This is a genomic window from Micromonospora sp. WMMA1947, assembly GCF_027497355.1.
GTDB lineage: Bacteria > Actinomycetota > Actinomycetes > Mycobacteriales > Micromonosporaceae > Micromonospora.
Window position 1 is genome coordinate 342,720 of record NZ_CP114909.1, and the last position, 56,397, is coordinate 399,116.

56 protein-coding genes (2 of these 56 running past the window's edge) are annotated in these 56,397 nt (G+C 72.8%); 22 read left to right on the forward strand and 34 right to left on the reverse strand.

Annotated elements, in window-relative coordinates:
* A protein-coding gene (locus tag O7604_RS01625) for a sugar kinase (protein ID WP_269701220.1) crosses the window boundary here: on the forward strand, positions 1-437 show its end. The gene continues 460 nt to the left of window position 1, outside the view; the window shows 437 of its 897 coding nt (coding positions 461-897); the start codon falls outside the window, past its left edge; the stop codon is at positions 435-437.
* Positions 438-476: 39 nt separating this feature from the next.
* On the opposite strand, the gene O7604_RS01630 is transcribed toward O7604_RS01625, so the two are convergent.
* Positions 477-833, reverse strand: a complete 357-nt coding sequence (locus O7604_RS01630) for a DUF3099 domain-containing protein (RefSeq protein ID WP_013284780.1) — start codon at positions 831-833, stop codon at positions 477-479.
* 105 nt (positions 834-938) lie between these two features.
* Between O7604_RS01630 and O7604_RS01635 the strand changes: the two genes are divergently transcribed.
* Together O7604_RS01635 and O7604_RS01640 are read left to right on the forward strand one after the other, a co-directional pair.
* Positions 939-1,250, forward strand: a complete 312-nt coding sequence (locus O7604_RS01635) for a hypothetical protein (RefSeq protein ID WP_269701221.1) — start codon at positions 939-941, stop codon at positions 1,248-1,250.
* The gene (locus O7604_RS01640) at positions 1,240-1,551 is read left to right on the forward strand and encodes a hypothetical protein (RefSeq protein ID WP_013284778.1); all 312 of its coding nucleotides are present in this window, start codon (positions 1,240-1,242) and stop codon (positions 1,549-1,551) included. Before O7604_RS01635 ends, O7604_RS01640 begins: the two co-directional genes overlap by 11 nt.
* Positions 1,552-1,555: 4 nt before the next feature.
* On the opposite strand, the gene O7604_RS01645 is transcribed toward O7604_RS01640, so the two are convergent.
* The 3 genes from O7604_RS01645 to O7604_RS01655 all read right to left on the reverse strand — a co-directional run bounded on the left by O7604_RS01645 (position 1,556) and on the right by O7604_RS01655 (position 4,784).
* The gene (locus O7604_RS01645) at positions 1,556-2,788 is read right to left on the reverse strand and encodes a low temperature requirement protein A (protein ID WP_281578661.1); all 1,233 of its coding nucleotides are present in this window, start codon (positions 2,786-2,788) and stop codon (positions 1,556-1,558) included.
* Positions 2,789-2,860: 72 nt separating this feature from the next.
* Complete coding sequence (locus O7604_RS01650; RefSeq protein WP_013284776.1) at positions 2,861-3,445, reverse strand: HhH-GPD-type base excision DNA repair protein; 585 nt, start codon at positions 3,443-3,445, stop codon at positions 2,861-2,863.
* Between the two features lie 118 nt (positions 3,446-3,563).
* Entirely contained in the window at positions 3,564-4,784 is a 1,221-nt protein-coding gene (locus tag O7604_RS01655; RefSeq protein ID WP_281578662.1) for a S8 family peptidase, read from the reverse strand.
* A gap of 180 nt (positions 4,785-4,964) precedes the next feature.
* Here O7604_RS01655 and O7604_RS01660 point away from each other — a divergent pair, with 180 nt between their 5' ends.
* Both O7604_RS01660 and dtd read left to right on the forward strand, forming a co-directional pair.
* Positions 4,965-6,449: a methyltransferase gene (locus O7604_RS01660; RefSeq protein WP_281578663.1), complete on the forward strand. Its 1,485-nt coding sequence runs from the start codon at positions 4,965-4,967 to the stop codon at positions 6,447-6,449.
* Entirely contained in the window at positions 6,449-6,871 is a 423-nt protein-coding gene (gene dtd / locus O7604_RS01665; RefSeq protein ID WP_281578664.1) for a D-aminoacyl-tRNA deacylase, read from the forward strand. Before O7604_RS01660 ends, dtd begins: the two co-directional genes overlap by 1 nt.
* A 6-nt stretch (positions 6,872-6,877) precedes the next feature.
* Here the strand turns inward: dtd and O7604_RS01670 are convergent, their stop codons facing one another.
* On the reverse strand, positions 6,878-7,666 hold the full coding sequence (locus O7604_RS01670; RefSeq protein ID WP_281580024.1) for a sporulation protein: 789 nt from the start codon (positions 7,664-7,666) through the stop codon (positions 6,878-6,880).
* A gap of 220 nt (positions 7,667-7,886) precedes the next feature.
* Here O7604_RS01670 and sigB point away from each other — a divergent pair, with 220 nt between their 5' ends.
* From sigB to O7604_RS01690, 4 genes are all read left to right on the forward strand, one after another.
* Entirely contained in the window at positions 7,887-8,873 is a 987-nt protein-coding gene (gene sigB, locus O7604_RS01675) for an RNA polymerase sigma factor SigB (protein ID WP_184683375.1), read from the forward strand.
* Between the two features lie 103 nt (positions 8,874-8,976).
* Entirely contained in the window at positions 8,977-9,318 is a 342-nt protein-coding gene (locus tag O7604_RS01680) for a metalloregulator ArsR/SmtB family transcription factor (protein WP_269701225.1), read from the forward strand.
* On the forward strand, positions 9,315-9,806 hold the full coding sequence (locus tag O7604_RS01685) for an SRPBCC family protein (protein ID WP_281578665.1): 492 nt from the start codon (positions 9,315-9,317) through the stop codon (positions 9,804-9,806). Before O7604_RS01680 ends, O7604_RS01685 begins: the two co-directional genes overlap by 4 nt.
* Entirely contained in the window at positions 9,803-10,210 is a 408-nt protein-coding gene (locus O7604_RS01690; RefSeq protein ID WP_281578666.1) for a VOC family protein, read from the forward strand. Before O7604_RS01685 ends, O7604_RS01690 begins: the two co-directional genes overlap by 4 nt.
* Positions 10,211-10,313: 103 nt before the next feature.
* Here O7604_RS01690 and O7604_RS01695 read toward each other — a convergent pair whose 3' ends face one another.
* The 3 genes from O7604_RS01695 to O7604_RS01705 are packed head-to-tail and all read right to left on the reverse strand — an operon-like array spanning position 10,314 to position 14,982.
* Positions 10,314-12,869 (reverse strand): bifunctional GNAT family N-acetyltransferase/acetate--CoA ligase family protein, encoded by a 2,556-nt coding sequence (locus tag O7604_RS01695; protein ID WP_269701229.1) that lies wholly within the window; start codon positions 12,867-12,869, stop codon positions 10,314-10,316.
* A gap of 26 nt (positions 12,870-12,895) precedes the next feature.
* The gene (locus tag O7604_RS01700; protein WP_281578667.1) at positions 12,896-14,077 is read right to left on the reverse strand and encodes an acetoin utilization protein AcuC; all 1,182 of its coding nucleotides are present in this window, start codon (positions 14,075-14,077) and stop codon (positions 12,896-12,898) included.
* 47 nt (positions 14,078-14,124) lie between these two features.
* Complete coding sequence (locus tag O7604_RS01705) at positions 14,125-14,982, reverse strand: sulfurtransferase (protein WP_281578668.1); 858 nt, start codon at positions 14,980-14,982, stop codon at positions 14,125-14,127.
* A gap of 97 nt (positions 14,983-15,079) precedes the next feature.
* On the opposite strand from O7604_RS01705, the gene O7604_RS01710 reads away from it, so the two are divergent.
* The gene (locus tag O7604_RS01710; protein WP_269701234.1) at positions 15,080-15,766 is read left to right on the forward strand and encodes a metal-dependent transcriptional regulator; all 687 of its coding nucleotides are present in this window, start codon (positions 15,080-15,082) and stop codon (positions 15,764-15,766) included.
* A 49-nt stretch (positions 15,767-15,815) separates the two neighbouring features.
* Here O7604_RS01710 and O7604_RS01715 read toward each other — a convergent pair whose 3' ends face one another.
* The 6 genes from O7604_RS01715 to nrdR form a co-directional block, all read right to left on the reverse strand.
* Complete coding sequence (locus O7604_RS01715) at positions 15,816-16,364, reverse strand: hypothetical protein (RefSeq protein ID WP_281578669.1); 549 nt, start codon at positions 16,362-16,364, stop codon at positions 15,816-15,818.
* A gap of 86 nt (positions 16,365-16,450) precedes the next feature.
* Positions 16,451-16,684, reverse strand: a complete 234-nt coding sequence (locus O7604_RS01720; RefSeq protein ID WP_281578670.1) for a DUF5522 domain-containing protein — start codon at positions 16,682-16,684, stop codon at positions 16,451-16,453.
* Positions 16,677-17,375 carry a class I SAM-dependent methyltransferase gene (locus tag O7604_RS01725; RefSeq protein WP_281578671.1) on the reverse strand — a complete coding sequence of 233 codons (699 nt, stop codon included), beginning with the start codon at positions 17,373-17,375 and terminating at the stop codon, positions 16,677-16,679. Before O7604_RS01725 ends, O7604_RS01720 begins: the two co-directional genes overlap by 8 nt.
* A gap of 123 nt (positions 17,376-17,498) precedes the next feature.
* On the reverse strand, positions 17,499-18,434 hold the full coding sequence (locus tag O7604_RS01730) for a DUF2332 domain-containing protein (RefSeq protein WP_281578672.1): 936 nt from the start codon (positions 18,432-18,434) through the stop codon (positions 17,499-17,501).
* Positions 18,435-18,534: 100 nt separating this feature from the next.
* Positions 18,535-21,432, reverse strand: coding sequence for a vitamin B12-dependent ribonucleotide reductase (locus tag O7604_RS01735; protein ID WP_281578673.1), 2,898 nt, complete (start codon positions 21,430-21,432; stop codon positions 18,535-18,537).
* Positions 21,433-21,466: 34 nt separating this feature from the next.
* Positions 21,467-21,967 (reverse strand): transcriptional regulator NrdR, encoded by a 501-nt coding sequence (nrdR, locus tag O7604_RS01740; RefSeq protein WP_013284751.1) that lies wholly within the window; start codon positions 21,965-21,967, stop codon positions 21,467-21,469.
* A gap of 489 nt (positions 21,968-22,456) precedes the next feature.
* Between nrdR and lexA the strand changes: the two genes are divergently transcribed.
* Complete coding sequence (gene lexA / locus O7604_RS01745) at positions 22,457-23,239, forward strand: transcriptional repressor LexA (RefSeq protein ID WP_013284750.1); 783 nt, start codon at positions 22,457-22,459, stop codon at positions 23,237-23,239.
* Between the two features lie 56 nt (positions 23,240-23,295).
* Here the strand turns inward: lexA and O7604_RS01750 are convergent, their stop codons facing one another.
* The gene (locus O7604_RS01750; protein WP_281578674.1) at positions 23,296-25,026 is read right to left on the reverse strand and encodes a hypothetical protein; all 1,731 of its coding nucleotides are present in this window, start codon (positions 25,024-25,026) and stop codon (positions 23,296-23,298) included.
* A gap of 50 nt (positions 25,027-25,076) precedes the next feature.
* The gene (gene hflX, locus O7604_RS01755; protein ID WP_281578675.1) at positions 25,077-26,540 is read right to left on the reverse strand and encodes a GTPase HflX; all 1,464 of its coding nucleotides are present in this window, start codon (positions 26,538-26,540) and stop codon (positions 25,077-25,079) included.
* A gap of 196 nt (positions 26,541-26,736) precedes the next feature.
* On the opposite strand from hflX, the gene O7604_RS01760 reads away from it, so the two are divergent.
* A complete protein-coding gene (locus tag O7604_RS01760; protein ID WP_262013573.1) occupies positions 26,737-28,209 on the forward strand; it encodes an NAD-dependent malic enzyme in 1,473 nt (490 codons plus the stop codon).
* Positions 28,210-28,383: 174 nt separating this feature from the next.
* On the opposite strand, the gene dapF is transcribed toward O7604_RS01760, so the two are convergent.
* The 3 genes from dapF to O7604_RS01775 are packed head-to-tail and all read right to left on the reverse strand — an operon-like array spanning position 28,384 to position 30,867.
* Positions 28,384-29,238: a diaminopimelate epimerase gene (gene dapF / locus O7604_RS01765; protein ID WP_281578676.1), complete on the reverse strand. Its 855-nt coding sequence runs from the start codon at positions 29,236-29,238 to the stop codon at positions 28,384-28,386.
* A 7-nt stretch (positions 29,239-29,245) separates the two neighbouring features.
* Positions 29,246-30,265 (reverse strand): tRNA (adenosine(37)-N6)-dimethylallyltransferase MiaA, encoded by a 1,020-nt coding sequence (gene miaA / locus O7604_RS01770; protein WP_269701252.1) that lies wholly within the window; start codon positions 30,263-30,265, stop codon positions 29,246-29,248.
* A complete protein-coding gene (locus tag O7604_RS01775; protein WP_281578677.1) occupies positions 30,148-30,867 on the reverse strand; it encodes a hypothetical protein in 720 nt (239 codons plus the stop codon). Before O7604_RS01775 ends, miaA begins: the two co-directional genes overlap by 118 nt.
* Before the next feature lie 203 nt (positions 30,868-31,070).
* Between O7604_RS01775 and O7604_RS01780 the strand changes: the two genes are divergently transcribed.
* Both O7604_RS01780 and O7604_RS01785 read left to right on the forward strand, forming a co-directional pair.
* Positions 31,071-32,279, forward strand: coding sequence for a DUF349 domain-containing protein (locus O7604_RS01780; protein ID WP_281578678.1), 1,209 nt, complete (start codon positions 31,071-31,073; stop codon positions 32,277-32,279).
* A 332-nt stretch (positions 32,280-32,611) separates the two neighbouring features.
* On the forward strand, positions 32,612-34,234 hold the full coding sequence (locus tag O7604_RS01785) for a cellulase family glycosylhydrolase (RefSeq protein WP_281578679.1): 1,623 nt from the start codon (positions 32,612-32,614) through the stop codon (positions 34,232-34,234).
* Positions 34,235-34,325: 91 nt separating this feature from the next.
* Here the strand turns inward: O7604_RS01785 and miaB are convergent, their stop codons facing one another.
* Positions 34,326-35,825 (reverse strand): tRNA (N6-isopentenyl adenosine(37)-C2)-methylthiotransferase MiaB, encoded by a 1,500-nt coding sequence (gene miaB / locus O7604_RS01790; RefSeq protein WP_281578680.1) that lies wholly within the window; start codon positions 35,823-35,825, stop codon positions 34,326-34,328.
* 52 nt (positions 35,826-35,877) lie between these two features.
* Between miaB and O7604_RS01795 the strand changes: the two genes are divergently transcribed.
* Positions 35,878-36,105 (forward strand): DUF2277 family protein, encoded by a 228-nt coding sequence (locus O7604_RS01795; protein ID WP_269701258.1) that lies wholly within the window; start codon positions 35,878-35,880, stop codon positions 36,103-36,105.
* Positions 36,106-36,183: 78 nt separating this feature from the next.
* Here O7604_RS01795 and O7604_RS01800 read toward each other — a convergent pair whose 3' ends face one another.
* Positions 36,184-36,663, reverse strand: a complete 480-nt coding sequence (locus O7604_RS01800; protein ID WP_269701260.1) for a hypothetical protein — start codon at positions 36,661-36,663, stop codon at positions 36,184-36,186.
* Between the two features lie 212 nt (positions 36,664-36,875).
* Positions 36,876-37,865: a selenide, water dikinase SelD gene (gene selD, locus O7604_RS01805; RefSeq protein WP_269701262.1), complete on the reverse strand. Its 990-nt coding sequence runs from the start codon at positions 37,863-37,865 to the stop codon at positions 36,876-36,878.
* A gap of 199 nt (positions 37,866-38,064) precedes the next feature.
* On the opposite strand from selD, the gene O7604_RS01810 reads away from it, so the two are divergent.
* The 4 genes from O7604_RS01810 to O7604_RS01825 all read left to right on the forward strand — a co-directional run bounded on the left by O7604_RS01810 (position 38,065) and on the right by O7604_RS01825 (position 41,414).
* Positions 38,065-38,820: an amino acid ABC transporter ATP-binding protein gene (locus O7604_RS01810; RefSeq protein WP_269701264.1), complete on the forward strand. Its 756-nt coding sequence runs from the start codon at positions 38,065-38,067 to the stop codon at positions 38,818-38,820.
* A gap of 50 nt (positions 38,821-38,870) precedes the next feature.
* Positions 38,871-39,806, forward strand: a complete 936-nt coding sequence (locus O7604_RS01815) for a glutamate ABC transporter substrate-binding protein (protein WP_269701266.1) — start codon at positions 38,871-38,873, stop codon at positions 39,804-39,806.
* A 79-nt stretch (positions 39,807-39,885) separates the two neighbouring features.
* The gene (locus O7604_RS01820; protein ID WP_194802967.1) at positions 39,886-40,542 is read left to right on the forward strand and encodes an amino acid ABC transporter permease; all 657 of its coding nucleotides are present in this window, start codon (positions 39,886-39,888) and stop codon (positions 40,540-40,542) included.
* Entirely contained in the window at positions 40,539-41,414 is an 876-nt protein-coding gene (locus O7604_RS01825) for an amino acid ABC transporter permease (protein ID WP_269701268.1), read from the forward strand. The genes O7604_RS01820 and O7604_RS01825 overlap by 4 nt, the downstream gene beginning before the upstream one ends.
* Positions 41,415-41,490: 76 nt before the next feature.
* On the opposite strand, the gene rny is transcribed toward O7604_RS01825, so the two are convergent.
* From rny to O7604_RS01870, 9 genes are all read right to left on the reverse strand, one after another.
* Complete coding sequence (gene rny / locus O7604_RS01830) at positions 41,491-43,257, reverse strand: ribonuclease Y (RefSeq protein WP_269701270.1); 1,767 nt, start codon at positions 43,255-43,257, stop codon at positions 41,491-41,493.
* An 819-nt stretch (positions 43,258-44,076) separates the two neighbouring features.
* A complete protein-coding gene (locus tag O7604_RS01835) occupies positions 44,077-44,781 on the reverse strand; it encodes a 3-keto-5-aminohexanoate cleavage protein (protein WP_281578681.1) in 705 nt (234 codons plus the stop codon).
* 57 nt (positions 44,782-44,838) lie between these two features.
* On the reverse strand, positions 44,839-45,900 hold the full coding sequence (locus O7604_RS01840) for an IS110 family transposase (protein ID WP_120572001.1): 1,062 nt from the start codon (positions 45,898-45,900) through the stop codon (positions 44,839-44,841).
* 251 nt (positions 45,901-46,151) lie between these two features.
* Positions 46,152-46,844, reverse strand: a complete 693-nt coding sequence (locus O7604_RS01845) for a regulatory protein RecX (protein WP_281578682.1) — start codon at positions 46,842-46,844, stop codon at positions 46,152-46,154.
* 11 nt (positions 46,845-46,855) lie between these two features.
* On the reverse strand, positions 46,856-47,905 hold the full coding sequence (recA, locus tag O7604_RS01850; RefSeq protein WP_013284729.1) for a recombinase RecA: 1,050 nt from the start codon (positions 47,903-47,905) through the stop codon (positions 46,856-46,858).
* Between the two features lie 185 nt (positions 47,906-48,090).
* On the reverse strand, positions 48,091-48,291 hold the full coding sequence (locus O7604_RS01855) for a DUF3046 domain-containing protein (RefSeq protein WP_030504158.1): 201 nt from the start codon (positions 48,289-48,291) through the stop codon (positions 48,091-48,093).
* Positions 48,292-48,295: 4 nt separating this feature from the next.
* Positions 48,296-49,594: an MFS transporter gene (locus tag O7604_RS01860; protein ID WP_281578683.1), complete on the reverse strand. Its 1,299-nt coding sequence runs from the start codon at positions 49,592-49,594 to the stop codon at positions 48,296-48,298.
* 68 nt (positions 49,595-49,662) lie between these two features.
* Positions 49,663-50,805, reverse strand: coding sequence for an acyl-CoA dehydrogenase family protein (locus O7604_RS01865; RefSeq protein WP_281578684.1), 1,143 nt, complete (start codon positions 50,803-50,805; stop codon positions 49,663-49,665).
* 20 nt (positions 50,806-50,825) lie between these two features.
* A complete protein-coding gene (locus tag O7604_RS01870; protein WP_281578685.1) occupies positions 50,826-51,290 on the reverse strand; it encodes a hypothetical protein in 465 nt (154 codons plus the stop codon).
* Positions 51,291-51,438: 148 nt separating this feature from the next.
* Between O7604_RS01870 and O7604_RS01875 the strand changes: the two genes are divergently transcribed.
* Positions 51,439-52,089, forward strand: a complete 651-nt coding sequence (locus O7604_RS01875; protein WP_281578686.1) for a 4a-hydroxytetrahydrobiopterin dehydratase — start codon at positions 51,439-51,441, stop codon at positions 52,087-52,089.
* A gap of 1 nt (position 52,090) precedes the next feature.
* Here the strand turns inward: O7604_RS01875 and O7604_RS01880 are convergent, their stop codons facing one another.
* Both O7604_RS01880 and O7604_RS01885 read right to left on the reverse strand, forming a co-directional pair.
* Positions 52,091-52,789, reverse strand: a complete 699-nt coding sequence (locus O7604_RS01880; RefSeq protein ID WP_281578687.1) for a UdgX family uracil-DNA binding protein — start codon at positions 52,787-52,789, stop codon at positions 52,091-52,093.
* An 80-nt stretch (positions 52,790-52,869) separates the two neighbouring features.
* Positions 52,870-54,207: an aminotransferase class I/II-fold pyridoxal phosphate-dependent enzyme gene (locus tag O7604_RS01885; protein ID WP_281578688.1), complete on the reverse strand. Its 1,338-nt coding sequence runs from the start codon at positions 54,205-54,207 to the stop codon at positions 52,870-52,872.
* 38 nt (positions 54,208-54,245) lie between these two features.
* Between O7604_RS01885 and O7604_RS01890 the strand changes: the two genes are divergently transcribed.
* Entirely contained in the window at positions 54,246-55,493 is a 1,248-nt protein-coding gene (locus O7604_RS01890) for a bifunctional pyridoxamine 5'-phosphate oxidase family protein/GNAT family N-acetyltransferase (RefSeq protein WP_281578689.1), read from the forward strand.
* Positions 55,490-56,152: a leucine efflux protein LeuE gene (gene leuE / locus O7604_RS01895; protein WP_269701287.1), complete on the forward strand. Its 663-nt coding sequence runs from the start codon at positions 55,490-55,492 to the stop codon at positions 56,150-56,152. The genes O7604_RS01890 and leuE overlap by 4 nt, the downstream gene beginning before the upstream one ends.
* A gap of 75 nt (positions 56,153-56,227) precedes the next feature.
* On the opposite strand, the gene O7604_RS01900 is transcribed toward leuE, so the two are convergent.
* Positions 56,228-56,397, reverse strand: partial view of a sporulation protein gene (locus O7604_RS01900; protein ID WP_269701288.1) — the 3' portion only. 760 nt of this gene lie beyond the right edge of the window; the window shows 170 of its 930 coding nt (coding positions 761-930); its start codon lies beyond the right edge, outside the window — the gene reads right to left on this strand; it ends in the stop codon at positions 56,228-56,230.

Consider the following 56,397-nt stretch of genomic DNA (forward strand, 5'->3'; position numbering starts at 1 on the left):
CGCTGGCCACGGCCCGCGAGCGCGGGCTGACCGTCAGCGTCGACGCGGCGTCCGCGGCGCCGCTGCGGCGCGTCGGCGGTGCGTTCCTGACCTGGGTACGCGACGTCGACCTGCTGCTGGTCAACACGGACGAGGCGACGGTGCTGGCCGGCGGGCTGGACCCGGCGGCGCAGGCGCGGGCGCTGACAGCGGTGGCGCACCGGGTGGTGGTCAAGCAGGGCGCCGCGGGCGCGGTCTGGGTGGAGCGCGGCGGCGTGGTGGAGTTCGCGCCCGCGCCCGGCGTGGACGTGGTGGACGTGACCGGGGCCGGGGACGCGTTCGCGGCCGGGCTGCTCACCGCGTGGCTGGACGGTGCCGACCCGCGGGCCGCGCTGGCCCGCGCCGGTGACCTGGGCGCGCTGGCCGTGACGACGGTGGGCGCCCGCCCGGCTCCCTGACGGCGGCGACCGGTCCGGGTGGTGCTCCGCCCGGGCCGGTCAGGGCTCGGCGTCGATGATCTTGTGGGGGTTCTCCTCGGCGGTGAGGGCGGTGGGCGCGGGCTCCTCGCGGCGCCGGTTCTGGAACCGGTTCGCCAGCCGGTGCTCCTCCTTGGGCGGCCGGTCGTTCGCCAGCAACACGGCGAGCCAGGGCACGAGCACCATGCCGAGCGCGCAGAGCGGCAGCCAGAGCCAGAGCAGCGGGGCCTTCGCGCCGACCAGGATCGCGCCGGCCACCAGACACGCGACCCGGATGGCCATCATCAGCACGTACCGCTTCTGCCGGCTGTTGAGCTGGTCGTCCTGGCTGCGCGGGGCGTCGGTGATCAGTATCGGCTGGTACGCCTGACGCTTCACCACGGACCTCCTACGAGGGGATAGGGCCATCCTGTCACTCCGGACGGATGATCGGCGAAAATCGTGACAGGCGGGTGCGTGTTACGCGCGTGGTACGCTTCGCCCGTGGCCAACCGGTTCAGCTTCACCGACGAGGCGCTGGCGAACCTGCGGGTCTACGACGTCACACCCGGGGAAGTCTGGGAGGCCCTGCACAGCAGGCACCGGGTCATCCGGCATCTCGGCGACGACGTGATGGTGGTCTACGCCACCGAGCACCGCGGCCGGCGACTCGCCGTGCTGCTGGCCGAGGCCGAGGGCACCGACAACGACTGGGACATCCTCTCCGCCCGCGAACTGAGCGACGTCGAGGCCAAGCGCTACGACGAGGCGGTGCGGACCTCACGCCGACGAGGAGGCGGTCACGATGCACCGTGACGAGGCGACCAAGCGGTTCCACGCCGGAGGCGACGCGTTCGCCGACCTGATCGACGACACGTCACCGGCGCAGCTGCCCACCCCCGACACCGACGTGCCGATGGTCAGCCGGTCGGTCCGGCTCCCGCTGGAGACGTACGAGCGGGTCCGCGCCGCCGCCGACGCGCGCGGCATCGGGGTGACCACGCTGATGCGGCAGTGGATCGAGGCCGGCCTGGCCGACCTGGACGACTCGGCCACCGTGTCGCTGGCCGACGTACGCCGCGCGCTGGCGTCACTGTCCCGCCCGACCGCCGCCTGACGGCTCACGCCTCGGGGCCGAACTCACCGGCCATCTCGCGGCCGATCGGCGAGGCGGAGGACTCCGGCGGCCGGTGCCAGGCGCGGCGGGCGTCGGCCAACGCGACGAGCGCCAGCACGACTGCGACCGCGCCGAGCACGAACATCGCCGGCACGGCCGCCAGCGCGGGCAGGAGCAGCACCAGCACCAGCAGCCCGGCCAGCCGGGGGCGGGACACCCGGCCGAAGATCTCGTACTCGAACCGGGACCGGGCAGCCAGGAACAGCGCCGGGCCGCCCACCACGAAGACCAGCCAGTTCGGCTGGGCCGTGTCGTACGGGTGGGTGATGACCAGTTCGTAGCCGACCGCGGCACTGAGCACGCCGAGCACCATGAACAGGTGGGTCTGCGCCGCCGACTCGGCCAGCCGCCCCGGCGTGCCGGCCATCCGCAGCGCCTCCGCCAGCAGGTGACCGGCTCGGTGGAAATAGATGCGCCAGAGCAACGCGGTGATCGCGAACGAGATCGCGAACGAGACGGCGGCCTCGCCGGAGAACCCCTTTCCGCTGTACGTCACGCCGATCACCAGGATCGACTCGCCGAGCGCGATGAGGAAGATCTGCTGGTAGCGCTCGGCGAGGTGTTCCCCGGTCACGCGCCACTGCCGGATGCGCGACGCCCCGATCCTCGGCAGCGGCCAGCCCAGGAGCGTGCCGAGGTGGTCCACCGCCAGCGCGACCACCCACAGCGCCAGGCGTGGACCGGGCATCAGCGCGCCGGCGATCCACAGCGGGGCGCTAGCCCCCGCCCAGGCGGCCAGCCGCAGCGGGACCAGGCGCCGGGGGTGCCGGCGCAGCGCCATCGCGATCAGCAGCGGCCGGCCGACCATCACCACCACGTACGCGAGCGCGAACGGCAGCGCCCGCTCCTCCAGCGCGCGGGGCAGCGTCACGCCCAGCACCAGGCTGCCGAACATGGTGCCGACCACCACGGCCTGGATGACGACGCGCTCCGGCTCGTACCGGCTGGTGACCCAGGTGGTGATCGTCCAGACCTGCCACAGCACCATGAACAGCAGCAGGGTCTTGCCCACGCCGGCGGCCACCGCGCCGGGCGAGCCGTCGATGCCGTTGATCAGGCGCTGCGAGACCCGGGTCAGCGCGAACACGAAGACCAGGTCGAAGAAGAGCTCCAGGAAGGTGGCCCGGCCGGGACTGGACGCGGTACGCAGCAGCGCCCCGCCCCGCTGCTCGGTCATCGCCAGTCCCCCGTCCCCGTCCTGGCAACAAACGACAGGGGCGGCGCGCCGGTTGCGGCGGCGCTCGGCGGATCAGCCCTTCGCGGCCTTCGCCTCCGCCTTCATCCGCTGCTTGAACTCGCGGACACGGCGCAGCGACTCCGGATCGGTCACGTCCGCCACCGACCGGTGGGCGTCCGCGTCGCCGTAGTCGCCCGCCGCCTCGCGCCAGCCGTCCGGGGTGATCCCGAACCGCTTGCCGAGCAGCGCGACGAAGATCTGCGCCTTCTGGCGGCCGAACCCGGGCAGCTCACCCACCCGGCGCAGCAGTTCCCGGCCGTCGGTCACGTCGGACCAGAGCCGGGCCGGGTCGCCGTCGTAGCGCTCGACGAGCGCCCGGCACACCTCCTGCACGCGGGCCGCCATCGCCTTGGGGAACCGGTGCAGCGCGGGCGGCCGTGCGAAAATCTCCACCAGCGCGTCCGGGTCGTACCCGGCCAGTTCCGCGGCGTCCGGCTCGTGGCCGAGGCGCTGCGCCAGCACGTACGGGGAGGAGAACGCCTTCTCCATCGGTACCTGCTGGTCCAGCACCATCCCGAGGAGCAGGGCCAGCGGGCTGCGCGCCAGCAGTTCGTTCGCCTGCGGGTCGATGGGCAGTGACAGCGTCATGGGGACCATAGTGCCGCCCCACCCGCCCGGTACGGGCGCCGACTCCCCGACGACGTGACGCGGCCCGGCGGACCCCTGGGAGGTCCACCGGGCCGCGGCCCACGGAGTGGTCAGGTCACCCGTGTCGTCAGTTGACGACGAAGAGCAGCCGGTTCGGCGAGCCCGAGCCCGGGCTGGTCACCTTGCCGGTGGTGGCGTTGCTGGTCAGGTAGCTGGCCACCTGGGCCGGGGTGTAGGAGGTGTTCGCGGACAGCACGAGCGCCGCCGCGCCGGCCACGTGCGGGGACGCCATCGACGTGCCGCTGATCGTGTTGGTCGAGGTGTCGCTGGTGCGCCACGCCGAGGTGATCGACGAGCCCGGAGCGAAGATGTCCACGCAGGAGCCGTAGTTGGAGTAGGAGGCACGGGCGTCGGTGCTGGTGGTGGCGCCCACCGTGATCGCCGCGCCGACCCGGGCCGGCGAGGAGTTGCACGCGTTGGCGCTGGAGTTGCCCGCCGCCAGCGCGTACGTGATGCCGGAGTTGATCGAGTTGGCCACCGCGTTGTCCAGCGTGCTGCTGGCGCCGCCGCCGAGACTCATGTTCGCCACGGCCGGCTTCACCGCGTTCGAGGTGACCCAGTTGACGCCGCTGATCACGCCGGCGGTGGTGCCGCTGCCGGAGCAGTTGAGCACCTTGACGGCCACCAGGCGCACGCCCTTGGCCACGCCGTACTTGGTGCCGCCGACGGTGCCGGCGACGTGCGTGCCGTGGCCGTTGCAGTCGGTGTTGTTGCTGTCGACCGTGTTGGTGCCCCAGGTGGCCCGGCCGCCGAAGTCGCTGTGCGTGGTGCGGATGCCCGTGTCGATGATGTAGGCGCGCACGTTGCTGGCGGTGTTCGGGTAGGTGAAGGTGCTGTTCAGCGGCAGGTTGCGCTGGTCGATCCGGTCCAGACCCCAGGTGGCGCCGGTCTGGGTGCCCTGGGTGGTCATGACGCGGTCCTGCTCGACGTACGCGACGGCCGGGTCCGCGGCGAGCCGGCGCGCCTGGGCGGGCGTCATCTTCGCGCTGTAGCCGGTGAGAGCGGCGCTCCACACCGTGCCGACGTTGCCGCCGTAGCGCTTGGCCAGGCCGGCGGCCCGGTCCGGCACGGCGGTACGGGCGGCGAGGGTGTTCGCGGTGCCGACCGCGTCGCCCTTGAGCACGACCACGTAGCTGCCGCTGACGGCGTCGGCGGCACCGGCGTACCGAATCTCCCCGGTGGGTGCGGCGAGAGCGGGCGTGGAGGCGGCGGCGGCGAAGGCCGCGGCGGCGGCCGTGACGGCGAGCGCACGCAGCGCGCGCCGCCGGGGAAGGGACACGTCGGGCATCGTCTGGCTCCCTACCGGGGCGGCCCGGTTTGTGTCCGGATCACCCCATCGACGGATGTTGGCAGGAATGCTAACCAGGGATCGACGTACATGAAAGAGATAGTTGCCGATAGATGCGGTCGACGTTATGGATCGGCGGGTGCGCGTCACCCCGGAGGGCGCCCGGGGCAGGATGGGCACGTGGACAGTCACGACATGCTGCTCTCCCCCGCCGGGGTCGACGCGCTGCGCACCGCGCTGACGCTCGCCCGCTTCACCGCCAACGGCATCGCCGAGCGCCTGGGCCCGCAGGCCACCGGCGCCGTGGCCCGCAACGACCACCGGGCCGCGCTGCGCGCCACCGAGGACCGGGACCGGCTGGCCACGCTGATCCGGGTGTTCATCTGCGACCAGACCGAGCCGGAGGCGGCGGTGGCCGCCGCGCTGGCCCCGCTCGCACTGGACGAGGCGCTGGCCGGGGGCATCGTGGAGCGGTACGGCGACGGCCTGCGCGCCGGGGTCGACCTGGAGCCGTACGGGGACGAGTGGTGGGTGCTCGCCGACGTGCCGGCCGCCGCGCGGCCCGGCCGCCCGCTGCACGCCGAGCACGTGCTCGGCATCGGCGGCGCCACCCAGACGCTGATCTCGGCCGCCGTGCGGCCGACCGTGGACACCGCGCTCGACCTGGGCACCGGCTCCGGCGTCCAGGCACTGCACCTGGGTACGCACGCCCGCCGGGTCACCGCCACTGACGTCTCCGAGCGGGCGCTGCGGTTCGCCGCCACCACCGCCGCGCTCAACGGGCAGGACTGGGAGCTGCTGCGCGGGGACATGGTCGCCCCGGTGGCCGGGCGCCGCTTCGACCTGGTGGTCAGCAACCCCCCGTTCGTGGTCGGCCCGGGCACCACCACGCACGTCTACCGGGACTCCGGGCGGGTCGGCGACGCGATCTGCGCGGAGCTGGCCGCCGCCGCGCCGGACCTGCTCACCGAGGGCGGCACCATGCAGTACCTGGCGAACTGGGTGCACGTCACCGGCGAGGACTGGGCCGAGCGGGTCACCGGCTGGTTCGCCGGCACCGGCCTGGACGCCTGGGTGATCCAGCGCGAGGTGGCCGACCCGATGGCGTACGTGAACCTCTGGCTCACCGACGTGGGCGAGAGCGCCGACCCGCAGCGGATGGCGGCCTGGCTGGACTGGTTCGACGCGCACAAGGTGGAGGCGATCGGCTTCGGCATCGTCTCGCTGCGCCGCTCCGGCCACGACCAGCCGGTCGTGCGGGTGGAGGACCTGCGCCAGCGGGTCGAGCCACCGCTGGGCGACCGGATCGGCGAGTGGTTCGCCCGGCAGGACTGGCTGCGCGCCCGGGACACCGAGGGCCTGCTGGCCGCCCGCTACCGCGCCGCCGACGGGCTCCAGCTGCGGCAGGAGGCCACCATGGGCGAGGACGGCTGGGCCGTCGACCGACAGGTCCTGGCCATGCCACGCGGGCTGCGCTGGTCCGAGGAGATCGACCCGCTGGTGCTCGCCCTGGTCGGCGGCGCCGACGGCCGGCTGCCGCTGCGCGACCAGCTCGCCCTGCTCGCCGCCGCGCACGACGTGGCGCCGGACGAGTTGGCCGAGGCGGCCGGGCCGATCGTGGCGCACCTGGTCGAGCGCGGCATCGTCGAGCCGGTGACCGACTGATGCGGGCGGTGGTGCAGACCGTCGGCCGGGCCCGTGTGACGGTCGACGACGAGGTGACCGGAGAGATCACCGACGGACTGCTGGTGCTGCTCGGCGTCACCCACACCGACACCCCGCAGGTGGCCGCCACGATGGCCCGCAAGCTGCACGAGCTGCGCATCCTCGACGACGAGCGCAGCGCCGCCGACGTCTGGGCGCCGCTGCTGGTGGTCAGCCAGTTCACGCTCTACGGCGACGCGCGCAAGGGCCGGCGGCCGAGCTGGACCGCCGCCGCGCCCGCCGAGGTGGCCGAACCCCTGGTGGACGCCGTGGTCGAGCAGTTGCGCGCCCGGGGCGCGAAGGTGGAGACCGGCCGGTTCCGCGCCCACATGCTCGTGGAGAGCGTCAACGTCGGTCCCCGTACCCTCGTGCTCGACCTCTGAGGAGGATCAGAAGAACAGCCCGCGGCGGGACAGCGACTGGCGCAGCCAGCCGTCGAGCTGGGCGGCCCAGTCGGTCTGCTCCGCCGTGGCGTGGTCCACCGTGAACCGGCCGAAGGCGTCCCGGCCCTCGGTGAACAGGCCACCTCGCTTGTCCAGCTCCAGCACCACGTGCACCTGGCGCGGATCGGTCACGAAGGTGACCTCCAGCTGGTTCATCGCGCCCGCGTACTGCGGCGCCGGGTAGAACTCGATCTCCTGGTAGAAGGGCAGCTGCTGGTGCAGGCCGTAGATGTGTCCACGCTCGACGTCGGCGCGGGCGAAGCGGAAGCCCAGCCGTAGCAGGGCCTCCAGCAGCCGCTCGTGGGCGGGCAGCGGGTGCACCGACACGGCGTCCATGTCGCCCTTGTCCACCGCCCGGGCCACCTCCAGCTCGGTACGCAGACCCATCGTCATGCCGTGCAGGTGCTGGCCGTACAGGTCGGTGAGCGGGGTCTCCCAGGGCACCTGGTAGCGGAACGGCACGTCGTGGCGCTGCCCCGGCTCCAGCCGGAACGGGCCGGTCATCTGGGCCCGGCCGAACTCCTGGTTGACGTCGTACTCGGTGTCGGAGCTCTCCACCTCGACCCGCGTGACCAGGCCGAGTGCGACGTAGCTCACGTCCACCGGGTGGTCGCCGCCGACCACCTGGATCCGGCCCTCCAGGACGCCGCCCGGGCGACAGTTCGGGTTGGCCAGCACCGTCTCCACCGACGGTCCGCCCACACCCATCGCCTGCATGAGCCGCTTGAAGACCACCACGTTCTCCGATCGTCAGTTTCGGGTCCGGCCCCGACGGCCGGTCGCTGGCACGGTAACCGCGCCGGGCAAGCGAAGGCCGGATTCCACACCGGATTCCTGTCGGTTCCCCGATCGCCTCACTCCCGTCTCACGCCCCGACCGCCAAGCTGTTTGTCATCGGCCAGCACCGCCTGGGCGGCACGGACCGGTAGGCACGTCGGACACGGGGAGAACAGAGATGACCCAGCAGATGATCGAGCACCAGGACATGGACGTCACCCTCACGGACCTCGACGCCACCGACGAGCGCGGCGTCTCCACCGACCTGGTCCGGGCGTACCTGAACGGCATCGGCCGCACCAAGCTGCTCACCGCGGCGCAGGAGGTCGAGCTGAGCAAGCGGATCGAGGCCGGCCTCTTCGCCGAGGAGAAGCTGGCCACCTGCACCCCCGTCTCCGCCGAGCTGCGCGCGGACCTGGCGCTGATCGCGGCCGAGGGCCGCGCCGCCAAGGACCACCTGCTGGAGGCCAACCTGCGGCTGGTGGTGAGCATCGCCAAGCGCTACACCGGTCGCGGCATGGCCTTCCTCGACCTCATCCAGGAAGGCAACCTCGGCCTCATCCGCGCCGTCGAGAAGTTCGACTACACCAAGGGCTACAAGTTCTCCACCTACGCCACCTGGTGGATCCGCCAGGCCATCACCCGCGCCATGGCCGACCAGGCCCGCACCATCCGCATCCCGGTGCACATGGTCGAGCAGGTGAACCGGATGGTGCGGGTACGCCGCGAGCTGTCGGTGTCGCTGGGCCGCGAACCCACCGTGAGCGAGGTGGCCAAGGCGCTGGAGATCCCCGAGTTCCAGGTGATCGAGCTGATCTCCTACGACCGGGAGCCGGTCAGCCTGGACCAGGCCGTCGGCGAGGACGGCGAGAGCGCGCTCGGCGACTTCGTCGCCGCCGTCGACCCGCGTACCGAGCCGGGCGACGCCGCCACCAACGGCGAGCTGCGCAACGAGGTCCGGATCGTGCTGGCCACGCTGTCCCAGCGGGAGCAGGCGGTGATCCGGCTGCGCTTCGGCCTGGACGACGGCCGGCAGCGCACGCTGGACGAGGTCGGCCGCGAGTTCGGACTGTCCCGGGAGCGGATCCGGCAGATCGAGAAGGTGACGCTGCTGAAGCTGCGCGACCCGGAGCGGGCGAACCGCCTGGAGGCGTACGCCTGCTGATCCACCCCTGCCCCGACAGGCCCCGGCGGTTCGCCGGGGCCTGTCGTGCTTGACCCGGGCGCTCGCACCGTATAGAACCGAATGGTTACACAACCAGGAGGTTATGAAAGTGCCCCCGGATCTGCTCGACGCCACCTTCGCCGCGCTCGCCGACCCCACCCGGCGGGCCATCCTCGCCCGGCTGGCCGCCGGGGAGGCGACTGTCACCGAGCTGGCCGAGCCGTTCGCGATGAGCCAGCCGGCCGTCTCCAAGCACCTCAAGGTGCTCGAACGCGCCGGCCTGGTCACCCGGGGCCGGGACGCCCAGCGCCGCCCCTGCCGGCTCGACGCGCGGCCGCTGCGGGAGGCCGTCGCGTGGCTGGCGGACTACCGGGACTACTGGGCCGAGAGCTACGCGCGGCTGGACGAGGTGCTCGCCGAGCTGACCGCCGAGGAGCAGCGGTGAACGGCCTGACCGTCAGCCTGCCCGGCGACCGGGAGATCCGGCTCAGCCGCGACTTCGCCGCTCCCCGCCACCTCGTGTTCGCCGCCTTCACCCGCCCCGAGCTGCTGGTCCGCTGGTGGGGCGCCCGGGGCTGGCACCTCGTCGAGTGCGAGGTGGACCTGCGGGTGGGCGGGCGCTGGCGGTTCGTCTCCCGAGGGCCGGACGGCGACCTGATGGGTCAGGGCGGCACGTACCGGGAGGTCGACCCGCCCTCGCGACTGGTCTGCACCGAACTCTTCGACGACCAGTCCTATCCGGGCGAGACGCTCGTCCGCCACGACTTCACCGGCCCGGCGGACCGGACGACAGTCGTCACCCACCTGCGGTACGCCACCGCGCAGGGCCGCGACACCGTCCTGCGCTATCCGATGACCCGCGGCCTGAGCGAGGCGTTCGACCGGCTCGCGGCAGTGCTGCACACCGATTCGACGACAGGAGCGACAACATGAACTGGACGCTGGAAGTGGTGGTCGTACCGGTCTCCGACGTGGACCGGGCCAAGGAGTTCTACACGCAGCGGCTCGGCTTCGTCCTCGACCACGACACCGATCTGGGTGGCGCGGGGCGGATCGTCCAACTCACACCCCCCGGCTCCGGCTGCTCGATCGTTCTCGGCCGGGGCGTCGTACCGGAGATGCCGCCGGGCTCGCTCAAGGGCGTGCAACTGGTCGTACCGGACCTGGAACGGGCGCACGCCGAACTGGTCGAGCGGGGCGTCGAGGTGAGCGAGATCCAGGTTCTGGGCCAGAACCCGCGTCCGGTGCCGCATCCGCTGGACAACGTCGGCTTCGTCTTCTTCCGCGACCCGGACGGCAACGAGTGGTCGGTGCAGCAGATCTCCGCTCGCGGTTGAGCGCTGCGGCGCGCGGCCGTCGCGCGGGCGGGCGGCCGTCGCGGGCGGGTGCTGTTAAGAAGGGGCCCTTTCTCTACCGCAGGCGTTAAGAAGGGGCCCTTCCTTACAACCGCCGGGGGCCGGTGTCGGGGCGGGCGGCCTCGGCGCCGGTGCGCACGGTGGCGTGCAGCACCGAGATGCCGTCCGGCCGGGCCAGCACCGGATTCAGCGTCAGCGACCGCACCCGGGGCTGCTCGTCGGCCAGGCGGCCGACCCGCACCAGCAGGTCGACCAGGGCCGCCCGGTCCACCGGCGCGGCGCCTCGGTGCCCGCGCAGCAGTGGCGCCGCCCGGGGCTCGTCGACCAGTTCGGCGGCGTCCCGGTCGGTCAGCGGGACCGCCCGCCAGGCCCGGTCGCCGAGCAGTTCGGTCGCCACGCCGCCCAGCCCGAACCCGACCACCGGCCCGAACGCCGGATCCTCCACCAGCTCCACCACGCACGCCACGCCGGGCGCGACCATCGGCTGCACCAGGACCTCCGCGCCGAACATCGGGGCCATCTCGGCGTACGCGCGGCGCAGCGCGGCGGCGTCGGCCAGGTCGAGGCGTACCGCGCCGAGGTCGAGGCGGTGCCGCAGCCCGGGGGCGGCGGCCTTGAGCGCCACCGGCCAGCCGAGGCGCTCCCCCACCGCCGCCGCTTCCTCGGCCGAGCGGGCCGGCACCGAGTCCACCACGTCGATCCCGTACGCGCGCAGCAACGCCGCCGCGTCGGCCCCGTCCGGGCGCAGCGCGGCGTGCCCGGCCGCCCGGTCCACGTCGGCCAGTTCCGGCAGCACACCGGCGGGCCGGCGCAGCCAGTCCGCGTACGCGGTGACCCGGCCCAGCGCGCGTACCGCCTCCTCCACACTCGGGTACGCCGGCACCCCGGCCGGCACCAGCCCGGCCAGGAACGTCGCGACCACCGGTTTGCCGGTGACCCGCGCGTCGGGCAGCGCCGCCGCGAAGTCGGCCACCGGGTCGGCGAGCTGGCCCGGCAGCGGCGGCGCGAACACCGCCACCACGGCGTCCACCCGCTCGTCGGCCACCGCCTCACCGAGCGCGGCGGCGTACGCGGCGGCCCCGGCGCTCGGCCCGACGTCGCGCGGGTAGCCGTCGGCGACGGCGAGTCCCTGGGCGGCGCAGGCGGTGGCGGCCAGCCCGGTCAGCGCCGAGGAGTTGCCCACCACCGCGACCCGCCGCCCGGCCGGCAGCGGCTGGTGGGCCAGCAGCACGCCCACGTCGAGCAGCTCGGAGACGGTGTCCACCCGGATCACCCCGGACTGGGCGAACAGCGCGCTCACCGCCGCCGCGTCCAGCGCGGGCGCCTCCCCCACGCCCGGCGGCCGGGCCAGCGAGGCGAGCGCCACCACCGGCTTGCTGCGGCCGATGCGCCGCGCGAGCCGGGCGAACTTGCGCGGGTTGCCGAACGTCTCCAGGTAGAGCGTGATGACGTCGGTGGCCGGGTCGTCCTGCCAGTACTGGAGCAGGTCGTTGCCGGACACGTCGGCCCGGTTGCCGGCCGAGACGAAGCTGGACAGGCCGAGCCCGCGCCGGGACGCCTCGGCCAGCAGCGCCACCCCGAACGCGCCGGACTGGCTGAACACGCCGACCCGGCCCGCCGCGGGCAGCACCGGGGCGAGCGTGGCGTTGAGACGTACCGCCGGGTCGGTGTTGGCGACGCCGAGGCAGTTCGGGCCGACCACGCGCATGCCGGCCAGGTGCGCGGCGCGGACCAGCGCGCGCTGCGCCGCCGCGCCGGCCGGGCCGGACTCGGCGAACCCGGCCGAGATCACCACCAGCCCGTGCGCGCCCGCGCGTGCCGCGTCGCGGACCACGTCGGTCACCGCGTCCGGCGGGACCGCCACCACGGCGAGGTCGATGTCCTGGCCCGCGTCGGCGGCCGACGGGTACGCGGGCAGCCCCGCCACCGTCGCCGCGCTCGGGTGCACCGGCACGATCGCCCCGGCGAAGCCGCCGTCGCGCAGGTGCCCGAGCAGCGCCGCGCCGACGCCCTGGCCGGTGGTGCTGGCGCCGTAGACGGCGATGCCGCGTGGCGCGAGCAGCCGGGCGATCGAGCGGGCCTCGGTGCGGTGCTCCCGGCCGCGCTGCACCTCGAGGGTCGCCTCGGTGGGCGCGATCGGGAAGCTCAGGTGCACCACGCCGTCGGCGTACTGGCGCTGGACCTGGTAGCCGAAGTCGGCGAAGACGCGCAGCATCGTCCCGTTGGCCGGGAGCACCTCGGCGACGAAGTGCACGATGCCGTGGCGCCCGGCCGCGTCGGCCAGATGTTCCAGCAGCACCGAGCCGATGCCCCGGCCCTGGTAGGCGTCCTCGACCACGAACGCCACCTCGGCCTCCGGCGAGGCGGGGCCGAGCCGCTCGTACCGGCCGACGGCGACGATCCGCTCGCCGGCGAGCACCACGAACGCCTCCCGGTCGCGGTGGTCGACGTTGACGAAACGCTTCAGGTCGCGTTCCGGGATACGCGGGTACGGCGAGAAGTAGCGCAGGTATCGGGTGCGCTCCGAGAAGCGGCCGTGCATGGCCACGATCTCGGGTGCGTCCTCCGGTCGGATCGGTCGCAGCTGGACGGTCGTGCCGTCGCTGAGCAGCACGTCCACCGGTTGTTCGACGGTGGTCACCGGTCGGTCCTCCCCCTGCCGCCGGCTCAGTCGCGCGGGTCGTGCGGGTCGAGCCCGAGCAGCGGGAAGACGGCCTTGCGGGTGGCCGCGACGGCCCGGTCCACCGCGTTCGGCTCGCCGCTGGGCTGCCACGGCAGGTACGACGGGTCCACGTCGTCGGTCATCCGCAACGGCACCTCGTGCCCGGGGCGCCGCCGCGCGGCCAGGTCCCGCCAGCCGGGCGGGGTCGGCGTGGCCGGGTCGACCGGCTCGCCGGTGGCCACCGCGAGCAGGTGCGTCCAGGCCCGGGGCACCACCTCGACCAGCGCGTACCCGCCGCCGCCGGTGGCGACCCAGCGGCCGTCGCACAGCTCGTCGGCGAGCGCCCGCAGCGTGCGGTACGTGGCCGCCTGCCCGTCCACGGAGAGGTGCAGGTCCGCGAGGGGGTCCTTGCGGTGCCCGTCGGCGCCGCACTGGGTGACGAGCACCTGCGGCCGGTACGCGCGCAGCACCGACGGCACGACCGCGTGGAACGCCCGCTGCCAGCCGGCGTCGCCGACCCCGGGCGGCAGCGGCACGTTGACGGCGGTGCCCTCCGCGCCCGGTCCGCCGGTCTCGTCCGGGAACCCGGTGCCGGGGAACAACGCGAGCGGCGTCTCGTGCAGGCTGATCGTGAGCACCCGCGGATCGCGGTAGAAGATCTCCTGCACGCCGTCGCCGTGGTGCACGTCGACGTCCACGTACGCGATTCGCTGCGCGCCGAGGTCGAGCAGCCGGGCGATGGCCACCGCCGGGTCGTTGTAGACGCAGAACCCGGCGGCCCGGGCGGGCATCGCGTGGTGCAGGCCGCCTGCGACGCTCACCGCGCGCCGGGCCTCGCCGCGCCACACCGCCTCGGCCGCGGCAGTGGTGGCGCCGGCGATCAGCGCGCTCGCCTCGTGCATCCCGTCGAAGACCGGATTGTCCGAAGTGCCGAGACCGAAGCCGGCGAACAGCGGGTCACGCGGAGCGGACCGGACCGCGTCCAGGTAGGCCGGATCGTGGACGCGGGTGAGCAGCGCGTCGTCGGCCGGCTCGGGCTTGACCAGCCGCACGCCGGGCCGGTCCAGCACACCCAGCTCGCGGGCGAGCGCCATGGTCAACTCGACCCGGACCGGGTCGAGGGGATGGTCGCCCATGTCGTAGGCGAGGAGCGCCTCGTCCCACACCACAACCGTGTCGTCGGCCATGCGGCCATGGTCGCACGTGGGCCCGGGTGCGCCCACCTGACGTGCGCTCACCGGCCGGACGTGCCACCGGTCGCGACCGGACGGTCCGGGTCGGCCACCCACTCGCTCCACGAGCCGACGTACAACGCGGCGTCCGGGCGACCGGCCAGGTGCAACGCGAGCACCGCCTGCGCGGCGGTCACCCCGGAGCCGCAGTACGCGCCGACCGGCGTGTCCGCGTCCACCCCGGCGGCGGCGAACCGTTCCCGCAGTTCCCCGGCGCCGGGGAAGCGGCCCTGCGTGACGTACTCCGGGGCGGGCACGTTGACGGCGCCCGGCACGTGCCCGGCGACCGGGTCGACCGGCTCGTGCTCGCCCCGGTAGCGCGGCGCGGCCCGTACGTCCAGCAGCACGCCGGGCTCGGCGGCGGCGAGCCGGGCGGCCTGCGCGGCGTCGAGCACCGGCAACGCGCCGGGTGCCACAGTCACGTCGCCGGGCGCCGGAGCGGGCACGCTCGTGTCGACCGGCAGCCCGGCGGCCGTCCAGGCGGGGAAGCCGCCGTGCAGCACCCGCACCTGCCGGTGCCCGGCCCAGCGCAGCGTCCACCAGGCGCGGGCGGCGGACATGCCGTCGCCGCCGTCGTACACCACCACCGGATGACCCGCGCGGACGCCCGCGGCCCGCAGCGCGGCCTGCAACGCCGCCGGGTCCGGAAGCGGGTGCCGCCCGGCGGCGCCGGGCGGCCCGCACAGCTCGGTGTCCAGGTCGACGAAGACGGCGCCGGGCAGGTGGGCGGCGGTGTAGTCGTCGCGCCCGGGCGGGCCGGCCAGCCGCCAGCGGACGTCGAGCAGGGTCGGCGGGTCGGCGTGATCGAGTTCGGCGACGAGCCGGTCGGGCTCGACCAGCAGGTCTGCGGTGGCGGACATACGGTCCAGTCAACACCATCCGGCGCATCACCTCCGGCTTCGCCTGCGTCGATGGTCGGTGGTAACGGGTACCATCGGAGCCCAGGAGGCCGCAGACGTGAAGCACGACCTTGTTGACACCACCGAGATGTACCTGCGCACCATCCTCGAACTCGAGGAGGAGGGGGTGCCGCCGCTTCGTGCCCGCATCGCCGAGCGGCTGAAGCAGAGTGGCCCGACCGTCAGCCAGACCGTCGCCCGCATGGAGCGCGACGGCCTGCTCACCGTCGAGGGCGACCGGCACCTGACCCTCACGCCGCAGGGCCGCAACACCGCCGTGTCCGTGATGCGCAAGCACCGGCTGGCCGAGCTGCTGCTGGTCAACGTGATCGGGATGCCCTACGAGGAGGCCCACGAGGAGGCCTGCCGGTGGGAGCACGTGATGAGCGACGCGGTAGAGAAGCGGGTCTTCGACCTGCTCAACCGCCCGACCCGCTCGCCGTACGGCAACCCGATCCCGGGCCTGGAGGAGCTGGGTGACCCGGGCCTGGTGCCTGCCGACGCCGTCGAGGGTGAGCGCAACCTGGCCTTCCCCGGCCTGTCCGGCACCGTCGTGGTGCGGCGGATCTGCGAGAGCGTGCAGACCGACTCGGACGTGCTCCGGCAGTTGCACGCCGCCGGCGTCGACCCGGGTGCGACGGTGACTGTGGCGCAGGAACGCGACGCCGTCTCGATCGACCGCTCCGGTGACCGGGTCCGGCTGCCTCGCGAGGTGGCGTCCCGGGTGTTCGTCGCGGCCCGCTGACTCTCCGGCGGCCCTGACGTCCCGTCAGAGCTGCTATGGCGACCTCCGGTCAGAGCTGCCTGGTGTCGATCACCTTGGCCAGCGTGACCAGCTTGCCGGCCGTCTTGTCCGCCTCCGCCTTCGCGGTGCCGGTCGGGGCGGTCCAGCGCAGCGTGGCGAGCCGCCCCTCGGTGGCCAGCCAGCCGACCTCGGCGGCCGGCCCGGACTTCGCGGTCTTGGGCAGCGTGCGCCGGTAGGCGGCCTTGCCCAGCTTGCTGATCTTCGCCGCGCCGCTGGGCTGCACGTCCAGGGCGAACGTGGCAGCGTCGATCGACGTCTCCGTCACCGACAGCGTCAGCTCCGGGAGCACCGCACCCGCCGCGCGGACCACACAGGTGTGGGTGTCGCCCCGCTCGGTGGCCGCCGCCACGTCGAACGTGCCGCCGGTGTGCTCGGCGATCACCGCGAAGTCGAGCAGCCGGCACGCCCCACCCGAGGACGCCGCCGCCACCGGGACCGGCGGGGGCGGAGCGGGCGGTCCGGCGTCGGTCGGCGCCTCCTCGGCGCAGCCGGCGGCGAGCAGGACGGCCGGAACGGCCAGCCAGATTCGGGCGCGCACGGGAGACCTCCGCGGTCGGCGGCGGGTCCGACCCGCCGGAGTTCCGTCGGACACCGTACGGGGTGCCCCAGCGGGGACGGAAGCCCCTAATCGGCCACGTACGGACAGTGCCGGCAGCCTCGCCCGCAGCACGTGCCACGCCGGGCCAGGAACCCCGCGCTGAGCACGAACAGCCCGGTCTCCGGGTCCAGGTAGCCGGCCTCCCCTGCGGCCAGGGCGGCGGCGTGCGCGGCGAGGATGCGTTCCCGCCCGGGGTGATCCGGCGACAGCCGCGACGGGTGCGGTTCGGTAAGCGCCCGGTCCGCCAGTTCCTCACTCACCGCTGGAGTCTACGGAGGGCACCGCACCGGACGCCGTGCCCGCCCCGGTCACGCGATCAGGTCGCCGGGCGAGCAGGAACGCCTGGGGCTGCCGCTCGCCGTCGGCCGGCGCGCGGACCGTCGTCGCCGTCACGGCGAACCCGGCCGCCGCGAGTTGCGCGGCCAGCCGCTGCGGCGACAGCCAGTAGACGTCGAAGGCGACGGAGTGGCCGTATGCCTGCTCCCGCCGGTCGAGCCGGTCGCCGACCTTCACCGCGAGCAGCAGGTGACCACCGGGGGCGAGCACCCGGTGGAAGCCGGCGAACACCTCCGGCAGCAGTTCCGGCGGCAGGTGGATGACCGAGTACCAGGAGACCAGCCCGGCCAGCGACCCGTCCGGCACGGTCAGCTCGGTCAGCGAGCCGACCTCGAAGCGCAGGTCCGGGTACGTGCGCCGGGCCACCGCCACCATGCCGGGCGAGAGGTCGACCCCGCTGATGTCGAGGCCGAGCCGGTGCAGGTGGTCGGTGACACGGCCGGTGCCGCACCCCACCTCCAGCACGGGCCGGCCCGGCCCGACCGTCTCGGCGAACGCGGCCAGCAGGGCCCGGTCCAGCGGTGGTTCCACCACGTCGGGCAGCAGCCGCGCGTAGTCCTCGGCGACGGTGTCGTAGGCGGCGCGCGTCTCGACCAGCCAGGCAGGTTCGGTCACGCCCGCCGACCCTAGTCGCCGCCGGCCTGGCTCGCCCGACCTGGTTGATCATGAAGTTGACGGCCGTCGCGCCCGGCGTGTCGCGCCGTCAACTTCATGATCGACGAGGACAGAACGGGTGGGTCAGCGGAACCAGGTCAGGGACTGGCCGTGGCCTGTCGTCCAGGCCACGGGGTGGCCGTCGAGGGCCAGGACGTTGTGGAAGCCGTCGGTGGGCGGCTCGGGCAATGCCGCGTGGGGCAGCACCGACGGGTCCTCGTTGGCGATCCAGTGGCCGGGGAGCGTCCGTACCAGCGCGGTGAACGCGTCCCGCCGTGGTGGCGGCACCTGGTAGAGCACCGAACTGTGGAACACCACGAGCGTCGCCCCAGCCGGGGCCTGCGCCGCCAGCGCCGGCAGGTCGTCGACCAGGTCACCGCGTACCAGCAGGGGCGGGTCGGCCGCCGCGATCGCCGCCGCGGCGCGCAGCCGCTCCCGGCGGTGCCGGTGTTCCGGCCAGATCAGCGCGTCCAGCCAGGCCACGTCGGCCGGGGCGGTGACGTCGAGCGGGTTCACGTCCAGCCCGGCCCGCCACACCACCTCCGGGCGCCGCCGCGGCGGCTCGGCGCCGGTCAGGTCGCAGTCGAGCACCGGCTCACCCCCGCCGAGATGCCGGTCGCCGTAGCGGTAGGCGTACCGGTCCGGGTAGAGGCACAGCCCCGCGGACGCGCCGACCTCCAGCAACGCCAGCGGCTGCGGCAACGCGGCGAGCACCGGCAGCAGCACCGCGCAGCGCCCGGCCTCGTTCGTCTGCGTCGCCCGCACCCGCATCTGCACCGCGACATCCGGCCAGTGCGCGATCACGTACGCGCGGAACGCCGCCGGGTCGTCCACCGGCCCGCCGCGCAGCCGCACCACCCCGAACAGCAGGTTCGGCTGACGCTTAGCCGGCGGCAGCGTGTCGAGCAGGGCGAGCAGCTCCGGGTCACCGGCCACCGCCCGCGACAACCGCTCGTACGCCGGGGACACGCCGCGCGTCTCCCGCTCGGCGAAGACCCGATAGATGTCGGTCGTGCTCATCCCCCGAGCATTCCAGCTCGCGTACACGATGGGGTGTGACAGTGAGCACGCGCGAGCGCGGCAGGGAAGTCCCTGCCGCGCTCGCGTCTTCGGTCGTGCGTCAGCTGCAGCCGCTGGTGGAGCCGCAGCCCTCGCAGACGTAGCAGCTACCGGCGGGCCGCATCTTGGTGCCGCAGGTGAAGCAGAGCGGCGCGTCGGCGGCCTTGCCGATCACGGCCTCCAGCAGTTCGGTGCTGGAACCCACCGACGGCGCGGGCTTCACGGCCGCGGCGTCGGCCATCTCCTGCGCCGGCTGCGCGATCGGGCCGGTCTTCGGCTCGGGCGCCTCGACCGGGGCGGAGGCGGCCATCGCAGTGAGGTCCGCACCGCTCGCCTCCGCCTCCGCCTCGGCCGCGAGCTGGGCGGCCCGCTCCTTGGCGGTGAAGATGCCCAGCTCGGCGCGGCGGTCGTACGGCAGGAAGTCCAGCGCCAGCCGACGGAAGATGTAGTCCATCACCGAGGCGGCCATGCGCACGTCCGGGTCGTCGGTCATGCCGGCCGGCTCGAAGCGCATGTTGGTGAACTTGCTGACGTACGTCTCCAGCGGGACGCCGTACTGGAGACCGATGGAGATGGCCACCGAGAAGGCGTCCATCACGCCGGCCAGGGTGGAGCCCTGCTTCGACATCTTGAGGAAGACCTCGCCGAGGCCGTCGTCCGGGTAGGACGAGGCGGTGAGGTAGCCCTCCGCGCCGCCGACCGAGAACGAGATGGTCTCCGACGGGCGCTTCTTCGGCAGCCGCTTGCGCACCGGGCGGTACTCGACGACCTTCTCCACGACCTTCTCCGGCGCGGCGGCCGGGGCCTGGGCCTCGACGGCGCCCTTGCTCGGCTTGGCAGCCGACAGCGGCTGGCCGACCTTGCAGTTGTCCCGGTAGATCGCCAGCGCCTTCAGGCCGAGCTTCCAGCCCTCGAAGTAGATCTTCTCGACGTCCTCGACGGTGGCCTGCTCCGGCATGTTCACCGTCTTGGAGATGGCGCCGGAGATGAAGGGCTGGACCGCCGCCATCATCCGCACGTGACCCATCGGCGCGATCGAGCGCTCGCCCATGGCGCAGTCGAAGACCGGGTAGTGCTCCGGCTTGAGGCCCGGGGCGTCCACCACGTGACCGTGGTCGGCGATGTGCTCGACGATCGCCTCGACCTGCTCCTCGGGGTAGCCGAGGCTGCGCAGGGCGCGCGGCACGGTCTGGTTGACGATCTGCATCGAGCCGCCGCCGACCAGCTTCTTGAACTTCACCAGGGCCAGGTCCGGCTCGACACCGGTGGTGTCGCAGTCCATCATCAGGCCGATGGTGCCGGTCGGGGCGAGCACGCTGGCCTGCGAGTTGCGCCAGCCGTGCTTGTCACCCAGCTTGTTGCCCAGCGTCCACTGCTTGGTCGCCTCGCGCTGCACGGCGGTCGCCACGGTGCCGGTCGGCTTGATCGCGTCGTTGGCGGCGGCGTGCTTGCGCATGACCCGCTTGTGCGGCTCGGCGTTGCGGGCGTAGCCGTCGTACGGGCCGACGATGCCGGCCAGCTCGGCGGACCGGCGGTAGGCGGTGCCGGTCATCAGCGAGGTGATCGCGGCGGACACCTCCCGGCCCTGCTCCGAGTCGTACGGCAGGCCGGAGGCCATCAGCAGCGCGCCCAGGTTGGCGTACCCGATGCCGAGCTGCCGGTAGGCGCGGGTGGTCTCACCGATCTTCTCGGTCGGGAAGTCGGCGAAGCAGATCGAGATGTCCATCGCGGTGATGACGAACTCGACCGACTTGACGAACTTCTCCACCTCGAAGCCGCCGTCGGCGCGGAGGAACTTCATCAGGTTCAGCGACGCCAGGTTGCACGAGGAGTTGTCCAGGTGCAGGTACTCCGAGCACGGGTTCGACGCGGTGATCCGCCCGGTCTCCGGGCAGGTGTGCCAGTCGTTGATGGTGTCGTCGTACTGCAGGCCCGGGTCGGCACACTCCCACGCCGCCTGGGAGATGGTGTGGAACAGCTTCTTGGCGTCGATCGTCTCGATGGTCTGCCCGTCGAGCCGGCCGCGCAGGTCGAAGCCGCCGCCGTTCTCCACGGCGGACATGAACTCGTCGGAGACGCGGACCGAGTTGTTGGCGTTCTGGTACTGCACGCTGACGATGTCGGCGCCGCCCAGGTCCATGTCGAACCCGGCGTCCCGCAGCGCACGGATCTTGTCCTCCTCGCGCGCCTTGGTCGCCACGAACTCCTCGATGTCCGGGTGGTCCACGTCGAGGATGACCATCTTGGCCGCGCGCCGGGTGGCGCCACCGGACTTGATGGTGCCGGCGGAGGCGTCCGCGCCGCGCATGAAGCTGACCGGGCCGGAGGCGGTGCCGCCGGAGGAGAGCAGTTCCTTCGAGGAACGGATGCGGGACAGGTTGACCCCGGCGCCCGAGCCGCCCTGGAAGATCCGGCCCTCCTCCTTGTACCAGTCGAGGATTGAGTCCATCGAGTCGTCGACGGAGAGGATGAAGCAGGCACTGACCTGCTGCGGCGACGGCGTACCGACGTTGAACCACACCGGCGAGTTGAAGCTGAACACCTGGTGCAGCAGCATCCAGGTCAGCTCGTGCGCGAACACCTCGGCGTCGGCCGGGGTGGCGAAGTAGCCGTACTCCTCACCGGCGGTGCGGTAGGTCTCGACCACCCGGTTGATCAGCTGCCGCAGCGACCACTCCCGCTCCGGGGTCCCCACCGCGCCCCGGAAGTACTTGGTGGTCACGATGTTCGCCGCGTTCACCGACCAGGACTCGGGGAACTCCACCCCGCGCTGCTCGAAGTTGATCGAGCCGTCCCGCCAGTTCGTCATGACGACGTCGCGGCGCTCCCAGGCGACCTCGTCGTAAGGATGCACCCCCTCGGTCGTCCACACGCGCTCGATCTTCAGCCCTGCCCCGGCCTTGTTCCGTGACCTGCTGGTCGTCACGCCCTCGCCCCCCTCGTCGGCACGGTCACCCACCGCGCCTCGTGTACCTGTCAGAAACCCGAAAATGTCAGCTGATCGCGCCGGCGGCGTCCGCCGCACCGGCACCGGCGCCCTCCCGGGCGCGCGCGGCGGCCCGCAGCGTCTCGATCTCGCGCTCGAAGTCGGCGAGCGAGTCGAAGGAGCGGTAGACGCTGGCGAACCGCATGTAGGCCACCTCGTCGAGGTCACGCAGCGGGCCGAGGATGGCCAGGCCCACCTCGTGGCTGGGGATCTCGGCCGCCCCCTTGGCGCGGACGGTCTCCTCGACCTTCTGTGCCAGCAGCGCGATCGAGTCGTCGTCGACCGGCCGCCCCTGGCACGCCTTGCGCACCCCACCGATGATCTTCGTACGGCTGAACGGCTCGGTCACCCCGCTGCGCTTGACCACCGCGAGCACCGCCTCCTCGACGGTGGTGAACCGCTTGCCGCACTCCGGGCACGACCGTCGCCGCCGGATGAGCTGGCCGTCGTCGGCCTCCCGCGAGTCGACCACCCGGGAGTCGGCGTGCCGGCAGTACGGACACCGCATTCGCCCGACCTCCTCCGTCGATCGCGGACACCCCTACCGGCTCCCGGGCACGCGTCGACACGGCGGAGCCATCGTCGGATGACCGTCGCCGAGTGCGCGGTGCGGGAGTGCGTTCGGTAGTGGAACCCAACCTGTAGGCAACTTACGCCCGTGTGACTACTACATCTAGGGGTCGACCGTATGCCGAACCCCAAGCGAGGTCAAGTTGGCCGGCGTGTCCGGCGCGTCATCAGCATCACGCCCGGCGCGACGCCACCGAGGAGCCCAACGGACGGCCTCCCGCGCCGGTCACGGGCGGCCGGGATAGAACATCCGTTCGAGCGGCGTACCCTTCTATCAGAACACCAGTTCGGAAATCCAGGAATTCGGCGCGACACGCCGACAGCAGGTCGTACAGATGTTTGAAAATGGCCGATCTCACCTATACGGTCAGACCACACGCACCACGAGCCGACGAGGCACCCCAGCGCCGACCAGGGAGGGACGGACGTGACCGAGGACCGGGCCAGCCGGCAGAAGAACCCGCAGCCGAACGACGGGGCGGGTCCTCCGGCGACCCGTCGCCCCCGCACCGCCCGCAGCCGCACCGCCCCCGCGGCCGTGCGTCCGGTCACCCCGGTGGTGAGCAGCTTCCCCGACCCGGCGACGGTCGACCTGACCGCCCGGCAGCGACGGATCCTGGAGTTCATCCGCAACTGGGTCGAGCGCCACGGCTACCCGCCGAGCGTGCGCGAGATCGGCGAGGCGGTCGGGCTGGTGTCCCCGTCCAGCGTCGCCTACCAGCTCAAGGAGCTGGAGAAGAAGGGCTTCCTGCGCCGCGACCCGAACCGGCCGCGCGCCGTCGACGTCCGCGCGCCGGGCGAGGCCGACGACGAGGCGGCCCGCGCGCAGCGACCCGCCCCGGCGTACGTGCCGATGCTGGGCCGCATCGCCGCCGGTGGGCCGATCCTGGCCGAGCAGGCGGTGGAGGACATCTTCCCCCTCCCCCGCGAGCTGGTCGGCGAGGGCGAGGTCTTCATGCTCCAGGTCAAGGGCGACTCGATGCTCGACGCGGCGATCTGCGACGGCGACTGGGTGGTCGTCCGGCAGCAGCCGAACGCCGAGGTCGGCGACATCGTGGCCGCCATGCTCGACGGCGAGGCGACGGTGAAGACCTACCGGCGGCGCGACGGTCACGTCTGGCTGATGCCGCAGAACCCGGCCTTCGACCCGATCCCCGGTGACGACGCCACCATCATGGGCCGCGTGGTCGCGGTGCTGCGCCGCATCTGAGGCGACAACGACGAAGGGGGTGACCGGCGATCGGTCACCCCCTTCGTCGTGTGCTCTCAGTAGCGGTCGCCGCGGTACTCCCGGCCACCGGACACCGGCCCGTACTGGCCGCGCTCGTCGTAGCCGTCGTCGCGCCTGCCGCCACGCGGGTCCTGGCCGCGACGAGGCGGCTCGGCCCGGCCGGCCTCCCCGCGCGGGGCGCCGCCGTTCGGCTGGCCCCGGTGCCCCGGCCCGCCCGGGCCGCCGCCGTAGCCGCCGCCCCGGCCACCCCGGGGCGCACCGCCGGGACCGGCCTGGCCGCCACCGCCGTACACGCCGCCGCCCTGGCCGCCACCGCCGCGACCGCCGCCGGCCGGGGCGCCGCCGCCGTAGACGCCGCCGCTCTGGGGACGGTCCGGGCCCGGAGGACGGCCACCACCCTGGGGACGACCTCCCTGCGGGCCGCCGCTCTGGGGACGGCCGCCGTACACGCCGCCGCCCGGCCGGCCACCACCGCCGTAGACACCGCCCGACGGCGGCCGGTCACCGTTGGCGCCGCCGTACACGCCGCCCTGGCCACCGCCGCCGTAGACCGCGCCGCGGGGCGGGACCTCCGGCCGTTCCGCCGACGGGAAGCCGTTGTTCACCGGGAACTCGCCACTGCGCTCGGGCTCGTCGGCCGGCGCCCTGGGCGCCGGCTTGCGCCGCGCCCGCAGGATGCCGAACACGCCCGCGCCGACCAGCAGCGCGCCGAGCACCCCGACGGCCGCGATCAGGTACGTGATCTCGTCGAGCGAGAGCCCGTCGATCCAGGACTTCTCGGCGGCCGCCTTGGTCTCGGCCTTGCCGCCGTTCGGCAGCGCCTCGGCGCCGGTGGTCGACGGGGTGTAGCTGAGGATGTCGATCGGGTCCGACTCGTCGAGCGTGCCGCCGTCGGAGACGGTGACGAACGTCTTGCCGTCCGGGGTGTAGGAGATCGCCTCGCCGAACGGGTCGGCGAGCGGCGTGACTCGGGGCTTGCCGGTGGTGATCGCCTTGACGATGTCGCCGCCGGCCACGTCGAACTCGAACGCGTCGGCGTACGTGCGCAGCACGACCTTGCTGCCGTCCGGTGAGCGGGCCGCGCCGGTGATCAACGCCCGGCCGGGCGAGCCGAGCTTGTTCTCGGTGCTCGTCTTCGGGAGCGTGACCTCGCCGACCTTCTTCATCGGGATCGGCTCGGTGTCGCCGCTCGCCTTCAGCTTCACCGTCGGGGTGTAGATCTCCGACTTGCCGGAGAGCTCCTTGGTGATCACCAGCGGCATGTTGTCGTCGCCGACGAGCAGGGCCTCCGCGTCGTGCGGTTCCTTGCCCGGGTAGCTGAGCCGGTGCAGCACCGGCTGCTTCGAACCGCTCACCGGCATCGTCCAGACCGCGACCCGCTCCCGGCGGGTCTTCTTCTCGATGTTGTCGCCGGTGTCGGCGATCCAGAGGGTCTTGCGGTCCGGGCTGAGCGCGAGGTCCTCGGTGTCGAGCGGCCCGTCACCGGAGTAACGGACCTCCTTGTCGACCTTGCACTTGGTGTCCAGGTAGAAGACCCGCTTGCGGCTGGGGTCGTCCGAGCCGTCGTTGATCACGACGTACCCGCTGCTGGTGGCGACGAGGCCGGACAACTCGCGGAGGCGACTGTCCTCGACCGTGCACTTCTTCTTGGGCGCTGCGGCCAGCACGGGGGCCGCGGCGGGAGCCGCCGGGGCCGGCCCGGCCGGCGCCACGACCGCGCCGACCAGGCCGAGCGCGAGCGTGACCGAGGAGACAACGTGCCGCATGACGCTCAGTGTCGCACGGCGCGGGTTTCCGGCGGGTGACGCCGGACGGCTCACCGCCCGGCGCCCACCCGCTCGTCACTGGTCAGCCGGTCACCCGCCCGGTACGGCGCGAGCTCGGCGGCCAGCCCCTCGCTGACCCGCACGTGCACCAGGGTGCCCTCGGGCAGGTGCGCGGTGCTCAGCACCTCACCCTGCCGGTGCACCCGGGAGACCAGGTCACCCCGGTCGTACGGGAGCACCGCGCGCACCTCGACGGCCGGCCGGGGCAGCCGCCGCTCGACCGCCTCGCGCAGCTCCTCGATCCCGCGCCCGCTGTGGGCGGAGACGAAGACCGCATCCGGCCAGAGCCGCTTGAGGCGCAGCATCGTCTCCTCGTCGGTGGCGTCGGTCTTGTTCACCACCAGTAGTTCCGGCAGCCGGTCGGCGCCCACCTCGGCGAGCACCTCGCGGACCGCCCGGACCTGCTCCTCCGGATCCGGGTGGGTGCCGTCGACCACGTGCACGACCAGGTCCGCGTCGGCGACCTCCTCCAGCGTCGAGCGGAACGCCTCGACGATCTGGTGCGGCAGGTGCCGGACGAACCCGACCGTGTCGGACAGCGTGTAGAGCCGCCCGTCGGACGTGGTGGCCCGGCGGGTGGTCGGGTCCAGCGTGGCGAACAGCGCGTTCTCCACCAGCACCCCCGCCCCGGTCAGGCGGTTGAGCAGGCTGGACTTGCCGGCGTTGGTGTAGCCGGCGATCGCCACCGCGGGCACCGCGTTACGGGTACGCCGGGCGCGCTTGGTCTGGCGTACCGTCGCCATGCTCTTGATCTCGCGGCGCAGCCGCGCGATGCGGTGGCGGATGCGCCGCCGGTCGGTCTCCAGCTTGGTCTCACCGGGACCGCGCAGGCCCACGCCGCCGCCGGCGCCACCGCCGCGGCCGCTACCACCGGTCTGCCGGGAGAGCGTCTCGCCCCAACCGCGCAGGCGCGGCAGCAGGTATTCGAGCTGGGCCAGCTCGACCTGCGCCTTGCCCTCCTTGCTCTTGGCGTGCTGGGCGAAGATGTCCAGGATCAGGGCGGTCCGGTCGACCACCTTGACCTTGGTGCGCTGCTCCAGGTTGCGCAGCTGCGACGGCGACAGCTCACCGTCGCAGATGATCGTGTCGGCGCCGGTGGACAGCACCACCGCGCCCAGGTCGTCGACCTTGCCGCGGCCGATGTACGTGGCCGGGTCGGGCCGGTGACGACGCTGGATCAGCCCTTCGAGCACCTGCGAGCCGGCCGTCTCGGCCAGCGCCGCCAGCTCGGTGAGGCTGTTGTCGGCGTCGGTCTGGGTGCCCTCGGTCCAGACCCCGACCAGGACGACCCGCTCCAGCCGGAGCTGGCGGTATTCGACCTCGGTGATGTCGGTGAGTTCGGTGGAGAGGCCGGGGACCCGCCGCAGCGCCTGCCGCTCCGACAGCTCGTACTCGCCTGTGGTGGCCTCGAGCTCGTCGTCCGTGTAGGGATGGAAGGTCTCCTGCTCGCGCAAACTGCGTCTCCTGTCCGTTTTGTGCAGCGCCGAGAATTTTCGGCGCGTGACAGCAATCCTGACATGTGACAACGCCGGGCGCACCTGTGTTATGCCCGTGACGCTACCGACGGGTAGCGGGGGCGGATGCCGGGCGACCTGGGCGGGCGAGTAGAAATGCCAGTCGAGCCGCTCAGCGCCGACGGAGGAGTTTCTCGTGGCCAACACCCGACTGCCGAGTGCCGGATTCTCCATCACCATCCGGATCGCGGTACCCGCCGACGCCTCCTCCATCGGCCGCCTCACCACCGCCGCCGGCGAGGCCGGGGCCATCGTCACCGCGCTGGACGTGGTCGACTCCGACCCCGCCCACGTGATCGTCGACCTCACCTGCGACACCGCCGACGCCGGACACGCCGACCAGGTCGTCGACGCGCTCACCGCGCTCGACGGGGTGGACGTGCGCAAGGTCTCCGACCGCACCTTCCTGCTGCACCTCGGCGGCAAGATCGAGGTGACCCCGAAGGTCGCGCTGCGCACCCGCGACGAGCTGTCCCGCGCGTACACCCCGGGCGTGGCCCGGGTCTGCATGGCGATCGCGGAGAACCCGGCCGACGCCCGCCGGCTCACCATCAAGCGCAACACCGTCGCGGTGGTCAGTGACGGCACCGCGGTGCTCGGCCTGGGCAACCTCGGCCCGGCCGCGTCGCTGCCGGTGATGGAGGGCAAGGCCGCGCTGTTCAAGCGCTTCGGCGGGGTGGACGCCTGGCCGGTCGTGCTGGACACCCAGGACACCGACGAGATCGTGGCGATCGTCAAGGCGATCGCGCCCGCGTACGGCGGCATCAACCTGGAGGACATCGCCGCGCCGCGCTGCTTCGAGATCGAGGCCCGGCTGCGCGAGGCGCTGGACATCCCGGTCTTCCACGACGACCAGCACGGCACCGCGATCTGCGTGCTGGCCGCGCTGACGAACGCGCTGCGCGTCGTGGGCAAGCAGCTCGCGGACGTCCGGGTCGTGGTCTCCGGCGCCGGCGCGGCCGGCACCGCGATCATGAAGTTGCTGCTGCGCCAGGGCGTGGGCGACATCATCGCGTACGACCGCCAGGGCGCCCTGCACCGCGGCCTGCCGGACCTCAACCCGGCCTGGCAGTGGCTGGCCGAGAACACCAACAAGGAGAACTACTCCGGTGACCTGGCCGGGGCGGTACGCGGCGCGGACGTGTTCATCGGTGTGAGCGCGCCGAACCTGCTCACCGGCGAGGACGTCGCCCAGATGGCGAAGGACTCGATCGTCTTCGCGCTGGCGAACCCCGACCCGGAGGTGGACCCGCGGGAGGCGCGCAAGTACGCCGCAGTGGTCGCCACCGGCCGCTCGGACCAGCCGAACCAGATCAACAACGTGCTCGCCTTCCCCGGCGTGTTCCGCGGCATGCTCGACGCGCACGCCGAGGAGTTCACCGAGGAGATGGCGCTCGCCGCGGCCCGGGCCATCGCGGACGTGGTGGGCGAGGACAAGATCAACCCGACGGTGATCGTGCCGAGCGTGTTCGACTCCCGGGTCGCCCCGGCGGTGGCCGCCGCGGTGCGGGCCGCAGCCCAGAACCCGGCCGCCACGCCGGCGCCCGCGGCCGACCCGGGCCCGGCCGACCTGCCCGAGATCGCCGCCAACGCCAGCGCCACCCCCTGACCCGCTCCGCGCCGACCTCGCGCCGGGCCTCGCGCGCGAGATCTTGGAAGGATATGGCCCTCATAGGGGCCGAAATCTTCCAAGATCTCGTGCATGCCTTCGGCAAGCCGTTCGCGCCGTTGACCAAGGAGTTTGCGTCCCCTGGGGGCCAGAAATCCGCCGCAAACTCCTTGATCAACCGTGAAGGTCGCCCAGGGCGGACGGGGTCAGGGTGCCTGTGGCCACCAGGACGGCGGGGCCGGACAGCCAGCAGGAGTCGGCCGTCACGGTGACCGTGAGGCGTCCGCCTGGCACGTCCACAGTCACCGTGCCGATGTCCAGGCCGGCGTCGCGCAACGCCACCGCGGCCACCGCGCACGCGCCGGTGCCGCAGGAGAGCGTCTCGGCCGAGCCGCGCTCGTACACCCGCATCAGCACGTGCCCGTCGGTGCCGTCGACCGGCTCGCCCGGCGTGGTGAACTCGACGTTCACCCCGGACGGGAAGATCCCGGCATCCACCCCGGGCGCGCGGGTGAGGTCGAGCGCCGTCAGTTCCAGCGCGGCGGGCAGCGCGCACACCAGGTGCGGGTTGCCGACGTCCACCGCGGTGCCGGGCAGCGTCAGCCCGCCGAGCGTGGCGGTCGCCGTGTCGTACAGCCGGGGGCGGCGCATCTCGACCGCCACGTCCGCGCCCTCGACCCGGGCGCGCACCAGGCCGGCGCGGGTCGCGATCGGCAGCGTCCCGCCCGACGGGGCGGCCAGCGACCGGTCCAGCAGGTAGCGCACGAACACCCGGGCCCCGTTGCCGCACATCTCGGCGAACGAGCCGTCGGAGTTCCAGTAGTCCATGAACCACTCGGCCTCACCCGCGAGGGCGACGCCCTCGGGGTGCTTGGCGGCCCGTACGACGCGCAGCACGCCGTCGCCGCCGAGCCCGCGTCGCCTGTCGCAGAGCGCGGCGACCAGGCCGGGTGTCAGGTCGAGGGTGCCGTCCGGGTCGGGCAGGATGACGAAGTCGTTGCCGGTGCCGTGACCCTTGGTGAACTCCACGCTCCCATCATGGCCGATGCTCGGCGACCACCCGCAGGGCAGTGTCGAGAAACGCGGGCGACGCCGAGTCCAGCCAGTGCACGCGCGGGTCACGCCGGAACCAGGAGCGCTGCCGGCGCACGAACCGGCGGGTGGCGCGGATCGTCTCCTCGTACGCTTCGACCTCGGTCAGCTCCCCGGCCAGGAACCGCAGCACCTGCTGGTAGCCGAGCGCCCGGCTCGCCGTCCGCCCCTCGGGCAGTCCTTCGCCGACCAGCGCCCGCACCTCGTCGACCAGGCCGTCGGCCCACATCCGGTCCACCCGCAGCGCGATCCGCTCGTCCAGCGCGGCGGTGTCCAGGTCCACGCCGAGCTGCACCGACGGGTAGTACGGCGTGGGCGACGGCAGCGACGCGGTGAACGGCGCGCCGGTCAGCTCGATCACCTCCAGCGCCCGCACGATCCGCCGCCCGTTCGTGGGCAGGATGCTCGCCGCCGCGCCCGGGTCGGCCTCGGCCAGCCGCGCGTGCAGCGGCAGGGGGCCGACCGCCGCGAGTTCCGCCTCCAGCCGCTCCCGCAGCGCCGGGTCGGTGCCGGGGAACTCGAACTGTTCCAGCACCGCCCGCACGTACAGCCCGGAGCCGCCGACGAGCAGCGGCACCCGTCCCCGGGCCAGGATGTCGTCGACCGCCGCGCGGGCCAGCGTCTGGTACTCGGCGACGCTGGCCGGCTCGGTCACCGGCCAGATGTCCAGCAGGTGATGCGGCACGCCCTCGCGTTCGGCCGGCGTGAGCTTGGCGGTGCCGATGTCCATGCCCCGGTAGAGCTGCATCGAGTCGGCGTTCACCACCTCGCCGCCGAGCGCGTGGGCCAGCGCGATGCTCAGCGCCGACTTCCCGGCCGCTGTCGGCCCGACCACGGCGACGACCCTCACGCCCGCTCCCAGTTCGCCACGAAGTAGGCAACGCCGTAGGGGGCGCGGTGGTAGCTCAGCTCGCCGCGCCAGTCGCCGCCCGCCGCGCCGACCGCGCCGGCCAGCACCTGCCACGGCGCCCGCCCGGCGACCCTCAGCTCCGCCGACAGCTCCGGGTCCAGGCCGAGCAGGGCGTCCGCGTCCGCACCGGCCAGGGCAACCGCAACCCCTTCGTCGTACGCCTCGGCGCGCGGGTCGTCGTACCCCGGCGCCTTGACGCCCCGGCAGGCGGACCCGTCACCGAGCACGAGCAGCGCGACCCGCGGGTCGTCGTCGAGGATCAGGCTCGCGCCGAACGCCGCGCACTCCGCCGGCGTGGCGTCGTGCGCCACCGACCGGGCCAGCCGGGGCAGCTCGGTGCCGGAGCGGTTCAGCAGCCACGCGCCGACGGTCAGGCTCAGCGGCAGGCGGTCCCCGCCCGCGCAGTTGACCTTCCAGAGCCGCACGCGCCGGTCCAGCCCGTACGGGCGAAGCGAACCGTGCTCGGCGGAGTTGAACAGGACGGTCTCCGGCCCTCCGCCGACGAGCAGGATCGCCTCGGGCTCGGCGGCGAGCAGCCGGGCGACAGCGGCGTCGGCGGCGGCGCGCAGGTCGTCCAGCTCGGGCGCGGCGGCGCCGGCCAGCTCGGGCACGATAAGCGGCGGGTGGGGGCAGACGGCGGCGGCAACCAGTGGCACGCCCCAAACCTATCGGGATCTCCCGGTGCGTCCCCGCGCCGATCCGGTCATCGAGGGCGTACAACACCGTATGGTCACGGTCGGCGACAGGCGCTCGACACGGACGGGGGCGGACCTGTGACAATGCCGGGAGAAAGTTTGCTGCGCCGTGGCGGCGAACGAGGGGGCTGTCCCCTCGGCGCCGGGAGAACGAGGATGGGCACATGAGCGACTGGACTGCCTTCGGACGGGTCGACGAGGACGGCACCGTCTACGTCAAGACCGCCGAGGGCGAGCGGGTGGTCGGATCCTGGCAGGCAGGGGCACCGGAGGAAGGGCTCGCCCACTTCGCCCGGCGCTACGCCGACCTGGTGACCGAGGTCGATCTGACCGAGGCCCGGCTCAACTCGGGCGCGGCTGACGCCGGCCACTCCCTGACCACGATCCGCCGGATCCGTGGGTCGCTGGCCGAGGCGCACGTCGTCGGCGACATCGACGCCCTTGCCGCCCGCCTGGACAAGCTGGCCACCGTCGCCGAGGAGAAGGCCGGCGAGGCCAAGGCGGCCCGCGAGGCCGCCCGGGGCGAGGCGCTGGCGCGCAAGACCGCCCTCGTCGAGGAGGCCGAGAAGCTGGCCGCCGAGTCGACCGGCTGGAAGACCGCCGGTGACCGCCTCAAGGAGATCCTCGACGAGTGGAAGACCATCCGCGGCGTCGACAAGAAGACCGACGGTGAGCTGTGGAAGCGGTTCGCCGCCGCGCGGGACGGCTTCACCCGCCGCCGGGGCGCCCACTTCGCCTCCCTCGACCAGCAGCGCAAGCAGGCGCAGACGGTCAAGGAGGAACTGGTCGCCGAGGCGGAGAAGCTCAAGGACTCCACCGACTGGGGCGTCACCGCCGGTCAGCTCAAGGACCTGATGGCCCAGTGGAAGGCCGCGCCGCGCGCCGCCAAGGAGGCCGAGCAGAAGCTCTGGGAACGGTTCCGCGCCGCGCAGGACGAGTTCTTCACCCGCCGCAGCGAGGTCTTCTCCGCGCGGGACAACGAGCAGCGCGCCAACCTGGAGCGCAAGCAGGCGCTGCTGGCCGAGGCCGAGGCGCTCGACGTCGACGGCGACCCGAAGGGCGCCCAGGCGAAGCTGCGGGAGATCCAGGCGCAGTGGCACGAGGCCGGCCGGGTCCCCCGCGAGGCCGCCTCCGGGCTGGAGCGCCGGCTGCGGGCCGTGGACGACAAGGTCCGCGAGGTGATGGACTCGGCGTGGCGGCGCACCACCAAGGAGGACAACCCGCTGCTGGCGCAGATGCGCGCCCAGGTCGCCGAGGCCGAGGACCGGCTGGCCCGGGCCCAGGCCGCCGGTGACGCCCGCCGGATCAAGGAGGCCGAGCAGGCACTCGCCTCGAAGCGGCAGTTCCTCCAGCTCGCCGAGCAGGCCGGCTGACGCGGCAACCCCCGGCCGGGCAGGCCGGCGGACGGACACATCAGGTGAGCCCCCGGCCCTGTCGGCCGGGGGCTCACCTGCGTCCGGACCAGGGTTGACGCATCGAGGCAGGCTGATCAGAATGAGCGGCGGAGCCAGGTTCAGGCACCGGCACGAGGGCACCGACGGCTGATCTCGCCGTCGACGATCGCCGGTGCGACATCTCGCGGGTGGCCGTCCACACGACACGGCCCGACGCGCGCTGCGCGCGTACTCGATGACGAGCGGGACGTGCCTCCTGGTCCTGCCGCCCGCGGCGCCCGTGCGGCGCGGGCATCCGAAGTGGAGCTTCCATGCACCGACGCACCGCCCTCGGCGGCGCCCTGACGGCGCTCGCCACCGCAGCGGCAGGCGTGCTCGTCGCCGCCGCCGTCTCCACCGCACCGGCCGCCGCGGCGGCCGGTGGCACCGGCACCGGTTACCTGCACACCAGCGGCAACAAGATCGTCGACAGTACGGGCGCGACAGTCCGGCTGACCGGCATCAACTGGTTCGGGATGGAGACCGACAACAAGACGTTCCACGGCTTGTGGTCGAGCAACCCGTGGCGCTCCCAGCTCGACACCATGGCCCGGCTGGGCTACAACACGCTGCGCATCCCCTACTCGAACGACGCCCTCAAGGCCGGCGCGACCGCCACCGGCATCAACGACTTCGTCAACCCGGACCTGATCGGGCTGTCCCCGCTGCAGATCCTCGACAAGGTCATCGACTACGCGGGCAGCAAGGGGATGCGGGTCATCCTGGACCGGCACCGGCCGACGTCGGCCGGGCAGTCGCCGCTCTGGTACACCTCGACGGTCTCCGAGGCGACCTGGATCAACGACTGGAAGATGCTGGCCCAGCGGTACGCCGGCAACACCACTGTGATCGGCGCGGACCTGCACAACGAGCCGCACGCCGAGGGCACCAACCCGGCCGCCACCGGCGCCTGCTGGGGCTGCGGCGACACCACCCGGGACTGGCGGCTGGCGGCCGAGCGGGCCGGCAACGCGATCCTCGGCGTGCAGCCGAACTGGCTGATCTTCGTGGAGGGGGTGAGCTGCCCGAGCGGCGGCCTGTCGAACGTCTGGGACAACGACCCCAGCAACGACGAGGACTGCGGCTGGTGGGGCGGCAACCTGTCCAAGGCCGGGCAGTTCCCGGTGCGGCTGAACGTGGCGAACCGGCTGGTCTACTCGCCGCACGAGTACGCCACGTCGGTCTACCGCCAGGCCTGGTTCGACGACCCGTCGTACCCGGCGAACATGCCGGCCATCTGGGACAAGTACTGGGGCTACCTCTACAAGCAGAACATCGCGCCGATCATGATGGGCGAGTTCGGCACCACGCTCCAGGACCCCAAGGACAAGATCTGGCTGCAGGACCTGATGGCGTACACCGGCACCGGCGTGAACGGCATGTCGTTCACGTACTGGTCGTGGAACCCGAACTCGGGTGACACCGGCGGCATCGCCAACGACGACTGGACCACGATCAACCAGCCGAAGCAGGACATCCTCACGCCGTACCTGATCCCGCCGACCGGTGGTGGCGGCACCACCAGCCCGTCCCCCACCGGCACGCCGAACACCTCGCCGGCGCCGACCACCCCGCCGCCCCCGGTGACCGGTGGCTGCACCGCCACCTATAAGCAGATCAACTCCTGGGCGGGTGGCTTCCAGGGCGAGCTGACCGTCAAGAACACCGGCACCGCCGCGGTGAACCCGTGGTCGGCCACCTGGACCTGGCCGTCCGGAGTGACCCTCGCCAGCGGCTGGAACGCCACCGTCACGCAGTCCGGCACCACTGTGACGGCGGCCGGGCCGGCCTGGGCGTCGTCGCTGGCGCCGGGCGCGTCGGTCACCGTCGGCTTCACCGCCAACGGCACCGCCGCCACCCCCGCCACGGTCAAGCTCAACGGCACCGCCTGCTGATGTAAGGAAGGGCCCCTTATTAACGCCTGCGGTAGAGGAAGGGCCCCCTTTTAACACCGAGTGTTAAGAGGGGGCCCTTCCTTACCGGCGGTCAGTGGGCGGCGCAGCCGCCTACCGGGGCGGGTGCGGCAGCCGGTGCGCCGATCGTCGGCAGGCCGAGCAGCACCCCCGGGGTACGCGGAACCTGCCCCGCCTCGGCCGCGTCCCCGGCCCGGGTACGCCGGTGGGCCAGCGGCGCGCCGTCGGCGTTGAGGTGGTGCGGGGCGGCGTACGTGACGACTGTGTGCACGATGTCGCCGGGGCGGATCCGCCCGGCCAACTCACCGGTGGCGAAGTGCACGAGCCGGCCGTCGCGGGCCCGGCCCGACATCCGGCCGGTGCGCTCGTCCTTGCGGCCCTCGCCGACCGCCACCAGCACCTCGACGGTCTCGCCGACCAGCTTCTTGTTCTCCGCCCAGGTGATCTCCTCGACGCAGGCGATCAGCCGCTCGTAGCGCTCCTGCACGACCTGTTTGGGCAGCTGCCCGTCCATGGTCGCGGCCGGGGTGCCGGGGCGCTTGGAGTACTGGAAGGTGAACGCCGAGGAGAACCGCGCCTCCCGGACCACGTCCAGCGTGCGGGCGAAGTCGGCCTCGGTCTCGCCGGGGAAGCCGACGATGATGTCGGTGGTGATCGCCGCGTCCGGCATGGCCGCCCGGACCTTTTCGATGATCCCCAGGTACTTCTCCGACCGGTACGAGCGGCGCATCGCCCGCAGTACGTCGTCCGAGCCGGACTGCAACGGCATGTGCAGCGAGTGGCAGACGTTCGGCGTCTCGGCCATCGCGGCGATCACGTCGTCGGTGAAGTCCTTCGGGTGCGGGCTGGTGAATCGCACCCGCTCCAGCCCGTCGATGTCGCCGCAGGCGCGCAGCAGCTTGCCGAACGCGTACCGGTCGCCGAACTCGACGCCGTAGGAGTTGACGTTCTGCCCGAGCAGCGTCACCTCCAGCACGCCGGAGTCGGCCAGCGCACGGACCTCGGCGAGGATGTCGCCGGGGCGGCGGTCCTTCTCCTTGCCGCGCAGGGAGGGCACGATGCAGAACGTGCAGGTGTTGTTGCAGCCGACGGAGATCGAGACCCACCCGGCGTACGTCGACTCGCGCCGGGTCGGCAGCGTGGAGGGGAAGACCTCCAGCGACTCCAGGATCTCGACCTCGGCCGCGGCGTTGTGCCGCGCCCGGTCCAGCATCGCCGGCAGCGAACCGATGTTGTGCGTGCCGAAGACGACGTCCACCCAGGGCGCCTTGCGGACGATGTCGCCGCGGTCCTTCTGGGCCAGGCAGCCGCCGACAGCGATCTGCATGCCGGGATGCTTGGCCTTCACGGGGCGCAGATGACCCAGGTTGCCGTAGAGCCGGTTGTCGGCGTTCTCCCGGACCGCGCAGGTGTTGAACACCACCACGTCGGGCTGCTCGTCGGCCTCGGCGGCGCGCACGTAACCGGCGTCCTCGAGGAGGCCGGAGATGCGCTCGGAGTCGTGCACGTTCATCTGGCAGCCGTACGTACGCACCTGGTAGGTGCGCGGGCTGCCCGCGGCTGCGGTAGTCATGACCCGCACAGCGTATCCGGGTGGAGCCGGTCGTATCGAACGAGGAGGAGCCGTGTGCCGCAGCATCAAGACCCTGCGTGAGCCGTACGTCCCGGTGGTCACCGAGGAGGACATCCGCGCCGCCGCGTTGCAGTACGTCCGGAAGATCTCCGGATTCCGTACCCCGGCGGCGCACAACGCCGCCGCGTTCGACGCCGCGGTGGACGCCGTGGCCGCCGCCACCGCGACGCTGCTCGAGCAGCTCGTGGTGCGGGGGCAGCAGCCGGCGGCCCGGGGCTGAGCCCGGGGCCGCCACCGCTCGCCGCCGGTGGGGGCACGGCGGCGAGCACCGGTCACGGGCGCCCGCCGGCGCCCGCGCTCAGGCGGCGGCGAGCGCCGGGGCGACCGTGTCCGGCGCCCAGCGCGACCGGTGGCACTGCGACCAGCCCCGGCAGCGCGCGTCGGCGACCGTGCAGAGCCGGTGGTGGCTGAGCACCTCGCCGTCGTCGGTGTCGGCCACGTCGAAGTGCACCGGCCGGATCGTGCCGTCCGGCGCGACCAGCAGGTGCCGCCCGGCGTCCAGCGTGTCGTCGCGCATCAGGCAGTTGCGGCCCAGCAGCCGGGCCAGCGCCGCGAGGGCGGGCAGCTCGGGCAGGCCGTCGGGCACGCCGTAACAGTCGACCACCGTGCCGTACAGCCCGGGCGCCTCCCACACGTCGCAGACCACCGCGTACGCGGGGAGCCGCATCGGGTCGGCGACGGCCATGGGCATCACCACCCGGCCGAGTGCCTCGGCCAGTGCCGGGTAGACCTCTACCGGCGCGCCGCCGTCGATTCTCCAGTTCCACAGCTCGGTCATGCCGCCTCCTCGCTGCGCTCGTTCCACCGGCCTCCGGATCGGGCCTTAAAGACGATGGTGGGGTGCATTTGACCTCAGCCGGGCGCAAGTTACCGGTCTGTGACCATTCCGGGCAAAATTCCCTCGGGCGACGTTGCCCAGAGTAGCTGGAAGATGACAGTTTATCGGGTACGGTGCCGCGCCGGCGGCCCAGCCGCGCCGCGAATCGCAGCTCAGCGCACCCGGATCAGGTGCTCCGAAGCCGGCAGCAGCTCACCGATCACGGTGCCGCCCGGCACCTCACCGGCGACCAGCAGTCCGCCGGAGGTCTGCGCGTCGGCGAGCAGCAGCCGCTCCCCCTCGTCGGCGCCGCCGAAGTCGGTCCACGGGGTGACCCACTCCAGGTTGCGCCGGGTGCCACCGCTGACGTACCCGTCGCGCATCGCCTCCCGCGCACCGGGCAGGTACGGCACCGCCGCCGCGTCGATCGCCACCGTCAGGCGGCTCGCCCGGGCCAGCTTCGAGGCGTGCCCGAGCAGTCCGAAACCGGTCACGTCGGTGCCGCAGCGGATGCCCGCGGCCACCGCCGCGCGGGCCGCGTCCCGGTTGAGCCGGGCCATCGACTCGACCGCCTCGGGGAAGCGCTGCCCGGTCTGCTTGTGCCGGGTGTTGAGCACGCCCACGCCGAGCGGCTTGGTCAGCGACAGCGGCAGCCCGGCCCGCCCGGCGTCGAGCGTGATCAGCTCCTCCGGCCGGACCACACCGGTGACCGCCAGGCCGTACTTCGGGCCGTCGTCGTCCACGCTGTGCCCGCCGGCCAGGTGACAGTTCGCCTCCCGGGCCACGTCCAGACCGCCGCGCAGGACCTCGCGGGCCATCTCCGGCGGCAGCACACCGCGCGGCCAGCAGAGCAGGTTGAGCGCGACGAGCGGGGTGCCGCCCATCGCGTACACGTCGGAGAGCGCGTTGGCGGCGGCGATGCGCCCCCAGTCGTAGGCGTCGTCGACCACCGGGGTGAAGAAGTCGGCGGTGCTCACCAGACCCGTACGCTCGTCCAGCCGGACCACCGCGGCGTCGTCGCCGTTCTCCAGGCCGACCAGCAGGTCGGCCGAACCGCCGGTGGCGCCGAGCCCGGCGACCATCGCCTCCAGTTCGCCGGGCGGGATCTTGCAGGCGCAGCCGCCACCGCGGGCGTAGTCGGTCAGCCGGATCGCGTCGGTCATCGCCTCATGATCTCCGGCCTGCGGCTTCGGCGCCAGTCGGCCCACCCGGACGGTGACGAAATTCGGACGGGCCGGTACGCCGGTGACCGGTGTTACCGCTCCGTGACCAACTGAGTTGCGTTCCGCCATGTCACCCCGCCTACAGTTGCCCAACCGGGGGTCGACCGACCCCCGAATTCCGCCATGGACGACAGGGACGGTGGACGACGTGACGACGGGCGACCCGCTGATCGTGCTCGACGGGGTCAACAAGTGGTTCGGGCCGCTGCACGTGCTCGACGACGTGTCCCTCTCCGTCGGCCGGGGCGAGGTGGTCGTCGTGATCGGCCCGTCCGGCTCCGGCAAGTCGACGCTGTGCCGCACCATCAACCGGCTGGAGCCCATCGACAAGGGCACCATCACGTTCGACGGGCAGCCGCTGCCGGCCGAGGGCAAGCCCCTGGCCAAGCTGCGCAGCGAGGTCGGCATGGTGTTCCAGTCGTTCAACCTCTTCGCGCACAAGACCATCCTGGAGAACGTCACGCTGGGGCCGGTCAAGGTCCGCAGGGAGAAGCCGGCCGCCGCCCGTGAGCGTGGCCTGGCCCTGCTGGACCGTGTCGGCATCGCCAACCAGGCGGACAAGTACCCGGCGCAGCTCTCCGGCGGCCAGCAGCAGCGGGCGGCGATCGCCCGCGCGCTGGCCATGCAGCCCAAGGCGATGCTGTTCGACGAGCCGACGAGCGCGCTGGACCCGGAGATGGTCGGCGAGGTGCTCGACGTGATGACGTCGCTGGCCCGTGAGGGCATGACCATGGTCGTGGTCACCCACGAGATGGGCTTCGCCCGGCACGCGGCCAACCGGGTCATCTTCATGGCCGACGGCAAGCTGGTCGAGGACGCGCCGCCGGCCGAGTTCTTCGCGAACCCGCGCAGCGAGCGGGCCAAGGACTTCCTCTCCAAGATCCTCACCCACTGAGCGCCCGTAGTGGAGTCGTCCCGTCGACTCCGTCGAAGAAGGAGATGAATATGCGTTACAAGCGCGTGGCGGCGATGGCCATGATGGCCTCGCTCGCCCTGACCGCGGCCGCCTGCGGCAAGGAGGGGGACCCCGCCCCCAGCGGCGGCGGCAACGCCAGCGGTGGGGCGCAGGGCGACAGCTGCAGCAGCTCGGGCGTGACCTTCACCCCCAAGACGGACGCCAACGTCGCCGGCAGCCCGGCCTTCGAGAAGATCAAGTCGGCCGGCAAGGTCGTCATCGGCGTCAAGTTCGACCAGCCGAACCTCGGCTACAAGGACGCTCAGGGCAAGCGCTGCGGCTTCGACATCGAGATCGCTCAGTACGTCGCCAGCACGCTCGGCGTGGACCCGGCGAAGATCGAGTACAAGGAGATCGCGTCCGCCAACCGCGAGACCGCGATCAAGGGTGGCGAGATCGACTACTACGTCGGCACCTACTCGATCACGGACAAGCGCAAGAACGACGTCTCCTTCGCCGGCCCGTACTTCGTCGCCGGCCAGGACCTGCTGGTTCGCAAGGACGAGTCGTCGATCACCGGCAAGGACACGCTCAAGGGCAAGAAGGTCTGCTCGGCCACCGGCTCCACGCCGATCCAGAAGATCCGCGACGAGGGCCTGACCGAGGGCGAGAACATCGTCGAGTTCAAGACCTACTCCGAGTGCGTCTCGCAGCTGCTCGACAAGAAGGTCGACGCGGTGACCACCGACGACGCCATCCTCAAGGGCTACGCCGCGCAGAACCCGGACGAGCTCAAGGTCGTCGGCCAGCCGTTCAGCACCGAGAAGTACGGCATCGGCCTGCCCAAGGACGACAAGGCCCTGCGTGACTACGTGAACGACCAGATCGAGGCGTCGTTCACCGACGGCACCTGGAAGAAGATCTACGACGGCACGCTCGGCAAGTCCGGCTCGCCGGCCACCCCGCCGCAGCTCGAGCGGTACTGACGGTCCGCACCGACGTCGGACCGGGCGGGGAGGTCCTTCCTCCCCGCCCGGTCCCGTCTGGAGAGAGTGAGAGCGAGGTATGGGCGAGTTCTTCCGCGTCCTGACGGACAACGCGAGCCTGTTCCGCGAGGGGTTCTTCAACACCGTCAAGCTGTTCCTGATCGCCGGCGTCGGCAGTCTCGTCCTCGGCATGCTGCTCGGCGCGATGCGGGTGTCCCCGGTGCCCGCGCTGCGGGCGTTCGGCGCCACCTACGTCAACCTGGTACGCAACACTCCCCTGACGCTGGTGTTCGCGTTCCTCGTCTTCGCGGTGCCGAAGCTGGACGTCAACATCGACTACTTCAACAGCGCCTGCATCGCGCTGATCGCGTACACCTCGGCGTTCATCTGCGAGGTGGTCCGCTCCGGCGTGAACACCGTCGCCACCGGCCAGGCCGAGGCGGCCCGCGCGCTGGGCATGACGTTCGCCCAGGTGCTGACGCTGATCGTGCTGCCGCAGGCGCTGCGGGCCATGGTCCCGCCCATGATGAGCGTGCTCATCGCCATGTTGAAGAACACCACGATCGCTGCCGGCTTCTCCGTGCTGGAAGCAGGCGCCATCCCGGCGTACATGTCGGAACGGGGTGAGCCGCAGTTCATCGTGCTCACCTGGATCGTCATCGGCTTCCTGATCCTGATCATCCCGCTGGTGGTGCTCCAGCGGATCCTCGAGCGCAAGTGGGCGGTGGCCCGATGAGCAGCAGCAGCGTCCTCTACGACATCCCCGGCCCCAAGGCCCGGATGCGCAACCGGATCCTCGGCATCGTCTCGATCGCGGCGATCGTCGCGCTGATCGCGTTCGTGGTCTACAAGTTCAACCAGACCGGCCAGTTCGAGGCCCGCAAGTGGGAACAGTTCCAGTACGCGGCCGTGCAGCGGGAGCTGCTGAACGGCCTCTGGGCCACGCTGAAGGTCGCCGCCGTCGCCACCGTGCTGGCGCTGCTGTTCGGCGCGTTCTTCGCCAGCGCCCGGCTCAGCGACAAGGTGCTGTTCCGCGCTCCCGCCACATTCGTGGTGGAGCTGTTCCGCGCCATCCCGCTGCTGATCCTGATCTTCTTCGGCTACTACGTGCCGCTGCAGTACGGCTGGCCGATCGACAAGTTCTGGGCGCTGGTCATCGGGTTGACGCTGTACAACGGCTCGGTGCTGGCGGAGATCTTCCGCGCCGGCATCAACGCCGTGCCGTACGGGCAGTCCGAGGGCGCGTACGCGATCGGCATGCGCAAGAACCAAGTGCTCCGGCTGATCCTGCTGCCGCAGGCGTTCCGGTCGATGCTCCCGGCGATCGTGAGCCAGCTCGTCGTCCTGCTCAAGGACACCGCGCTCGGCTTCATCATCACGTACCCGGAGCTGCTCTTCGTGGGCAAGCAGATCGGCGGCCGGCTGGCGTTCGGCCTGCCGTACGTGCCGACGTACCTGATCGTCGCGGCCATCTACATCAGCATCTGCGGCCTGCTGTCGGTGCTGGCCTGGTGGTTGCAGAAGCGGCTGACCCGGCTCCCGCGCACCGCGGCCAAGCCGGTGGTGTCCACGCAGACCGACGGCGGCACCGGCGCCACGCCGCTGTGAGCTGACGGCGTCCGGCGGACACGCAACGGGCGGGTGGGGAACTCCCCACCCGCCCGTTCTCCGTTGTCCGCGCCGCTCAGCGGGCGATCTCGGTGACCCGCGACTCGCGCACCACTGTGACCCGGATCTGACCCGGATAGGTCAGCTCCTCCTCGATCTGCTTGGCCACGTCCCGGGCCAGCACCGCCGCGCCGATGTCGTCCACGTCGTCCGGCTTGACCATCACCCGGATCTCCCGGCCCGCCTGCATGGCGAAGACCTTCTCCACGCCCAGCTTGCCGGCCGCGATCTCCTCGATCCGCTCCAGCCGCTTGACGTACGCCTCGAGGCTCTCCCGCCGCGCGCCCGGCCGTCCGCCCGAGCAGGCGTCAGACGCCTGGGTGAGCACCGCCTCGATGGTCTGCGGCGGCACCTCGTTGTGGTGCGCCTCGATGGCGTGCACCACGTCCTCGCTCTCGCCGTACTTGCGGGCCACGTCCGCGCCGATGATCGCGTGACTGCCCTCCACCTCGTGGGTGAGCGCCTTGCCGATGTCGTGCAGGAACGCGCACCGCTTGATCGTCGGCACGTCCAGCCGCAGCTCGGCGGCCATCACCCCGGCGATGTGCGCGCTCTCCACCAGGTGCTTGAGGACGTTCTGCCCGTACGACGTGCGGTAGCGCAACCGGCCCAGCAGCGTGACCAGCTCCGGGTGGATCTCGGTGATGCCGACCTCGACCAGCGCGTCCTCCGCGGCCCGCAGGCACAGCTCCTCCACCTCCTGCCGGGCCAGGTCGTAGACCTCCTCGATCCGGTGCGGGTGGATCCGGCCGTCGAGCACCAGCTTCTCCAGCGTGACCCGGCCGACCTCGCGGCGTACCGGGTCGAAGCAGGACAGCAGCACCGCCTCGGGGGTGTCATCGATGATCAGGTTGACGCCGGTGACCGACTCGAAGGCGCGGATGTTGCGCCCCTCCCGGCCGATGATGCGCCCCTTCATCTCGTCTCCGGGCAGGTGCAGCACGCTGACCACGCTCTCCGCGGTCTGCTCGCTGGCGACCCGCTGGATCGCGTCCACCACGATGTTGCGGGCGCGCTGCTCGGCGCTGCCCCGGGCGTCCGCCTCGATCTCCCGGACCAGCAGCGCGGCCTCCCGCTTGGCCTGCCCCTCGATCGACTCGACCAGCTCGGCACGGGCCGCGTCGGCGGTCAGCCCGGCCACCCGCTCCAGCTCCCGGCGGCGCTGCTCCTCCACCTCGGTCAGCTTCCGCTCGCGCTCGGCCAGGGCGGCCTCCCGGGCGGCCAGCGCCGCGGTGGCGGCGGTGAGCTGCCGCTCCCGCTCGGCCAGCCGCTCCACCTCCTCGGTGTGCAGCCGCTCCCGCTCGTCCATCCGGGCGGCGCGACGTTCCACCTCCGCCGCCTGCTCCCGGGTGGTGGCGGCCAGCACCGCCACCTCGCGCTCGCCGCTGCGCCGCGCAGCGGTACGCAGCTGCTCGGCGTCCGCCTCGGCCTGCTTGTGCGCGCGCTCCAGCACCGTGTCGGCCTCGGCGCGGGCGTCGTCGAGCACCCGCCGCGCCTCGGCCCGGGCGGACTTCGCCTCCGCCTTCGCGGCGGCCGCCTCGGCCCGGGCCGCGGAGGCGGCGGACTTCGCCACGTCGATGGTGCTGTTCACCTCGTCGGCGGCCGTCCGCAACGCCGCGAGGGACTGCTCCTGCCGGTCCTTCTCCGCGATGAACGCCGGGTCCTCCGGCGCGGGTGCCAGGCTGAGCCGCTTGAGGGTACGCACGCCGAACAGCACGGCGCCGACCACCACCACGACGAGCAGCAGCACGACCACGAGGAGGACGACGTCGAAGGCGCTCATCGAGCCGCTCCGCACCGGTACGCGGACACGCCCGTCCGCGATGCTCTGGTGGCCCGGCGGGCGTCGCCGTTCCGCCCCGCTCCGCCGGCCCGCCCCGCTCCGCCGTTCCGCCCGGCGGCGGCCCGTCGGGGCTTCGTCGCCGGGCTGCCGCCCACCGATGAGGGGTCGGGGCCGTGTGGCAGACCGCCGCTGAACCTGTGCCGCCCTGCCATGGCCGCCTCCCCGTGAACGTCGGCGCCGCAGGACACGCGCGAAGGACACGCGCCTGCGGCTTCTGGACGCCCGACCGGAGCGGCTGGCTGTGGGCAGCTTTCCGTCGGCAGTGTCCCGTGCGGGGCACCGCTGACGGCCGGTTGCAGTTGTCGGAGGCTCCGGTGGCTCCGGAGCGCCCGTCAAGGGCCGGTGTAGCTGGCCAAAGTGATGCTGTTCTGTTACGAGATCTATGTTGTGCGCTTAGCCTGCGCTGGTCGGGCAAAGTGAGCCTGTATGGCGAGGCTAGGTCGCGAGGGGCCGTTCGGTCAAGGAGTCATGATCAAACCACCCGGACGGAGAGAAGTTACGGCGTCACTCACTGGTGATCAGATGCCGGACAGGCCAGGACAAACCCCGCCCCTCGGTGCCGCTCCCGACCTGCTCACGCCCCCTCCCCCATCGACGCCGCCCGCCCTCTCCCCGCACGATCATGAGGTTGACGGGCTCGATCATGAAGTTGGCCTGGACAAACCGGACGGGAAGTGCCGTCAACTTCATGGTCAACGGGGCTGGAGTGGGCGGGGCCGGGGCCGGGTGGGACCGGGCGGGTGGGCCGGGTGGGGTGGGTCAGCGGGTGGCGGTGGTTAGGGCTGTGGTTACCAAGGTGGCGTTGTCGGGGGCCTGGGTGCCGTCGGGCAGCAGCAGCGTGTCCTCCAGGCCGATGCGGGTGTGCAGGCCCCGCCGGACCGCCTCGGCGTACACCGGCCAGGTGGCCGGCCCCTCCCCGTGCAGCAGCACCGGTGGGCACTCTGCGGGCAGCGCGGTGAGGATCGCCGCGGCGTCGGCGAGTGCCGTCGTGACCTGCTCGGCCATGCACTCGACGAGGATTCGCCCGGTGGGCGCGGACCAGCGGCGCCAGGCGTCGACAGCAGCCGGGGTCCACAGGCCCGCCTCGACCATCACGCCGCGCTCGTGCAGTGCGGCGGCGACCTCGGCCGCCCCCGGTTCGTGGGCGTTGACCGAGGCGAAGTCGGGCAGCACCGTCCAGGCGCGGACGGCGGCGATCCGCTCGGCCGGGTCGGGAACGATCCAGGCGCCGGTGCTCACGCCGACCGGCAGGCCGGGACGGGCGGCCCGGACGGCGGTGACCGCCGCGGCGATCACCGCCGGGTCGAGTGACTCGGCGCCGGTGTCGTCGCGCGGGTGCACGTGCACCGCCGCCACCCCGGCGGCCGCACAGCGTGCGGCGTCGGCGGCCAGTTCGGCCGGGGTGAGCGGCACGGCGGGATGCTCGTCGCGGCGTCGTGTGCCGTTGAGACACGCCTTCAGCACGGTGGTGCGCCTCTCCTCGGGACGGCAGCCGCGACGAGCGCTGCCGATCGGACGCTCCTATGGCGCGTCAAGTGGCTGGGGTGGGCTTTCGAGGCGTCGGTAGAGGTCTCTTGCGATGTATCGCTTGAGGCAGCGTTTGATCTCTCGGTCGGTTTTGCCTTGGGCGCGGCGGCGGTCGGCGTAGGCGCGGGTGGGCTCGTCGTAGCGCAGTCGGGACAGGGCGACGGTGTGCAGGGCGCGGTTGAGTTGCCGGTCGCCTGAGCGGTTGAGCCGGTAGCGGATGGTTTTGCCGGATGAAGCAGGGATCGGGGCGGCGCCGGCGAGCATGGCGAACGCGGCGTCGTTGCGGCAGCGTCCGGGGTGGGACCAGGCGGTCAGGACGGTGGCGGCGACGATGGGTCCGACGCCAGTGAGGTCGAGCAGGTCGGGGCGCCAGGAGCGCACGATCATGCGGATGGCTGTCTCGTGGCTGGCTGCCTCCGTTTCCAAGGTCCGAATGCGTCGGGCGAGATCACGTAACACTGCCAGCGCGGTGGCGGCCTCGATGTCGCCACCGGCCGTGGTCGGTCGCAGCCGGCCAGCCGTGGTGATCATCGTTCGGGTGCGCTGCCCGCGAAAGCGGGTTCGCACCGCTTCGGGAGCGGTGATGACCATCGCGTGCAGCTGCCGCTGGGCGGCGGTGGCAGCCTCGACGGCCGCCCGGCGGGCGGTCAGCCGCATCTGCAGCGCTGCCCGCTGAGGCCCGGTCTTGGGCTGCGTCAGCCGGGTGCGGGCCAGGGCATCACGGGCGGCGCGTTCGGCGTCGATCGGGTCGGACTTCGCCCCGGCCCGGCGAGTCGGCCGCTTGGGGCGGTCCAGCTCGACAACCAGCTCACCGGCATCGGCCAGATAACGGTGAAGGCCGGCGCCGTAGCCGCCGGTGCCCTCCAGCGCCCAGGCCCGCAACCCTGACTGCTCATCGGCCAGGGCTACCAGCTCGGCGTAGCCGTCCGGGTCGGTGTTCACCCTGACCCGTGCCAGCACGGCACCGGTGCGGGCATCGAGGACCGCGGCGGTGTGGGTGTCTTTGTGCGTGTCGACGCCGATGACGACCTCGACCAGATCTGCCAGCATGGACATGCGTTCTCTCCTCACCGTGGGGGACGCGAGGTCCGGTCCGGCGCGGAGATGGCAGGACTGTGATGAGACACGCCAGCCGCTAACTGGCGGTCAAGCTCCTGATCAGGCCAAACGTCTCCCGCCGGGCCGGCGCTGGCAGCAGCAGACGGACAAGTCCCGCCAAGGGCACAAAGCCAGTCAGACGAAGGGTCACGCCTGCCACTGCCAGCCATCAGCTCATCACTACTGAACCGACCCCGCCATGCTCACAGTCAGTCGAGCCGGCGGGAGTCGAGATCCTGCTCGGCGTCGGCCATCGCGTCGGCGTCGATGTGCTCGGCGAACTCGGCCGCCTCGGCGCTCTGCGCGGCCAGCGCGTCCTTCACCGCCCGGATCGCCACCCCGGCCGGGTAGCCCTTGCGTGCCAGCATGCCGACCAGGCGGCGGAACACCGCGTCCGGCTCGCCCCTCGCGCTGCGCAGCTTGCGCTCCACCAGGGCGCGGGCGGTCTCCGCCTCGGTCTCCTCGTCCAGCCCGTCCAGGGCCGCGCCGGCCACCTCGCCGTCGACGCCGCGCTGACGCAGCTCGTTGGCGAGCGCCCGGCGGGCCAGCCCACGGCCGTTGTGCCGGCTGCTCACCCAGGCGCGGGCGAAGGCCGCGTCGTCGACGATGCCCACCTCGTCGTAGCGGTCGAGGACCTGCTCGGCGACCTCCTCGGAGATGCCCCGGCGGGCCAGCGCACCGGCCAACTCGGCCCGGGTGCGCGGGCGGACCGCGAGCTGCCGCAGGCAGATCTCCCGGGCCACCTCGGCCTCGTCGCGCGGCGGAGCCGGAGCCTCCCCTGCATCGGGCTCCGCCGCGCGATCACGGCGCCCCCGGCGAGGCCGGGGCGTACCTGTGGCGTCGCCCGTACGGGGTGGACCGGCATCCCAGCCCCGGCCCGTACGGGCGCGTCGTCCTGCCACGGATCAGCGGATCAGAAGTCGACCGGCGGCAGTTCCGGGCCACCGGCGGCGTCACCGGCACCACCGGTGCCGACACCGAGCTTCTCCAGGATCTTCTTCTCGATCTCGGCCGCGACGTCCGGGTTCTCGCGGAGGAACTCGCGGGCCTTCTCCTTGCCCTGACCGAGCTGGTCGCCGTCGTAGGTGTACCAGGCGCCGGACTTGCGGATGATCGCCTGCTCCACGCCGACGTCGATCAGCGAGCCCTCGCGGGAGATGCCCTTGCCGTACATGATGTCGAACTCGGCCTGCTTGAACGGCGCGGCGACCTTGTTCTTCACGACCTTGACCCGGGTGCGGTTACCGACCACGTCGGTGCCGTCCTTGAGGCTCTCGATGCGGCGCACGTCGAGCCGGACCGAGGCGTAGAACTTCAGCGCGCGACCACCGGTGGTGGTCTCCGGACTGCCGAACATCACGCCGATCTTCTCGCGGAGCTGGTTGATGAAGATCGCGGTGGTGCCGGTGTTGTTGAGCACGCCGGTGATCTTCCGCAGCGCCTGGCTCATCAGCCGGGCCTGGAGACCGACGTGGCTGTCGCCCATCTCGCCCTCGATCTCGGCGCGCGGCACCAGGGCCGCCACCGAGTCGATGACGATGATGTCGATCGCGCCGGAGCGGACCAGCATGTCGGCGATCTCCAGCGCCTGCTCGCCGGTGTCCGGCTGGGAGACCAGCAGGGCGTCAGTGTCGACGCCGAGGGCCCGCGCGTACTCCGGGTCGAGCGCGTGCTCCGCGTCGATGAACGCGGCGATGCCGCCGGCGCGCTGGGCGTTCGCGACCGCGTGCAGCGCGACGGTGGTCTTACCGCTGGACTCCGGACCGTAGATCTCGACCACCCGGCCGCGGGGCAGACCGCCCACGCCGAGCGCCACGTCGAGCGCGATGGAGCCGGTCGGGATGACAGCCGTCTGCACGACGGGCCGCTCCCCCAGCCGCATCACCGAACCCTTGCCGAATTGCTTGTCGATCTGAGCGAGAGCAAGGTCGAGCGCCTTCTCCCGGTCAGGCCCTGCTGCCATCGTTGCCACCCCTGCCTTCGCCGGCGTCTTTCCTGAGCTTCGCGTCACGCGGGACACGCTAGGCGCTGGGTCCGACAGAAAACCAGCCGACGGGCCGTGAGCTGTGGACGAGCACCCCGCTGTGGACAATAGCCGAACAGGTGTACGACTGGGCAAGCGACACGCGGGATCGATGAAAAGGCTGCTCAGCGTAGTCGGGCGGGCACCCGGTCCGGGTACGCGGCCACCACGGCACGCCACACCACGTGCGTTTGCTCACCGGCCGCGAGGGCCTGCTCGATGGTCCGCCCACCGAGCTGGGACAGCACCTGGTCCCTGGCGATGCTGGCCGCGTAGCCGGGCCCGAACGCCTCCTCCAGCCGCGTCCAGAAGTCGGTCAGCCGCACGTGTTCAGTCCTCCTCGTCGAGTGGCGCCGCGCCGGGACGGCGCAGCGCCAGCGCCACCAGCGGCACCACCGCGATCGCCGCCAGCAGGGTGAGCGTCGGGTACCCCACGGCCCGCATGACGAACCCGCTCGCCGCTGCCGCGCCCGCTCCGGCCAGCCCCATGAGCAGGTCGGACAGGCCCTGCACACCGGGCCGGTCGGCGGGCGGCACCGACTCCGACAGCAGCGTCGAGCCCGCCACCATCGTGCCCGACCAGCCCAGCCCGAGCAGCGTCAGCCCCACCGACAGCAGCGGTGTGCTGTGCCCTGCGGTGCCGGAGACCGCGCACGCGGCCAGCAGCAGGGCCACCCCGCCGAGGATCACCGGCCGTCGGCCGAACCGGTCGGTGAGCCAGCCCACCACCGGCGACAGCGCGTACATGCCGGCGATGTGCAGGCTCAGCACCAGGCCGACCACGGGAAGCACGTCCGCGTCGGAGTGCCACTCGCCGAGGTGCACCGGGGTCATCGACATGACAGCGACCATCACCAGGTGCCCCACCGCGACCGCGGCGATGCCGAGGCGGGCGGCCGGCCGCCCGCGTACCGTGCGCCACGCGGCGACCATGCCACCGCGGCGGGTGACCGCCGGTGCGGCGCCCGGTGCCGGCTCGGCCGCCGTCAGCCGGCGCGCGGTGAGCAGCGGATCCGGCCGGAGCAGGACCAGGAGTACGACGGCGGTGAGCGTGAACGCGACGGCGCTGAAGGCGAACGGGCCGGCCAGCGCCGGCAGGCCCCAGCCCCGGGTGGTGTCGTCGGCGAGCGCGGCGAAGTTCGGCGCGGCCACCGCGCCGATGGTGGTGGCCCACACGACCAGCGAGAGCTGCCGCCCCCGGCGCTGCGGCTCGGCCAGGTCCACCGCCGTGTAGCGGGCCTGGAGGTTGGCCGCCGTGCCGCCGCCGAACAGCAGCATGCCGACGAAGAGCAACGGCACCAGGCGCGTCGCGGTGGCGACCACCACCAGCACGCCGCCGACCGCGCCGACCGCGTACGCGAGGACCAGCCCCGGCCGCCGGCCACGCGCGGCCATGAGCCGGGTGACCGGGATGGCGAGCAGCGCGGCGCCGACCACCCCGGCGCTCTGCGCCAGCCCGGCCAGGGCGGTGCCGGCCACCCGGGCGGCGAGCAGCGCGCCGACCGAGATGCCGATGGTGACGCCGATGCCGCCGATGATCTGGGTGAGGAACAGCAGCCGGACGGTACGCCGCTGGATGCCGGCGACGTCGGGCCGAGGCGGGGCCGGCGCGGTCAGGTCGGTGGACATGCGCGCTCCTGGTGGGGACGGGTGCCCCATCCTCCCGCACCGGCCCGCCCGGTAGGCACCCGGTTTCGCTACAGGCCGAGGCCCCGGCCGATGATCTCCTTCATGATCTCGGTGGTGCCGCCGTAGATGGTCTGCACCCGGCTGTCCAGCCATGCCTTCGCCACCGGGTACTCCGCCATGAAGCCGTAGCCGCCGTGCAGCTGCACGCACCGGTCGGCGACCTTGGTCTGCAGCTCGGTGGTCCACCACTTGGCCTTCGCCGCGTCGGTCACCGAGAGGCGGCCCGCGTTGAACTCGGCGATGCAGTGGTTGACGAACGTCCGCGCGACGGTGACCTCGGTGTCCAGCTCGGCCAGCAGGAACCGGTTGTGCTGGAACCGGCCGATCGGCCGCCCGAACGCCTCGCGGGAGCGGGCGTACTCGATGGTGAGCGCGAGCAGCTTCTCGCAGGCCGCCACCGCGGCGACGGCGATGCTCAGCCGTTCCCGGGGCAGGTTGGCCATCAGGTGGTAGAAGCCGTGGTTCTCGGTGCCGATCAGGTTCTCCGCCGGCACCCGGCAGTCGTCGAAGAACAGCTCGGCGGTGTCGTTGGCCTTCAGGCCGACCTTGGCGAGCCGGCGGCCCCGGCTGAAGCCCGGTGTGCCGCTCTCCACCACGACCAGGCTCACCCCGTGGGCGCCCTGGTCCGGCGCGGTCTTGACCACCACGACCACGAGGTCGGCCATCTCACCGTTGGTGATGAACGTCTTCTGCCCGTTGAGGACCAGGCTGTCGCCGTCGCGCACCGCGCTGGTGCGGATGCCCGCCAGGTCGCTGCCCGCGCCCGGCTCGCTCATCGCGATCGCGGTGACCAGGTCGCCGGAGCAGAAGCCCGGCAACCACCGCTTGCGCTGGTCGCCGGTGGTCAGCTCGGTCAGGTACGGCGCGACCACGTCGTTGTGCAGGCCGAACCCGAGACCCGAGCACCCGGACGCGACGATCTCCTCGTCCAGCACCGCGTTGAACCGGAAGTCGTGCTGCCCGCCGCCGCCGTACTCGGGGTCGACGTCCGGGCCGAGCAGCCCGGCCGCGCCGGCAGCCCGCCAGACCTCCCGGTCGACGATCCCGTCGGCCTCCCAGCGTTCGTGGTGCGGCACCGCCTCCCGGGCGAGGAACCGGCGGCACAGGTCGCGGAACTCGTCGTGGACGGGCTCGTAGAGATGCTGCTCCATGGCGGCAAGTCTGGCACCGCTCAGCCGCCCCGGACAGGGGCGAGCGCCGCTCGCAGCCGGCGCTCCCGGCGACCGGTACGGACGGCCTCGGCCAGCACCGCGACCAGCACGATGCCGAACCCGGCGGCGGCGAGCTCCCACCCGACGCGGAGCGCGAGCACGATCAGCGGGCCGAGCAGCGCCATGCCCCCGGCGGCCCCGAACCGCGCGCCCCGGCGTACCGCCGGAAGGTTGTCCGCCACCGCCGCGCGCCCCGCCTCGTCGGCGGGCGGCTCGCCCCGGCGCAGCGCGGTCTCGGTGACCGCCCAGGCGGCGACCCGGCCCGCCTCGGCGGGGCGCGGCTTTCCGAACCGGCTCAGCGTGAAGAAGAACGCGAATCCCCAGATCACCGCGTTCAGGCCGGCACGAACCACTGCGATTTCCACGGACCCGTCCTGCTCCTCCCAGAGCCGGACGGGCAGCCAGAGGAGGCCGACGATCAGCATGGACACCACGTAGGGGCCAGGAGAACCCAGCCGGAGCAGCGACACACGAGGTCGAGAGTCCGCCATACCGGGGCCGTACCCCCGCGTGCCGCCCGACAATCTTCTGTGGACGGTGGCGGGCGGACGTGCGGCACGCCAGGATGGCCGGATGAGCACACTCACGGGGAAACAGGTCGCCGAGGCCGGGTTGGACGGGTGGACGTACCTGCTGGGGGCGTTGCAGACGCGCATCCGTACCCCCGATTTCGCGGCCGGGCTGGCGCTGGTGGCCGCGGTGGGCGCGGAGGCCGAGCGGGTCGATCATCATCCCGATCTTGACCTGCGCTACACCCATGTGGACGTGCGGCTCTGGTCGCACGACGCGGGCGGCGTCACCCAGCGTGACCTGCGGCTGGCCCGGTTCATCTCGGCGCTGGCCGCCGACGCCGGGCTGACCCTGTCGGCGGCCGGGCTGGCCCGCCTGGAACTCGCGCTGGACACCCCGGAGCACGCCGCGGTGCTGCCGTTCTGGCGGGCGGTCCTGGCCTGGCAGTCACCGGACGGTCCGGACGACGACGAGGTACGCGACCCCGACGGCGTGCTGCCGACCGTCTGGTTCCAGCGCTCCGGCCGGGACGAGCCCCGGCAGCGGTGGCACCCGGACGTGTGGGTCGACCCGGCCGAGGTGGACGCGCGCATCGCCGCCGCGCTGGCGGCGGGCGGGGCGCTCGTCAGCGACGCGGAGGCGCCGAGCTTCTGGGTGCTCGCCGACCCGGACGGCAACCGGGTCTGCCTCTGCACCTGGCAGCAGCGCTCCTGACTCAACGCAGCGCCTTGGCGGCCACCTTCAGGTCGGCGACCAGGCCCTCGTACGCGACGTCCTGGTTGTCGGCGCGCAGCACCGCCGACGGGTGAATGGTGGCGAGCAGCCGGGCCGCCGGGGCGTCGGCGACCGCGCCCGTCCGGTCGACCGGCACGCGCTCGAAGTCCTCCGGGTGCTGTGCGGCGGCGGGCCAGGGCAGCAGCTCACCGCGCTGCTTCGTCACCCGGAAGCTCGGGCCGAGCAGTGCCTTGGCGGCTGTCGCGCCGAGCACCACCACGATCTCCGGACGCAGCCGGGCGAACTCGGCGACCAGCCAGGGCCGGCAGGCGGTGACGTGCACCCGGTCCGGGGTCTGGTGGATGCGCCGCTTGCCGCGCAGCTCGAACCGGAAGTGCTTCACCGCGTTCGTCAGGTAGATCTGGGCGGGGTCGAGCGCCGCGTCGTCGACGGCCTTGCGCAGCAGCCGCCCGGCCGGGCCGACGAACGGCAGTCCCTTCTGGTCCTCGATGTCGCCCGGCTGCTCGCCGACGAAGACCACGCGGGCGTGTTCGTCACCGCGCCCGAAGACGGTCTGGGTGGCGTCCCGGTACAGCTCGCAGCCCCGGCAACCACTCGCCGCGGCGCGCAGTTCGTCGATGGTGTCCGCCGACGGCGGGATGAACTCCTGCGCTCCGGGTGCGCTCTCGGTCTCGGCCATGCCGATCGTTCTACCCCGTCCGGCGGCGCGCACGCGAGCGGCCCGCCGCGCTGCCGTGAGGTGTTAAGAAGGGGCCCTTCCTATACCGAATGCGTTAACAGGGGGCCCTTCCTTCCAGCAGCCAGGGCGTCGGCGAGCGCGGGGATGTCCGCCTCGTCCAGCGCGCTCACCGAGACGCGCACGGCGGGTGCGGCGGCGATCCGGTACAGGCCGCCGGGGGCGAGCGACCACCCGGCGTCGCGCAGCGTCGTGATCGCCACCGTCTCGTCGGGCACCGGCACCCAGACGTTGATCCCGGTACGCCCGTGCGCGGTCGTCCCGCGCGCGGCGAGCGCGGCCACCAGCCCGTCGCGCCGCCGGTCGTAGCTGTCCGCCGCGCGCCCCACCAGCTCGGCGGTCGCCGGGTCACGCCAGAGCGACACGACCAGCCGTTGCAGCACTGTGGAGACCCAGCCGGCGCCGACCTGGGCCCGTCCGGCCACCCGCGCCACCGTGGCCTCGTCGCCGGCCAGCACCGCGAGCCGCAGGTCGGGCCCGTAGGGCTTGCTCACCGACCGGACGAAGGCCCACGCCGGTGTCGCCCCGGCGAGCGGGTGCAGGGGTACGCGGGCCAGCTCGGCGGCGTGGTCGTCCTCGATCAGCAGCAGGTCGGCCCGGCCGGCGAGCAGCGTCCGCAGCGCGTCGGCCCGGTCGGCGGAGACGGCCGCGCCGGTCGGGTTCTGCGCCCGGCTGGTCACCACCAGCGCTCGAACCCCGGCGGCGAGCGCCGCCCGGACTCCGCCGACGGTGGGGCCCTCGTCGTCCACCGGCACCCCGACGGTACGCAGCCCGAGCGCGGCGATCAGGTCGAGCAGGTTGGCCCAGCCCGGGTCCTCAACCGCCACCGCGTCGCCGGGGCGCAGGTGGGCGGCGAGCAGCCGTTCGATGCCGTCGAGCGCGCCGCCGGTGACGGTGAGCTCGCCGGCCGGCACCCCGTCCGCCGCGAGCCGCTCACGGGCCAGGGCGGCCAGGTCCGGCAGCACGGCGTCGGTCGCGTACCCGCCGGGGGGTCCGATCTCGGCGGCGACCGCGGCCAGGTGCGGCCCGAGCGGGGGCAGCAGCCGGGGGTCGGGCTGGCCGGTGGAGAGGTCGCGGCCACCGGCGAGCGCCGGGGGCAGCAGCGCGGCGCGGCGGGCGGCGACCGGCGGGCGGGGGCGGACCCGGGTGCCGTGCCGGCCGGCGGTGGCGACCAGGCCGCGTTGGCGCAGTTCCTGGTACGCCTTCGACACGGTGGCCGGGCTGATGCCCAGGTCGGCGGCGAGCGCGCGGACCGCGGGCAGGAGGTCTCCCGGGGCGAGGTCACCGGTGCGGACGCCGGATTCGACGCTTGCCGAAATCGCCGCCGAGGTGGAGCCGGTGATCTGATAATGTGCTGCCACAGTTCGGAGATTGTACTAGAACAAAGGTGGGATGTCACGTGTACGCCCCGACCGAACGCACCACTGCCACCCGCACCCGCGACCGGATGCACTACGACCGGGCCACCGCGCACGCGCTGCTCGACGAGGCGTACCACTGCGCGCTGTCGTTCACCGTGAACGGCGAGCCGCGCGTCCTGCCGACCCTGCACGTCCGCATCGGCGAGACGCTCTACCTGCACGGGTCCACCGGCAGCCGGCCGCTGCTGGCCGCCCGGGGCGAGGCCGGACTGCCGGTCTGCGTCGCCGTCACCCACCTCGACGGGCTGGTCTACGCCCGCTCCCAGTTCCACCACAGCGCCAACTACCGGTCCGTGGTGGCCCACGGCACCGCCCGGCTGGTCGAGGATGCCGGCGAGAAGGCCGCGGTGATGACCGCGCTGGTGGAGAAGGTGGCCGCCGGCCGGTCCGCCGACAGCCGCCCGCCGAACCGGCGCGAACTGGCCGAGACGGCCGTGCTGGCGCTGCCGCTGCGGGAGGTGTCGGTACGGCTGCGCACCGGCGGCGTCAACGACGAGCCGGCCGACGAGACGCTGCCGTACTGGGCCGGTGTGGTGCCGCTGCGCCTCACGCCGGGCCGCCCCGAACCCGCTCCCGGGGTGAACGCGCCGGTGCCGGCGTACCTGCGGGCGGCCCGCTCGCCGTGGCACGAGCCGGCGGTGCTGCGCGGCGAGCACGTCGTCCTGGAACCGCTCGACCCCGCCCACGCCGACGAGCTGTACGCCGCGACCGCCGACCCGGAGGTGTGGCGGCACCTGGGCGGTACGCAGCCCGCCGACGCCGCCGAGATGCGCGACGTGGTCGCCACGTACCTGGACGCGCAGGAGCGCGGCGAACAGGTGTGCTGGGTGCAGCGCTGCGCCGTCACCGGCGCGGTGATCGGCACGACCTCCTACTACGAGATCGACCCGGTCCGCCGGTCGGTGGCGATCGGCTACACCTGGCTGGGCCGCCCGTGGTGGCGTACCGGCGTCAACACCGAGGCGAAGCTGCTGCTGCTGGGCCGGGCCTTCGACGACCTGGACGCGGTACGCGTCGTGTGGCACACCGACATCCGCAACGACCGCTCGCAGCGGGCGATCGAACGGCTCGGCGCGAGCCGGGAGGGCGTGCTGCGGCAGCACCGGCAGCGCGCCGACGGCTCCTGGCGGGACACCGTCCAGTACTCGATGCTCGCGCAGGAGTGGCCGAACGCACAGGTCAGCCTGCGGGAAAGGCTTCGCCCGGCGGCACCCGCGGCGTCATGATGTCCGGCGTGCTGGGGATCACCGACATCTGGACGTACGTGCTGGGCACCGTGGCGATCGTGCTGCTGCCCGGCCCGAACTCGATCTTCGTGCTGGCCACCGCCGCCCGCCGGGGCGTGGCCACCGGTTACCGGGCCGCCGCCGGGGTGTTCGTCGGCGACGCGGTGCTGATGGTGCTCTCCGCCGCCGGGGTGGCCTCGCTGCTCCAGGCGTATCCCCCGCTCTACCTGGTGATCAAGTACGCCGGCGCGGCGTACCTCGGGTATCTGGGGCTGGCCATGCTGCGCGGCGCGTGGCGGCGCTGGCGCGACCGCAACGACCCGGCCACGCCGCGCCTGATCGACGAGGTGGAGCCGGCGGACCAGCGGGAGCCGTTCCGGCGGGCGCTGGTGATCAGCCTGCTCAACCCGAAGGCGATCCTGTTCTTCGTCTCGTTCTTCATCCAGTTCGTCGACCCCGGGTACGCGTGGCCGGCGCTGTCGTTCCTGCTGCTCGGGTTGATCGCCCAGGTCGCCAGCGCGCTCTACCTGACCGTGCTGATCTTCACCGGCACGTACCTGGCGGCGCAGTTCCGGCAGCGCCGGCGGCTCGCCGCGAGCGGCACCACGGCGGTGGCGGTGCTGTTCCTCGGCTTCAGCCTCAAGCTCGCCGCCGGCTGAGCGGGTAAGGAAGGGCCCCTTCTTAACGCCTCCGGTAGAGGAGGGGCCCCTTCTTAACAACGCACACGCACGCGCTCACGTCCCGTCGCCGCCTCCGCCACCACCGCCGATGCCCGCGCCGCCGGCCGTACCCCCGAGCCCGTAACCGGGCGCGACCGGCCGGTCGGGCGGGCGGCTGACGTGTGCCGACTCGCGGATCGTGGCCGACCAGTCGGCGTGCGCGGCGGCGGCCGCGTGCCTGTCGA

Bases quoted from the DNA above. Each gene is read 5' to 3' on its own strand.
- O7604_RS01640 (WP_013284778.1), top strand. From the start codon at position 1,240: ATGCACCGTGACGAGGCGACCAAGCGGTTCCACGCCGGAGGCGACGCG.
- O7604_RS01645 (WP_281578661.1), bottom strand. From the start codon at position 2,788: ATGACCGAGCAGCGGGGCGGGGCGCTGCTGCGTACCGCGTCCAGTCCC.
- O7604_RS01650 (WP_013284776.1), bottom strand. From the start codon at position 3,445: ATGGTCCCCATGACGCTGTCACTGCCCATCGACCCGCAGGCGAACGAA.
- O7604_RS01655 (WP_281578662.1), bottom strand. From the start codon at position 4,784: ATGCCCGACGTGTCCCTTCCCCGGCGGCGCGCGCTGCGTGCGCTCGCC.
- dtd (WP_281578664.1), top strand. From the start codon at position 6,449: ATGCGGGCGGTGGTGCAGACCGTCGGCCGGGCCCGTGTGACGGTCGAC.
- sigB (WP_184683375.1), top strand. From the start codon at position 7,887: ATGACCCAGCAGATGATCGAGCACCAGGACATGGACGTCACCCTCACG.
- O7604_RS01680 (WP_269701225.1), top strand. From the start codon at position 8,977: ATGAAAGTGCCCCCGGATCTGCTCGACGCCACCTTCGCCGCGCTCGCC.
- O7604_RS01690 (WP_281578666.1), top strand. From the start codon at position 9,803: ATGAACTGGACGCTGGAAGTGGTGGTCGTACCGGTCTCCGACGTGGAC.
- O7604_RS01700 (WP_281578667.1), bottom strand. From the start codon at position 14,077: ATGGCCGACGACACGGTTGTGGTGTGGGACGAGGCGCTCCTCGCCTAC.
- O7604_RS01705 (WP_281578668.1), bottom strand. From the start codon at position 14,982: ATGTCCGCCACCGCAGACCTGCTGGTCGAGCCCGACCGGCTCGTCGCC.
- O7604_RS01730 (WP_281578672.1), bottom strand. From the start codon at position 18,434: ATGAGCACGACCGACATCTATCGGGTCTTCGCCGAGCGGGAGACGCGC.
- nrdR (WP_013284751.1), bottom strand. From the start codon at position 21,967: ATGCGGTGTCCGTACTGCCGGCACGCCGACTCCCGGGTGGTCGACTCG.
- O7604_RS01750 (WP_281578674.1), bottom strand. From the start codon at position 25,026: ATGCGGCACGTTGTCTCCTCGGTCACGCTCGCGCTCGGCCTGGTCGGC.
- O7604_RS01780 (WP_281578678.1), top strand. From the start codon at position 31,071: ATGAGCGACTGGACTGCCTTCGGACGGGTCGACGAGGACGGCACCGTC.
- O7604_RS01785 (WP_281578679.1), top strand. From the start codon at position 32,612: ATGCACCGACGCACCGCCCTCGGCGGCGCCCTGACGGCGCTCGCCACC.
- miaB (WP_281578680.1), bottom strand. From the start codon at position 35,825: ATGACTACCGCAGCCGCGGGCAGCCCGCGCACCTACCAGGTGCGTACG.
- O7604_RS01800 (WP_269701260.1), bottom strand. From the start codon at position 36,663: ATGACCGAGCTGTGGAACTGGAGAATCGACGGCGGCGCGCCGGTAGAG.
- selD (WP_269701262.1), bottom strand. From the start codon at position 37,865: ATGACCGACGCGATCCGGCTGACCGACTACGCCCGCGGTGGCGGCTGC.
- O7604_RS01815 (WP_269701266.1), top strand. From the start codon at position 38,871: ATGCGTTACAAGCGCGTGGCGGCGATGGCCATGATGGCCTCGCTCGCC.
- O7604_RS01820 (WP_194802967.1), top strand. From the start codon at position 39,886: ATGGGCGAGTTCTTCCGCGTCCTGACGGACAACGCGAGCCTGTTCCGC.
- O7604_RS01825 (WP_269701268.1), top strand. From the start codon at position 40,539: ATGAGCAGCAGCAGCGTCCTCTACGACATCCCCGGCCCCAAGGCCCGG.
- rny (WP_269701270.1), bottom strand. From the start codon at position 43,257: ATGAGCGCCTTCGACGTCGTCCTCCTCGTGGTCGTGCTGCTGCTCGTC.
- O7604_RS01840 (WP_120572001.1), bottom strand. From the start codon at position 45,900: ATGTCCATGCTGGCAGATCTGGTCGAGGTCGTCATCGGCGTCGACACG.
- recA (WP_013284729.1), bottom strand. From the start codon at position 47,905: ATGGCAGCAGGGCCTGACCGGGAGAAGGCGCTCGACCTTGCTCTCGCT.
- O7604_RS01860 (WP_281578683.1), bottom strand. From the start codon at position 49,594: ATGTCCACCGACCTGACCGCGCCGGCCCCGCCTCGGCCCGACGTCGCC.
- O7604_RS01865 (WP_281578684.1), bottom strand. From the start codon at position 50,805: ATGGAGCAGCATCTCTACGAGCCCGTCCACGACGAGTTCCGCGACCTG.
- O7604_RS01870 (WP_281578685.1), bottom strand. From the start codon at position 51,290: ATGCTGATCGTCGGCCTCCTCTGGCTGCCCGTCCGGCTCTGGGAGGAG.
- O7604_RS01875 (WP_281578686.1), top strand. From the start codon at position 51,439: ATGAGCACACTCACGGGGAAACAGGTCGCCGAGGCCGGGTTGGACGGG.
- O7604_RS01880 (WP_281578687.1), bottom strand. From the start codon at position 52,789: ATGGCCGAGACCGAGAGCGCACCCGGAGCGCAGGAGTTCATCCCGCCG.
- leuE (WP_269701287.1), top strand. From the start codon at position 55,490: ATGATGTCCGGCGTGCTGGGGATCACCGACATCTGGACGTACGTGCTG.